Raw genomic sequence first — 56299 nt, forward strand, 5'->3', positions numbered from 1 at the left:
GGTAGTGGCCGCTGTAGCCGCGGGCGCCGTCGTGGGTGGTGGAGGTCTCGATCAGCCGCTGCCACACCGCGCCCGGCGACGGGATGAACGCCGGGTTGCGCATCACCGACGCGGTGAGCTGCCACAGCACCAGCAGCACGAGCAGCGCGCCGACGCGCAGCACCACCCGCCGCGTGCGGGCGGAACGCTGCCGCCGGCCGGGGTCACCGGCCGGCGGGCGGACATCGGCCGCCACCTCGGGAGCCGAGGTCAGGGTCACGTGCACTCCTACCAGGTAGGGAAGACCTACTTTTCCTACCTGGTAGGAGTGAATTAATCAATGCCGTCCCATGCGAGGGTGGCGCGCGTTACAGGTGGGTGCGGGCCTCCTCGTAGCTGCCCTCACCGGCCGGAGCCGGCGCGTAGACCAGGTTCAGCACCCCGGTGGTGAACGTCTCCGACGACACCAGCCGCAACGGCACGGAGGACTCCCCCTCGTCGAACAGCTTCGCCCCGCGCCGGACGGCGATCGGGTGCAGCAGCAGGTGCAGCTCGTCCAGCAGCCCCGCCGCCAGCAGCTGGCGGATCACCGACGGCGACCCGCTCATGCCGATCGTTCCGCCGGGCGACTCCTTCAACGCGGTGACGGCCTCGACGAAGTCGCCCTGGAGCTGCTCGGAGTTGCGCCAGGTGAACTCGAGCGGCTGGTGGGACACCACGATCTTGCGGGCGTCGCCGAGCTGCTTGGCGAAGCCGGCGTCCGCCTCACCGGCCGCCTCCCGCTCCGGCCACGCCCCGGCGAAGCTGTCGTAGGTGACGCGGCCGAACAGCATCGTGTCGGCGTCACCGAGCATGCCGCCCACGGCGGTGCCCATCTCGTCGTTGAAGTACGGGAAGTGCCACTGGTCGGGTGCCTCGACCACGCCGTCGAGCGAGATGAACAGGCCGGCGACGATCTTCCTCATGGTGGTCTCCTCGGGTCGGTTCCGTGTGCGTCCACTCTCCCGACGAGCGGCGCCGCCGCGAATCGACACCCCATTTCAAGATCTTTCAGTGGACGCGCGGCAGGCGCCACTCCGGCGGTGCGGTGCCCCGGGCGGCGGCCGCGTTCTGCTGCGCGCACACGGTGCCCGCGGCCGGCAGCACCAGGTCGGTCAGGTACGCCAGGCTCGCCTGCAGGACGCACGGGTCGAACGACGTCAGCGAGCCGTGCCCGTCGCTCCGCCAGGTCAGCAGCCGGGCGTTGCCGAGTTGCGCGACGTACCGCTCGCCCCACACGTACGGGGTCGCCGGGTCGTGCGTGCCGGCGATGACGAGCATCGGCGGCGCCGACGCGTCGTGCCGGAACGGGCCGCGGAACGTCGAGCGCTGCGGCAGCGGGTACGCCGCGTACGGGAGGTCGTAGTAGCCCGAGATCCACCAGAAGTGCGGCGACATCGCGTGGCCGTGCCGGCCGGCGTCCATGTAGTGGTCGGTGTCGCGGTCGATCCGGTAGTCCTGCGCGGTCGTCGCGAAGAACGCGCCGCTGGGCGGCCACGTGCCGTCGGCGTTCCGGCCGGCGAGCTGGTCGGCGAGGTCCCGGAACAGGCTGGCGTCGCCGGTGGCGGCCTGCCGCAGCGCGGCGGCGAGCACCGGCCAGTTCCGCTTGCCGTACAGGAGTTCCAGCGCGACGACGAGCACCTCGTCACCGGTCACCGGCTCGTGGTGGGTCGCTCCCGGCGCCGGCAGCGGGGTGCGGTTCATCGCCGCCACCAGGTCGTCGAACGCGTTCTGCGGGTCGGCACCGCACGCGCTCCCGCAGCCGGTGAGGAAGCGCCGCAGCGAGTCCTCGAAACCGGCGGTCTGCTCCCGGGTCGCCTCGAACGGGCGGTTCGTCCACACGTCGGGGTCGATCGGCGCGTCCATCAGCATGGCGCGGGTGCGGCCCGGGAACAGGCTGGCGTACGTCGCGCCGATCATGGTCCCGTACGACAACCCGATGTAGTTGAGCTTCGGGTCGCCGACCGCGGCCCGCAGCAGGTCCAGGTCGCGGGCGGTGTTCGCGGTGCTCAGGTACGGCATGATGCCGGCGTTGCGGGCCACGCACCGGGCGACGTACTCCTTCGCCTCGCGCAGCAGCGCCGCCTTGTCGGCCTCGCCCGGGCGCACGAACCTGCCCCCGGCCGGGTCGGCGTTCTGCTCGTCGTCGGTCAGGCAGTCGACGGCCGGGCGGCTCGCGCCGACGCCGCGCGGGTCCCAGCTCACCACGTCGAAGCGGCCGAACGCGTCGAGCGCACCCGGCGGCGCCGTGCGCAGGAACTCCAGGCCCGAGCCGCCCGGCCCACCCGGGTTCACGAACAGCGAGCCGATCCGGTTGGCCCGGTCCTTCGCCCGCCAGCGCACCACCGCCAGGTCGATCGTCGGCCCGCGCGGGTGGTCGTAGTCGCGGGGGACACGGGCGGTGGCGCAGTCGAAGCCCACCGCGAAGCCGGGTCCGCAGTCACCCCAGGCGAGGGTCGTGGTGCTTGTTCGGGTGGTCGGCCCCGCCGCGGCGGTCCGGGCCGTCGGTGGCGAGGTGACGATCATCGCGGTGACGAGCGCCAGCGCGAACGCCGCGATCACGCGGTGCCGGGGCTGGAGTGGATCGACGAACATGCGCATGCTCCGGATCTGGACGAGGTGCGGGCGGGCACCACCCCACCACCGGCCCGGAGCCGGATCCATACGCAGAACTCCGTAGTCTCCGCTCCCTACAGAGTCGTCCAAAAAAACAATTTGACAGCCTCGATAATCTGATCCTCCGTACCTTCGGCGAGCCGTGAGTCGCGAGGGGGCCCTGCCCCCTCCCGTCTCAGGAGCCGAAATGCGCCGGGCACCCGCCCTCTCCTTCCTCCTCGTCACCGTCTTCGTCGACATGCTCGGGCTCGGCCTGATCGTGCCGATCGTGCCGGCCCTGATGACGGCCGTCACCGGCGACGCCGTCAGCGCCGTGTTCTGGTCGGGCGCGCTCGGCTCGGTCTACGGCCTGCTGCAGTTCGTCGCCTCGCCGCTGCTCGGGCGGCTCTCCGACCGGTACGGCCGGCGGCCGGTGCTGCTCGTGTCGCTGGGCTGCCTCGGCGTCGACTGGCTCGCGCACGCGATGACCCCCGACCCGTGGACGCTGCTGGCGTTCCACGCCCTCGCCGGCGCCAGCGCGGGGACGGGCACCGTCGTCAACGCGTACATCGCCGACATCACCGCACCCGGTGCGCGGGCGCGCGCGTACGGGCTGGTCGGTTCCGCGTTCGGGCTGGGGTTCGTCGCCGGTCCGGTCGTCGGCGGCCTGCTCGGCGGCGTCGACGTACGCCTGCCGTTCCTCGCCGCGGCCATGCTGTGCTTCACCAACGTCGCCTACGGCTGGTTCGTCCTGCCCGAGTCGCGGCCCGGCGACCGGACCACCCCGCTCACCCTGCGGATGGCGAACCCGGTCGGCGCCATCGTCGCGGTGCTGCGCCGGCCGGTGCTCGGTCGGCTCGCCCACGCCCGCTTCCACGCCGACATCGCCCGCATGACCCACCAGTCGACCTGGGCCTTCTTCCTCACCCACCGGTTCGCGTGGAGCACCGCGCACGTCGGCGTCGTGATGGCGGCCGGCGCGCTCGCCGGCGCGGCCTTCCAGGCCCGGGCCACCGGCCCGATCGTGGCCCGGCTCGGCGACAAGCGCGCGGCGGTGGCGGGCAGCCTGCTCGGCGTCCTGACCCTGGCGGGCATGGCGTTGGTGACCGCGCCGTGGATGCTCTACGCCCTACTGGCGGTCGGCGTCCTCGGCTCGGTCGGCGGCGCGGCCGCGCAGTCGTGGATCTCCCGCAGCGCCCGGGCCGACGAGCAAGGCACCGTGCAGGGCGCGCTGACCGGCATCGGCGCGATCGCCGAGACGCTGGTACCGGTGACGGCGGGGGCGGCCTTCGGCTGGACGCTCGCCCACGCGTCCCCCGGCCTGGTCTTCGTGGGCGCGGCCGCGTTCGCCGCCACCGCCACCCTCCTCCTGTCCACAACCCCCGCGCCGAGATGATCAACTGTCCAGCAAGAACCCGCAGCAGGTTGCCGCGCTTTGGTCCCGTTCATGGAGCACCACAACTGCAAGATCAGCGTCGTCGGGTTCCCTGTGGACCCGGGTCGCCGACCGAAAGTCGAGTCGCGCATTAGGGTGCCGGGATGCGGATGCTGCACCTCGGACTGCGGGTCACCGACCTGGACCGCTCGCTCGCCTTCTACTCCGCCGTCGGGTACGCCGAGCGCGGCCGGGTTCCGGCGACGCCGTTCGGCAGCCTCACCATGCTCCAACTGCCCGGCGACCCGTTCATCAGCCTCGAACTCGTACACGATCCCGCCCGGCCGGTCACCGATACCGGCGCCGTCAACCACCTGATCATCCAGGTGGACGACATGCGGGCCGCGGTCGCCGACCTCGCGGCCAAGGGTGTCCCGGCCGAGCCGCCGACCGACCACGGGGAAGGCATGTGGACGGCGTGGCTGACCGATCCCGACGGCTACCGCATCGAGCTCGTGCAGTGGCCGCCCGGCCACCCGGCCGGCATGACCGCCGCCGACTTCGCCTGACGCCGTGCCGGCCACGTTCCCCTCACACGCCGCCGCCGTGCTGCCGCTGAAGCTGTGGCGACCGGACCGGTTCGACGGGGTCGCGTTGGTGATCGGGGCCGCGGCGCCGGACCTGCCGTACGCGCTGGGCAGCTGCCGGCCGCCGTTCACCTACGGCCACACGTGGTGGGGCGTGCTCGCCTCGGTGCCGGCCACGATCGTCGCCGCCCGGCTCGTGCGTCGGGCGGCGCCGACGGTCGCCGCGCACCTGCCGACGTTCGGGCCGTTCGCGGTCCGGGACTACGGCGCCCTCGGCAGGGTGCGGCACCCGGTGTGGGTCACGGCCGCCTCGGCGTTGCTCGGAGCCGCCAGCCACGTCGCGTGGGACCACGTCACCCACGACCGCGTTCCCGGCACCCGCGTCGGCATCCCGGCGCTGCGGCGCGAGGTGCGGCCCGGGGTGCCGGCGTGGATGCCGCTGCACCTGGCGTCGAGCGCGGTGGGCGCGGCCGCCTGGCTGGCGATGTCCGCCGAGGTCGGCCGCCGCCGGCGCGTCGTCGCGTGGCACGGCCCGGCGCCGGCGGTCGCGCGCCGCCGGCGACTCTTCTTCGGGACGGCCGCAGCGGTCGGCACCGTGGGCGCGGCGGCCTCGGTGCTGGTGCCGGCGACCCGCGAGCGGATCGTCCCGTTCCTGCCTCCGGTGCCGCGGCCGGCGGTGCTGTCCGCCCGGATCCTCGGCACCGTCGCGGGTGCGCTGCTCGCCGCCGCGGCGGTGGTACGTCGACGGGCGTAGGGCGGGTGTCGTCGCCGGGCCGACGCGGGGTCGACCGCCGCCGGGCAGGCTCGACGTCGACAGCGTTTCGACGGGAGGTGTCCGGTGATGACCAGCCTGACGGGCAAGGTGGCCCTGGTGACCGGCAGTTCGCGCGGCATCGGCGCGGCGATCGCGACCCATTTCGCGCAGGCCGGTGCCCGGGTGGTGCTGCACGGGCGCGACGAAGCGGCGCTCGACCGGCTGCGCGCCGGGATCGTCGACGCCGGCGGCGAGGCCATCGCCGTCACCGGTGACATCACGGTGGCGGCCGACCTCGACCGGATGCGCGAGCGGATCCTGGCCGCCTACGGCCGGGTCGACGTGCTGGTCGCCAACGCCGGGAGCACGAGCAGCCGGCCCCAGCCCATCGAGGACATCACCGAGGAGTCCTGGCGCGCCGACGTCGACCGCACGCTGACCGGCACGTTCCTGACGGTCAAATGCTTCCTGCCGCACATGAAGGAGCGCCGCACCGGAAACATCATCACCGTGTCGTCGGCGGCCGGACGCAAGCCCAGCGACCGCACGATCGTCGCCTACGCGGCGGCCAAGGCCGGCGTCCAACTGTTCACCCAGGACCTGGCGGCGCAGGCCGGCCCGTTCGGCATCCGGGCCAACTGCCTCGCGCCGGAGACGATCCTCACCGACACGAACAAGGGATGGATCCCGGAAGACGTCCAGCGCTCGCTGGCCGAGGCGCACCCGCTGCGCCGGCTGGGCACCCCGGCGGACGTGGCCCGTGCCGCGCTGTTCCTGGCGTCGGACGAGTCGAGCTGGATCACCGGCGTCATCGTCGACATCGCCGGCGGCGCCGTCCTGGCCTGACACCCGGCCGGGAGCCGACGCCCCGCCGCGAGCCGGAACCGGCCGGCTCATGATCCGCCCTTGCCGGCGCTCTTCGGCGGCAGGAACGACTCGCACGCCTTGGCGGCGGCGGCGAACGTCGGATCCTGGTTGTCGGCCAGCGTCCGCAACCGGTCGGGCAGTTCGAGGTTGCCGTCCGCGTCGGGGTCCGGGAAGTCCTCGATGCCGTGCTGACGCATACAGGTGACGTACTCGCGCAGCTTCGCCAGCTCCTCGGCGGTCAATGCCTTCTCGTCGGAGAAGGCGATCTTCCAGTCGTGGACCAGCGGCCGGCACGCCTCGGCCGGTTGCCAGTCACCGGCGGCCTCGGGCGGGAAGTTCCAGCGGCCCCGGTCGTCCTTGACGGGGTCCGGGAAGTTCGGGAAACCGTTGGCGCGCATGCACTTCGCCAGTTCGAGAGCGGCCGCCTCGTTGGAGCTGGCGGTGGGCGAGGCGGCCGCGTTCCCCCCACCACCGTCGGTGCATCCGGCCAGGGCGATCGCCACGGTGGCGACGACCGCGAGTATCCGTCGCGTCATGGTGTGACCCTCCCGGAGCCGCCGGTGTCGCCGGTACCCGCGAAGGAGGGCCGTTCGGGCCGACGGTCGGGGGTGGGTGCGTCGGCGTGCGGCATCGATAGTGGACGCGGGAGGTGCGCGGTGACGGTGCTGGAGTTGCACGACGTCCGGAAGGTCTACCCCGGTGACCCGCCGGTGGAATCGGTTCGCGGGGTGAGCCTCGCCGTGGCGGCGGGAGCCATGCTCGCCGTCCGCGGGCCGTCCGGATCGGGCAAGTCGACGCTGCTGAACCTGATGGCGGCGCTCGACCGGCCGACCGGCGGCACCGTCCGCCTGGACGGCTTCGCCGTCGAGACGCTCACCGACCGGGAGCTGACCGGCCTGCGGGCACACCGGGTCGGCGTCGTATTCCAGCAGTTCCACCTGCTGGAGTCGTTGACGGCGGTGGACAACGTGGCAACCGCCCTGATCTACCGCGGCGTGCCGCCCCGCGCCCGCCGGGCCGCGGCCGCCGCCGCACTCGACCGGGTCGGGCTCGGGCACCGGACGCGGCACCGGGTCACCAAACTCTCCGGCGGCGAACGCCAGCGGGTCGCCATCGCGCGGGCGCTGGTCGGCCGGCCCGCGATCGTGTTCGCCGACGAGCCGACCGGCAACCTCGACTCGGCCACCGGCGCCGAGGTTCTCGGGCTGATCCGGGAACTCAACGCCGAGGGCGTCACGTTCGTCATCGTCACGCACGAGGAGACGGTGGCCGCCGCGTGCCACACGTCGGTGGAGATGACCGACGGCCGGATCGGCTAGCCGTCCGGGTCCCGGAGGGCGTCGCCCAGCGGGACCAGCCCCTGCTGCAGGCCGAAGATCGCGGCCTGGGTGCGATCCTGGAGACCGAGTTTCGTCAGCACGCTCGACACGTACGACTTCACCGTCTGCTCGCCGAGGTTGAGGGCACGGGCGATCTCCCGGTTCGACCGCCCGCGCGACAGCAGCGCCAGCACGTCGCGCTCGCGGGCCGACAGCCGGGCGAGCGGACCCGGGTCGCCCGCGCGCACGCCGCGGACCAGCAACCCTGCCACGTCGGGGTCGAGCACGCTGCCGCCTGCGGCCGCCGCGCGGACCGCCTCGACGACCCGGTCGACGGCCGTGCTCTTCGACAGGTACGAGACGGCGCCGGCCCGTACGGCGTCCATGGCCCGGTCCTCGGCCGGGTACGACGTCAGCACGACGACCGCCGCCGGGTCGTTCCGTTCGCGGAGAGCGTGCAGGACGGCCAGCCCGTCGAGCCCCGGCATCACCATGTCGAGCAGCACCACGTCGGGCCGGAGGCGAGCGATCCGGTCGAGCGCGGTGGTGCCGTCGCCGCACTCGTCGACCACGGCGAGGTCCGGCTCCTGCCGCAGTGCGAACCGCAGCCCCTGCCGGACCACCTCATGGTCGTCGACGATGAGGATCCTGATCATGCGGCATCGGCCGGAATGAGGACCCGCACCGTCGTCCCCTGCGCGGGCGCGCTCGCCACGTCGACGGTGCCGGCCAGTTCGCCGACGCGGTCGCGCATCAGGTCGAGTCCCATCCCGTGCCGGTCACCGGCGCCCGGCTCGAAGCCCAGCCCGTCGTCGCGAACCGTCACCGCGACCTGGCCGCCGGCCCGGACCACCTCGACCTCGACGGTGGTCGGCCGGCCGTGGCGCACCGCGTTGCCGACCGCCTCCTGCACCACCCGCAGCACCGCGTGCTCGACCGCGGCGGCCAGCCCGTCGCCGTCGACGCGGGCGGTGGCGGTGATGCCGAGACCGATCCGGTAGGACCGGCACAGCTCGTCGAGGGCCGCCGCCAGGCCGGCGTCCTCCAGCGCGACCGGCCGCAGCTCGAGCAGCATGGCCCGCATCTCCCGTTTCGTGTGCTCCAGCGACCGCTCCAGGGACTCCGCCTGGTGGCGCAGTTCCGACCCGGACGGCAGCGCCTTGCGGAGTCCGCCGGCCACCATGCTGGCCGAGAAGAGGTGCTGGGAGATCGAGTCGTGCAGCTCCCGGGTGATCCGCGTCCGCTCCGCCCGCCGGGCGTCGGCGCCGGCCACCGCCCGCTGGGCCGCGACGGCCTTCTCCAGCCGCTCGGCCATCGCGTTGAAGGACCGTTCGAGCATCGCCACCTCGTCGTTGCCGGAGACCGGCAGCCGGGTGCCGAGGTCGCCGTCGGCCATCGTCGACGTGCCCGCGGCCAACCGCCGGATGCGCCGGATCAGGGGGCCCGTGCTCAGCAGGCCGAACAGCACACCGACCGGCACCAGCAGGAGCAGCACGACGCCACCGGGCAGGAGCAGTCCGCCGAACCCGACGTCGTCACCGGCGTCCACCGATGCCCTGTCCTTCGCGGCGCCGTTCTTCGCGGCGCCGTCCTTCCCGACGCCGGCCTTGCCGGCACCGTTCGTCTCGACGAGCATCCGCGCGTAGACGGCGCCCGCCACCCGATCGGCGCCGCCGGCGTCGGTGACCCGGACCGGCGTGACGGCCCAGCCGGCGGCGCGTCCGGACACGATGGTCCGGCCGCTGCGGGTCGACCCGCCGCCCGCCACCTCGGCGACGACGGCACCGCGCGCGAGGGCGCTCTCGGCGGTGCTGCCGACCACGTGACCGTCGACAGTCGTCACCGCCAGCAGCCAGACCGGATTGCCCCCGAGGTCGTGCGCCGGGTCGAAGCCCTTGTCGAGCCGGTCGGCGCTCAACGCGTCCGCGAGCATCTCCGCGTCGGATCTGCCCGCCGCCGAGGCGATGGTGCGGGCGGCCGCCGCGCGGATCGCTACGGCGGTCTCCACGACGAGTCGCTCGGCCTTGTACCGCACCGCGTCGGCCTCGGCCTCGACCAACCGCTCGCGCGCCCTCTGCACACTCTCGCGCGCGGCCAGGACGCGCGGCGCCACGGCGGCGAGCGCCACAGCCTCGACGACCAGCACCGCCGCGGCCGAGACCAGTACGTACGACACCGCCATGCGCGAACGCAGGCCGAACCGGGAGAGCATGGTCGCCTCCGGACAGGAAGATTTGGCCCCCCACGCTACGCAGCGGCCGCGCCTGCGGGCACGCCGAAAGTGGGCGTAAATCGGAGACCTTTGGGGGCGGTCCGGCTCCGGTGCGCCCGGCCATCGTGTGGCGATGAGGCGCAGGCGAATGACAATCGTGTCGGCGGTGACGGTCGCCGGCGTGGCCGGCACGGCCGGTTACGCCGTCGTGGCGGGCCAGGGCGGGCCGGCGGCGAGCCCGCGGGCGGCGGCATCCGGGTCGACGGCGGAGGTCCGGCGCGGCGACCTCGCCGAGCGCCGCTGGGTCACCGGAACCCTCGGCTACGCCGGACCGACCGCCGTGGCCGCGCCCGGCGAGGGCGTCCTGACCCGCGTGCCGACGGTCGGCGAGATCATCGGTCGGGGCGGGGCGGCCTACGAGGTCGACGGGCTGCCGGTGGTGCTGCTGTACGGCAGCCGCCCACCGTGGCGGCCGTTCGAACCCGGCATGACCGACGGCGCCGACGTCGAACAGCTGGAGGCCAACCTGGTCCAGCTGGGCCACGGGGCCGGGGTGACCGTCGACCGGCACTTCTCCGCCGCCACCGCCGACGCCGTGCGCCGGTGGCAGCGCAGGTCCGGGCTGCCGGTCACCGGTTCGGTGCCGCTCGGCCGCGTGGTGTTCGCGCCGGGCGCGGTCCGGGTCGCCGCCGCCGAGCTACCGGTGGGCGCGCGGGTCGAGCCGGGAGCTGTCGTCGCGCGTGGCACCGGAGCCGACCCGGCCGTCACGTTCCAGCTCGTGCCCCGGCAGCTTCCGAACGCGAAGGTCGGCGACGCGGTGGTCGTCACGCTTCCCGACGGGAAGACCCACGACGGGACGATCGTGAGCATCGGCGCGGTCACCACACCGACCGAGGCGCCGGCGCCGAACGGGGGTGGTGGCGCGAGCCAGCCGTCGGCGCCGGTCACGGTGCGGCTACAGGGCGCGGCGGTCACCGGGTTCATGGACCAGACGCAGGTGCAGGTGGCGGTCACCGTCACCGCGCGGTCGACGGTGCTCGCGGTGCCCGTCACCGCGCTGAATCCGGTGCCCGACGGCGGGTACGAGGTCGTCGTGGTCGACGGCGCGACGACCCGGCGGGTCGCGGTGCGGGTCGGGATCTTCGACGAGCAGGCCGGTCTGGTCGAGGTCAGCGGGCCGGGCCTGGCCGAGGGCCAGCAGGTGCGGGTGCCACGTGCCCAGTCGTGAGCTTCCCCCTACCGCGCCGCGGAGCGTTCTTCGGCCGGCTGACCTGCTGCCGTTGGGAACGCTGGGCCTGCGATTCCGGACGGTCCGGGCGCTGCTGTCCGGGCTGGGCATCGCGATCGGGATCGCGTCGATCGTCGCCGTTCTCGGCGTCACCCGGTCGAGCCAGTCCCACGTCCTGGCCCAGCTCGACCGCCTCGGCACCAACCTGTTGACCGTCGTCGTCGGCGTCGAGCGCGACGGCACCGAGCAGCCGCTCCCGGCCACCGCCGCGCCGATGATCGGCATGGTCCCCGACGTGCTGTCGGTGGCGCCGACCGCCCGGCTCGGCGCGGTCAACGTCTACCGCAACGACCGCATGCCTTCCGGCCGAACCGGTGGCCTGTCCGTGCGGGCCTGCGACGCGTCCCTGCTCCGCACGCTCGACGGCGCGGTGCGCACCGGCACCTTCCTCGACGACGGCCGGTACCCCGTCACCGTGCTCGGCGCCGCGGCCGCCACCGCGCTCGGCGTCGACGACGTGGCCAGCAGCCCCCGGGTATGGCTGGGCGGGCACTGGTACACCGTCGTCGGCATCCTCGACCCGCTCCCGCTCGCACCGGAGATCGACCACGCCGCGCTCGTGTCGTTCGCGTCCGCCGCCGACCTGCTCGGCTACGACGGCGTTCCGAGCCGCATCTACCTGCGGGCCGATCCGGACCGGGTGACCCGCGTCGCCGGGCTCCTGCACCGGGCGGCGAACCCCGGGCAGCCGTCGCGGGTGCGGGTCAGCCGACCGTCCGACGCGCTCGCCGCCGAGGTCGCCGTCAAGGAGGCGGGGTCGGCGCTCTTCCTCGGGCTTGGCGCGATCGCGCTGCTCGTCGGGGCGATCGGGATCGCCAACGTCATGGTGATCTCGGTGCTGGAGCGGCGGACGGAGATCGGGGTGCGCCGCGCGCTGGGCGCCGCCCGCGGCCACGTCGCGGCGCAGTTCCTCACCGAGTCGCTCGTGCTGTCGACGATCGGCGGGCTGGCCGGCGTCGCCATCGGCGTCGCGGTGACGGGCGTCATCGCGCTGGACCGGGGCTGGGGCGTGCTCGTGCCGGCGGAGGCGGTGTGGGGAGGCGTCGGGGTGTCGCTGGTCGCGGGCGCGATCGCCGGCCTCTACCCGGCCCTGCGCGCCGCCCGGGTCCCCCCGACAGACGCGCTACGCACCATGTAACGCCCCGGTCCCGACCCGGCCCCGCCCCCGACCGGCAGCGCGGCGGCGCGGGTCAGCCGGCCGCCGGTGGTGGGCGGAGGCCGTCGAGCACGATGGAGAGGAGACGGTCGGCGTCCTCCGGGGCGGCCTCGCTCGCCAGGCCGACGCCGTGCACCAGGCGCAGCACGGTGGTCGCGTCGACGTCGGTGCGTACGAGGCCGGCGTCCTGGGCGCTGCCCAGTAGGCCGCCCAGCGCCCCGCGCATGGTGTCCTTGCACCACGCCAGGGTCTCGGAGTCGTCGGCGAGCATGGCCTTCACCGCCGAACCGAGGCCCTTCTTGGCCTTGATGTAGTCGAGCTGGAGCCGGAGCCAGGCGTGCAGCGCCTCGGCGGGCGGAAGCTCGGCGGCCAGGTCGCGGGCGCGGTCGGCCATCGCGTCGACGTCGCCGCGGTACACCGCGGCCAGCAACGCCTCGCGGGTCGGGAAATGCCGGTACAGCGTGCCGGGGCCGACGTTCGCGCGGCGGGCGATGTCGTCGAGGTAGGCCGCGGCGCCGTCCTCGGTGAACGCCTGTCGGGCGGCGGTGACCAGCCGCTCGTAGTTGCGGCGCGCGTCGGCCCGCATCGGTGGCACGTGACCCTCCTCCCGTTGAAACGGAGACGGTCTCCGAATATCGTTGCAGAACCGGAGAGCGTCTCCATATGATAGCGGCGTCGAAACGGAGACAGTCTCCGTTTATGTCCGATCGTCAGGGGACGCTCTTGTCCGAACAGACTCTCTCCGCCGGACCCACGGCCGCACCGACGGGCGCACCGACGGGCGCACCGACGGGCGCACCGGTCGAGCCGGCCGCCACCCGGCACCGGTTCGCGTTGATCGTCATCGTGACCTGCCAGCTCATGCTCATCCTGGACGCGACCGTCATGAACGTCGCGCTTCCGCGCATCGCCGCCGACCTGCACTTCTCCGGTACCGGTCTGGCCTGGGTGATGAACTCCTACACGCTCGCCTTCGGCGGCCTGCTGCTGCTCGGCGGGCGGGCCGGCGACATCCTCGGCCGGCGGCGGTTGTTCGTCGGCGGCATCGCGCTGTTCACGGTCGCCTCGCTCGCCGGCGGCTTCGCGACGTCGGCCGAATGGCTGCTGGTCGCGCGCGTCCTGCAGGGCGTCGGCGCGGCCGCGGCCGGACCGAACACGATCGCCCTGATCACCACGACGTTCACCGACGCGCGGGAGCGCCTCCGGGCCCTCACGCTGCTGTCCGGCGTCGCCAGCGCCGGGTTCGCGATCGGCCTGATCGTCGGCGGCCTCCTGACCGAGGTCGCGTCGTGGCGGTGGGTGCTGTTCATCAACGTGCCCTTCGGGCTCGCCGCCGTGCTGATCGCGCCCCGCGTCGTCGCCGAGCCGGCACGGCACCCGTCCCGGCTCGACCTGCCCGGCGCGGTCACCGCCAGCACCGGCGTCGCCGCGCTGGTGTTCGCGTTCATCCGCACGGCGAGCGAGGGCTGGTCGGACCGCTGGGCGCTGCTCGCCCTGGGCGCCGGCGTCGTGCTGCTGGCGGCGTTCCTGGCCGTCGAGACGCGGTCACCCCAACCGCTGATGCCCATTCGGCTGTTCGCGGACCGCAACCGCGCCGCCGGCTTCGCCAACTTCTTCCTCGGCCCGGCCGCGATGATGTCGATGTTCTTCTTCCTGACCCAGTTCCTCCAGGATCTCCGCGGCTTCAGCGCGCTGGCGACCGGCTTCGCGTTCCTGCCGATGGCCGCCGGCATGTTCGCGATGACCCGCCTGGTGCCCCGGCTGCTGCCCCGCTTCGGTCCCAAGCCGCTGGCGCTGACCGGCGCGGCGGTGATGGTCGCCGGCCTCGCCTGGCTGACGCAACTGGAACCCGACGCGAGCTACGTGACCGCGCTGCTCGGACCGATGACGCTGATGGGCGTCGGCGGCGGGCTCGGGTTCGTGCCGCTGACCCCGGTCATCATGGCGACCGTTCCGCCGCAGGACGCCGGTGCGGCCGGCGGCGTGCTGCAGACGATGCAGCAGACCGGGGCGACCCTCGGGCTGTCGATCCTGGTGACCGTGTTCGGCGCGGCGACCCGCGACGCCGCGCGGACCGGGCACGACGCGGGAGCCGCCCTGGTACACGGGATGACCTCGGCGTTCACGGTGTCGGTGCTGATCGCCTCGCTCACGTTCCTCGTGGCGCTCACGTTCCGGCAGAAAAGTTCGGAGCCGGTGTCGTAGGGCGGTCGCGGACTTCGTCGTCACGGTGAGGGCGCTTCACGGAGGAGCGCCCCACCGGACCGACGGAGGACCGCGATGAAGCTCAGCGTCAACATGTTCATGACCCTCGACGGCGTGGTGCAGAGCCCGGGCGGGGCCGAGGAGGACCCGTCCGGCGGCTTCACCCGCGGCGGCTGGGTGATGCCGCACATCGGCGACGATTGGGGACGCGTCGTCGGCGCCTGGTTCGACCACACCGAGGCCCTCCTCTTCGGCCGCTTCACCTACCAGGTCATGGCGGCCTTCTGGCCGGGCGTCACCGATCCCGCCAACCCGGCCGCGGCGGCGCTCAACACCCGCCCCAAGTACGTGGTGTCGGGCACGCTCGCCGACGCGGACGCGACCTGGACGAACAGCACCGTGGTCCGCGGCGACGTGCTGTCCGCCGTCCGCGATCTCAAGGAGCAGCCCGGGGACGAACTCCAGATCCACGGCAGCGCCCGGCTCGCCGCGACCCTGCACGCCGCCGGCCTGGTCGACGTCTACCGTCTACTGGTCTTCCCGGTCACCGTCGGCGCCGGCAAGCGCCTCTTCGACCCGCAGGCGCCGGCGACGGGCTTCCGCACGGTGAGCGCGGAGACGCTGTCCACGGGAGTCACCTCGCTGGTGCTCGAACCGGTACCGTTCACCGCCGGCGGCGTGAGCATCGTGGACAGCCAGGTGGAGATCCACGTCAACGAAGGAGTTTCGGCATGACCCAGTACATGCTCTCGGTGCACCATCGGGACGGCTACCCGACCGTGTCACCGGAGGAGATGCAGGCCCAGTTCGAGGCCGTCGACGCGTTCAACCGCGAGATCACCGAGGCCGGCATCTGGGTGTTCGGCGGCGGCCTGATGCCGGCGGAGACCGCGACGGTCGTCGACGGGCGGGGCGCGGAGGCCGTGCTGGTCGACGGGCCGTTCGCTGAGACGAAGGAGGTCCTCGGGGGCTTCTGGGTGATCACGGCCGACAACCTCGACGAGGCGCTGCGCTGGGCGACCAGGGCGTCCAAGGCGTGCGCGCACCCGGTCGAGGTGCGTCCCTTCCAGCCGGAAGGGTGACCGACCACCCGGGCGTCGCGGACGCCGACATCGACCGGATCGTGCGGGACGAGTACGCCCGCGTCGTCGCCATGCTCGTGCGCCGGTTCCGCGACGTCGACCTGGCCGAGGAGGCGACCGGCGAGGCCCTCCTCGCCGCGGTGCAGACCTGGCGCCGGGACGGGTTGCCGCGCAATCCCGGCGCCTGGCTCGTCACCACGGCCGGCAACCGGGCGCTCGACCGGATCCGTCGGGAATCGGTCCGCGACGCCCGGCAGAAGGAGGCCCTCATGCTCACCCCACAGGAGCCGCCCGACCCGCTCGGCGCCGTCGACGACGACCGGCTGCGGCTGATCTTCATGTGCTGCCATCCGGCGCTGGCCGTCGAGGCCCGGGTGGCGCTCACGCTCCGGCTGGTCGTCGGGCTGTCGATGGACGAGATCGCGCAGGCGTTCGTCGTGCCGGAGACGACGATGGCCCAGCGTCTCACCCGGGCCAAACGGAAGATCAAGGGCGCCCGCATCCCGTTCGGGGTGCCGTTCGCCCACGACCTCCCGTTCCGGGTCGGCTCGGTGGCCGCCGTGATCTACCTGGTCTTCAACCAGGGCTACCTGGCCACCACCGGCGACGCGCCGATCCGCGAGGAACTGTGCGCCGAGGCGATCCGGCTCGCCCGGCTGCTCCGTCAGCTCCTCCCGGACGAACCCGAGGTCGCCGGCCTGCTCGCGCTCCTGCTGCTCACCGACGCCCGCCGCCCGGCCCGGTTCGACGACGACACGCTCGTGCCGCTCGCCGAGCAGGACCGCGGCCGGTGGATCCGGCCGCTGATCGCGGAGGGGCACGAGCTGGTCCGCGAGTGCCTGCGACGGCAGCGGCCCGGCTACTACCAGATCCTCGCGGCGATCAACGCCGTCCACACCGACGGCCCGGCCACCGACTGGCGGCAGGTGCTCGCCCTCTACGACCAGTTGATGGTCGTGGCGCCGTCGCCGGTCGTGGCGCTCAACCGCGCCGTGGCGCTGGCCGAGGTCGAGGGCCCGGCGGCGGGGCTGGCGGTGGTCGACACGCTCGACCTCGTCCCCTATCACGCCTGGCACGCGACCCGCGCCGACCTCCTCCGCCGATTGGACCGGCCGGCCGCGGCGGCACAGGCGTACGAGTCCGCGATCGCGCTGGCCGACAACGCCGCCGAGCGTGAGTTCCTGGCCGCCCGCCGGGAAGAGCTTTATCGGTGACGCGCACCAGAGCGCTCGCCGTTCTGTTGGGCGCCCTTCTCACGGCCTGCGGCACTCCGTCGGCGGAGCCCCATCCGTCGACGGGTGCCCCGGTCCCCCTGCCCTCGGTCGCTTCCGCCGCGTCCTCCGGCGCCCCCGCGTCCTCCGCTCCCGCCGCGTCTCCTGTCGCCTCTCCGGTCCCGGCCCCGACCCTCATCGCGTTCGCCATGGTCCCGACCGCCGGCACCGGCGGCGCGGCCGAGGTGACGGACCCCGACCAGATCGACCGACTCACCGGCGCCCCGCCGGAAGTGATCGGGGCGGCCCGGGCCGCGGTCGCCCGCAACCTCGGACCGGGCAACCGGCTCTTCGCGTTCGTCCTGCCCGGCTGCCGCAACACCGGCGCCACCGTGGCGATCCAGGCGGGGAGGATCACCGCCGCGCTGACCGGTGGCGAGGGCGTCGCGTGCTTCGCCGCGGAGTGGTTTCTGGCGGTGTTCGCGGTGCCGGCGACGCTCGTCACACCGGGCACCCGGGTCGGCTGAGCGACATCCGGAAATTGTCGTACCCCGGGCGTAGTTTACCGATGAGTCCTCGAGGGTCACCCGGTCTTACAACCAGGAGCGGTGCGAAGGAGGAGATCGCGATGACCACCAACACAATCACCCTGTTGAGCGCGGCGCGGGCCGAGGCGTTGTTCGCCAGTCAACTGGCCACCGGCAGCCGGCCGGTGCGGGCCGTGGTAGAGACGGCGATCCGGGTCGCGGTGCGGGCGTACGGCGTCCGCGGCTGCGCCGGTCAGGTCGCGGCCGAGTACGGCGACCACCCCGAGTTAGCGGTGCCCCGCATGCGGTGGGCGCGAGACGTGGTCGAGCAGCTGTACCGGGCGCGCCTGGCCCGGCCGGAACAGCCCTGCGGCGGGTGGGCGCTGGTCGCGTGACCGCTGAGTTCATCGCCCGAGGCGCCGTCGCGACCGGCGGCTGAGCCGGATCACGAAGCCCACCGCCAGCACGAACGGCGCCAGGCACAGCACGCCGGTCGAGAGCTGGCCGAGCAGTTCGCGCACGTTGAAGCCGTTCGACGGATCGCCCGTGGGCCGCTGCACGTCGACGAACTCCGTGGCCACCTGCATCGACGTCACGCCGTCCGGGGCCTTCAGCACCCACTCGAACGCGCCCTCACCGGGACGCATCCGCACCAGCCCGACCCGGCCGGCCTCGCCCGTGCCACCGCGTGCCCACGTGACCACCGCGTACGCGTCCTCGCCGCGCCAGGCGACGATCCGCACGTCGAGGGCCGACTTGAAGACGGGGTACGACGATGCCACCACCAGGCCCGGGGTGCTGCCGAACAGGCCGTCGACCATCTCGATCTTCCAGGTGCCCGGGTGCACTCCGCAGTCGTCGCACGTGAGGTCGTTCCGGCCGAAGAGAACCAGCCGCCCGTCGGGATGCCACGCCGCCCGGCCACCGATCCGCAACCGGCCGACATCCGAGTACGTGATGTTCGACGTCAGGTCCTCGGGGCTCGTCCACACTTTCGTGCCGTCGGCGCGGTAGACGGTCAGCACCTCGTTGCTGTGCACCGCCAACAGCGAGCCGTCCGGTGACAGCGCGACGTCCTGGTCCACCGGAACCTGGTCGGGATGCGGGAACCGGGCCTCCACCCGCAGAGACGGCCACGACAGGACCGTCGTCACGCGGTCCTCGACATACAGGATCCGGGTACCGTCGGCCGACCAGGCCCCACCGACCGGCCACCCCGGTTTCGGCGGGAGGGCCTGGCGGGTCCGGCCGGTGGTCAGATCGAGCACCCGCCGGTCCGGGACGAGCAGGTACCGTCCGTCCGGCGACAGTTCGGTGCCGACCGAGTACGCCCCCCGGACCACGCGGTACGTGTCGGTGTGCAGTCCCACCACCACACTCGGGTTGACGGTGTGCCCCGACCGCCACCACGGCCAGTCGAAGTCCTCGTTGTCGGCCTGCGGCACCGTCCCGTCGAAGGCCACCGCCGCCGGACCCGCCGGCCGGTCGGACGTCGACCACGGCGGCATCGAGATGCGGTCCGGCAGCCCGGCCGACCCGTTGCCGCCGGCCACGCTGCTCGTGCGTCCCGAATGCCGTGCGAACGGAACCACCAGCGCGACGGCGGCGACCACCGCGACCACCGACAGCACCGCCCCGCCCACCGCGAGCCGGTGCCGGCGCCGGGCCGCGCGGTACAACCGGGGCGGGATCCGCACCTCCGGCGCGTGGGCGGCGACGTCGTCGAGGGCGTCGTGGAGCCTGGTCATGCGTCGACCTCCTCGGCCTCGGCCAGCAGCTCACCGATCTCCGGCGCGAGTTCGCGCAGCCGCCGCAGGGCGTGGCGGGTCTGGCTCTTGACCGTGCCGAGGCCGACCGACAGCAGGTGCGCGGTCTCGCTCTCGGAGCGATCCTCGTAGAAGCGCAGGATCAGCACCGCGCGCTGCTTGCGGGTGAGCCGCGCCAGGGCATTCTCGAGGAGGATGCGCAGGTCCGGGTCGTCCTGGCCGGTCGGCCGGTCCGGCGGGAACTCGACCAGCACCTCGCGACGCCGGCGCCGCTGCACCCGCCACCACGACACGGCCTGCGTGTACAGGACCCGGCGCACGTACGCCTCGGGATCGTCGAGCCGGGCCCAGCGGACGGCGGCCCGCGCGAGCGCGGTCTGCACCAGGTCCTCGGCGTGGTGGCGGTCGCCGGTCAACAGGTACGCGACGCGGGCCAGCGCCGCCGTCCGGACGCGCACGAACTCGTCGAACGAGCGCTCGTCCCGCTCTCGCGTCACGATGCGAGTCTCCCCATACCTGGGTAGACGCTCGGCGGCCGGGGTTCGGAGGGAACCCCGTCAGTCGAGGACACGCGTGGGGCGCTCGCGCACCCACGCGATTGGTCGTCGTACCTGGCAACGCCGCTCAAACCCCGGCAGCGGCACCGACTCACACCCGGGCACACGACATGCGTAGGCCCGTTTGCGGATCTTGGACTCCCGACGGGCCTATGGCACCTCGCGCAGTCCAAGATCCGGAAGGCACCTTCGCGGCGACGACCCGGCAACCCACCGCTGGGTGATTTGTGCACTTTGTCGCGCCCGCGCTCGCTCTGGCTTGCACGCCATCGCGCGTCGACGATCGCGGGACGTCAGCCGAAGGCGCGGAGTTCGTAGACGCGGGTCGCGCCGTCGGTGGTCTGGGTCGGTGTGCCGACGGCCAGCCTGACGTAGCGGGCGGTCACGCCGTTCACCGGGTGCGTCGTCTCGGCCGCCGTGTTGGTGGTGACCGCCGCGACCTGGGTCCACGTCGTGCCGTCAGCCGACACCGAGATCGTGAACGCCCGCGTGTTGTACGACGCCGACTCGCCACCGGCGGCGGCGTGCGCCACCTCGAACCGGGTGATGCCGCGGCTCGCGCCGAGGTCGACCTGCAGCCACGCGCCCGCCGCGACCGAGCAGAACTTGTCGGCGTTGCCGCCGGTGACGCTGCCGTTCACGGCCTTCTCCGGTCCCTCCGACGACGCGCACGGCGGGCTGCCGGTGGCCGGTCGCCCGACCGCGAGGTTCGTGCCGGCGCCGACCGGCGGGCCGACGGCGACGTTGTCGAACGCCGCGGCGGTGTCGTACACCCGCACACCGGTGGCGCCGCTGGCGTAGGTCGCGTCGGTGACGCTGATTTTCGTCACACCGTCGACGTACACCGTGAGCTGCGGGCCGACCGCGGTCACCCGCAGGTGGTGGCTCGCGCCCGCGGCCACCGTGGCCGAGCCGAGCAGCGTCCACGAGTTCGCGGCCCGGCCGAGCACCACCCGGCCGGCCGCGGTGACCCCGGCGTAGTACCCGTGGTAACTGTCGGCCCCGACGGCCGGTTGGCTCGCGCGGAACACGAGCCCGGCGTCACCCCCGCCCGCGGTCACGGTGACGTCGGCGTCGTACGTCAGGTTGCCGAAGTTGGTGTCCAGCAGGGCCTTGCTTCCGAGCGACTGGTTCACCGTGTACCGCCCATTGGTGGACGCCCACCCGCCGCCGTACGTCTTCCAGCCGTAAGCATTGCCGTCGCCGAAGTTGTCGCGGACCCGCATCGTGACGCGCTGGATCGTGCCGTCGGGGTTGAACGTCATGCGGTCGTAGGCGAGTTGGCGGTGGTTGCCGTCGGTCTCGCTGAGCGGGCGGCGATGGTAGACGATGTACCAGATGTCGGTGCCGGGCACGTTGATCACGGAGTTGTGCCCGGATCCCCTGGCCACGGCGGGATCCTGCGCGAGCACCTTGTCGAGCTTCGTGAACGGGCCGGTCGGCGAGTTCGCGATCGCGTAGGAGACGGAGTAGTCCGGCCCGGTCCAGCCGCCCTCGCTCCACATGAGGTAGTACCGGCCGCCGCGCTTGAACATCTGCGCGCCCTCGACGTAGCCCGACGGCGTGATCTCCTTGTACGTGCTGCCGTCGGGGAACTGGCCGAGGCTCGTCATGTCGGCATTCAGCCGCACCACGTTGGCGTGTCCCCAGCCGCCGTAGTACATGTACGCCTGTCCGTCGTCGTCGACGAACACGTCCTGGTCGATGGGCTGCGCGCCGTTGACGAACTGGCTCACGAGCGGGCGTCCGATGGCATCCCGGTACGGACCCTGCGGCTGGTCCGCGACCGCGACCCCGATGCCGCCGACCTGGCTGTTGTTCTGGATGTCGTTGGCGGCGAAGTACAGGTAGTACCGGCCGTTGCGCGCGATCGGCGCGGGCGCCCACACCGCGCGGGTCGCCCACGACACGTTCGCCGTCGTGAGGACGTTCGGGTGCTTCGTCCAGGTGACGAGGTCGGTCGAGGAGAACGCGTCGAGGTAGGTCTGCTCGGCGTAGGTCTTCGAGGTGGTCGGGAAGACCCAGTAGGTGTTGTCGTAGACGGCGACGTCGGGGTCGGCGTACCAGCCGTCGACGAACGGGTTACCGGCCTCGGCGGTGGAGAAATCGGGGACGGCGGCGGCAGCCGGCGTAGCGGCGGCGGTGAGGCCGGTCGCGATCACGGCGGCAGCAACGAACACGGCAAGACGACGGCTGATCATCGGGGGCGGCTCCGATGTTCGTGGTGCGCGGGGGAGGTTCCGTAGAGCCTGCCTTTCGTCCGCCGCAGACGTCAATAGTGTTCGATGTATTGAAAGTTCGGTTCAGAGCGACAGAAGTTCCGAGACGCGTGGCGAGAACGTGTCGTGGAGGACGAGCGCCGCACCGCCCACGACCGCGGCGTCGGGCCCGAGCGGCGAGATTTCGACGCTCGCGGTCCGCACGTTGCGGGCCAGCGGACGCGTGACGAGCGCCTGCTCCACGGCGCGCCGGTACCGCGTCTCGACGTGCCGGATGCCGTACCCGCCGAGGACGACCAGGTCGACGTCGACGATGTTCACCACGTTGACCGCCACCGACGCCAGCGCCTCGGCCGCCGCGTCGATGATGGCGACGGCCAGCGGGTCGCCCTGCGCCGCGGCGCGGCACAGCATGTCGTGGTCGACGGCCGCGGGATCGCCGCCGCTCAGGACGTCGAGCGGTGACCCGGGGGTCCGCTCCCCCGCGGCGAGGCGACGCCGGGCCTCGGTCCCCAGGGCGACCGGGCTGATCAGGCTCTCCAGGCACCCCGGGTTGCCGCAGTAGCACCCGGGCCCGTCCGGCCGGATCGAGGTGTGGCCGAATTCGGCCGCGTTCATCGACCCGCCGCGATGCACCTGGTGCCCCAGGATCAGGCCGCCGCCGACTCCGGTCCCCAGGAAGAAGTAGGCGAAGTTGGCCACGCCCCGGCCGGCGCCGGCCCACCGTTCACCGACGGCCGCGGCGGTGGCGTCGTTGTCGAGGCTCACCGGCAGGCCCGTGGCGTCGGCGAGCATCCGCTTGAGCGGGACCCGGGCCCAGTTGTGGAGCTGCGGCGGGCCGACGATCTCGCCGGTGGCGTGGTCGATCGGTCCGGGCGCGGCCAACCCCAGGCCCAGCACCCGGTCGCGCCCGACCCCGGCGGCGGCGAGGACGTCGTCGACGAGTTCGGTCATGGCGGCGGTGATCGCCGCCGGGTCGGACCGTGGCGGCGTCGGTCGCTGACGCATGACCAGCGGCCGACCCAGCAGGTCGACCACGACACACGTGAGGCGCACGGGGTCGAAGTGCACACCGACGGCCCGGCCGGCGTCGGGGTTGATCTGCAGCACGGTGCGCGGTTTGCCGCCGGTGGACATCCGGGTGCCGTCCTCGCGGACGATCCCCTCGTCGATGAGCCGCCGGACGATGCCCGAAACGGTCTGCGGCGTGAGCCCGGTGAGTTCGGCGATCTCGACGCGGCTGATGCCGTCGGCGAGCTGGATCCGCCCGAGCACCACAGCCCTGTTGTACTGCCCGACCTTCGGGAGGTTCGTCCCTGCCTGCCGCACTCTCGCCGCCTCCGCACATCCGTTATGGACATGATGCCGGACGGTATTTGCTTTGTAAATCAATTGGATTTACAGTTCGGAAACGGGTCGGTGATCGCCCGGAACCGAAGGGTTCATGCCCGGCGCCGGACGCGATCGCTACCGGATCGTTGTCGAGTCGGCTGTGCGGCGGCGGACGATCTGGCCCAAACTGGATCACCAGTGGTCTGTACCACCGCTTGTCGGCATCGCTTGGAGGCACCATGGAGAGCGCTCCCCCGCTCCTGGAGATGCGATCGATCACCAAGGAGTTCCCCGGCGTACTCGCGCTGTCCGACGTCAACCTGAGGGTCCGCCGGGGCGAGATCCACGCCATCTGCGGCGAGAACGGCGCCGGCAAGTCGACGCTGATGAAAGTGCTCAGCGGCGTCTACCCGTACGGCTCCTACAGCGGATCGATCCTCTACCAGGGCAACGAGACCAGGTTCGCCGACATCAAGGCGAGCGAGCACGCCGGAATCGTGATCATCCACCAGGAACTCGCGCTGGTGCCGGGCATGTCGATCACCGAGAACATCATCCTCGGCAACGAGCCCCGGCGCTTCGGCGGAATCGACTGGAAGGCCGCCAACCACAAGGCGCTCGAGCTGATGGCGATGGTCGGACTCACGGAGGACCCCGACACGCTCATCAAGGACATCGGCGTCGGCAAGCAGCAGCTGGTGGAGATCGCCAAGGCGTTCGCGAAGGACGTCAAACTGCTCATCCTCGACGAGCCGACCGCCGCGCTCAACGAGGCCGATTCCCGGCACCTGCTCGACCTGCTCCGCGGGTTCAAGGAGCGCGGCGTCACGTCGATCATGATCTCGCACAAGCTCAACGAGATCGCGGCGATCGCCGACTCCATCACGATCCTGCGCGACGGCAAGACCATCGAGACCCTCGACGTCACCGCCGGTGCCGTCGACGAGGACCGCATCGTGCGCGGCATGGTGGGTCGCAGCCTGAGCAACCGGTTCCCCGACCACACGCCCGACATCGGCGACGTCTTCTTCGAGGTGCGCGACTGGACGGTGCGCCACCCGATCTCCGCCGAACGCCTGGTGTGCAAGAACTCCAGCTTCACCGTGCGGCGCGGCGAGATCGTCGGCTTCGCCGGCCTCATGGGCGCCGGCCGCACCGAGCTGGCGATGAGCCTGTTCGGCCGCGCGTACGGCGTCTACCTCGGTGGCCAGGTGTTCAAGGACGGCAAGCCGGTCGAGCTGAAGTCGGTGGCCCAGGCCATCAACCATGGGCTCGCGTACGTCAGCGAGGACCGAAAGGCGATCGGCCTCAACCTCCTCGACGACATCAAGACATCGATCGTGGCCGCCAAGCTCTCCAAGGTCACCCGCAACGGCGTCCTCGACGAGGCGCGCGAGTACCACGAGGCCGAGAGCTACCGGAAGAGCCTGCGGATCAAGTCGCCGAGCGTCGACGACGGCGTCACCACGCTGTCCGGCGGCAACCAGCAGAAGGTCGTGCTGGCGAAGTGGATGTTCACCGACCCCGACCTGCTCATCCTCGACGAGCCGACCCGGGGCATCGACGTCGGCGCCAAGTACGAGATCTACGGGATCATCCAGCAACTCGCCGACGAGGGTAAGGGCGTCATCGTCATCTCGTCGGAACTGCCCGAGCTGATCGGTCTGTGCGACCGCATCTACACGGTTTTCGAAGGCACCATCACCGGCGAGATCGCCCGCAAAGACGCCGACCCGGAAGTGCTGATGAAGCAGATGACCTCCATCAACAAGAAGACCTCCATCACGAAGACGGCGAACGCATGAGCAGAATCAAGGACCTTCAGAAGAACCTGTTCGGAGGCACCACCTCCAACGCGCGCCAGTTCGGGATGATCTTCACGCTGGTGGCGGTCGTCCTGTTCTTCCAGATCAAGACCGACGGCCTCACGCTGCAGTCCGGGAACCTGATCGCGCTGACGCAGCAGTACGCGTACATCTCGATCCTGTCCATCGGCATGCTGATGGTCATCGTCGCGGGTCACATCGACCTGTCGGTGGGCTCGGTGGCCGCGTTCGTCGGCATCGTGGTGGCCAAGGCCATCACCGAGCACGACCTCCCGTGGCCGGTCGGCATCCTGCTCGGCCTCGCGGTCGGCGCGGTCATCGGCGCGTGGCACGGCTTCTGGGTCGCCTACATCGGTGTGCCGGCGTTCATCGTGACGCTGGCCGGCATGCTGCTCTTCCGGGGCGGCAACCAGTACATCGGAAACGCCGACACGGTTCCGGTGCCCGAGGGCTTCCGGAAGATCGGCGCCGGTTACCTGCCCGAGTTCGGACCCGACACCGGCTACAACAACGCGACGCTGCTGCTCGGCCTGCTCGCCTGTCTCGCGGTGGTCTGGCGGGAGTTCCGGGCCCGGCAGGTCCGCCAGCAGATGGAGGGCGCCGACCCGGCGCCGCTGTGGATCTCGATCCTGCGGCTCGTCGTGATGCTCGCGGTGGTCGCCTTCGTGACGCTGCGCTTCGCCAGCGGCCGCGTCGGCACCAGCTTCCCGATCTCCGGCATCATCCTGGCCGGCCTTGTCGTCGTGTACTCGTTCTACACCCGGAACACGGCCGGTGGCCGGCACATCTACGCGGTCGGCGGCAACGCCCGCGCCGCCGAGTTGTCCGGCGTTAAGCTCCGGCGGGTCAACTTCTTCGTCATGATGAACATGTCGATCCTGGCCGCGCTCGCCGGCATGATCTTCGTGGCGCGGTCGGCGGCGTCGGGTCCGCAAGACGGTCTGAGCTGGGAGCTCGACGCCATCGCGGCCGTCTTCATCGGCGGTGCGGCCGTGTCCGGCGGTCTCGGCACGGTCAGCGGGTCCATCGTCGGCGGTCTCGTCATGGCCGTCCTGAGCAACGGCCTGCAACTCATCGGCACCGGTTCCGACATGGTCCAGATCATCAAGGGTCTGTTCCTGCTCGGCGCCGTCGCCCTGGATGTCTACAACAAGAGCCAGGGGCGCTTCTCGATCATCGGATCGTTGATGCGTCCGTTCCGCCGGGAACCGGTCGCCGATCCGGTCGCCCTCGCCGAGGCCAGCCGCGAGGACGTGAAGGCGCCCGCCGCGAGCTGACCCGGCACCGTTCCTCCCCACGGATTTACGCACCATCGAAGAAAGGTCACACCCACCATGCGCAAGTTCCTCACCAGCACCGTGGCGGTCAGTGCCGCCCTGCTGCTGGCCCTGAGCGCCTGCGGCGACAACGAACGCGAAGGCAGCGACTCCGGCTCCGGCTCGGACAAGGGCTTCGCCAAGGACAGCCTCATCGGCGTCGCGCTGCCGTCGAAGACGTCGGAGAACTGGGTCCTCGCCGGCGACCTGTTCACCAACGGCCTCAAGGACGCGGGCTTCAAGTCCGACGTCCAGTACGCCGGCGCGTCCACCACGGTCGCCGACCAGCAGGCCCAGATCACGGCCATGATCACCAAGGGCGCGAAGGTCATCGTCATCGGCGCCACCGACGCCGCCCAGCTGTCGACCCAGGTGGCGGCCGCCAAGCAGGCCGGCATCAAGGTCGTCGCCTACGACCGCCTGATCAAGAACACGCCCGACCTCGACTACTACATCGCCTTCGACAACTTCAAGGTCGGCCAGCTCCAGGGCCAGGCCCTGCTCGACGGCATGAAGGCCAAGAAGCCGACCGGCCCGTACACGATCGAGCTGTTCTCCGGCTCGCCCGACGACAACAACGCCGGTGTGTTCTTCAACGGCGCGATGGACGTGCTCAAGCCGGCCATCGACAAGGGCGAGGTGATCGTCGGTTCCGGCCAGACCAAGGTCGAGCAGACGGCGACCCAGGGCTGGAAGGCCGAGAACGCGCAGAGCCGCATGGACACGCTGCTGACCTCCACCTACGGCAGCGGCAAGACCCTCGACGGCGTGCTGTCGCCGAACGACACCCTGGCGCGCGCCATCATCACCTCGGTCAAGGGCGCCGGCAAGCCGATCCCGGTCGTGACCGGTCAGGACTCCGAGGTCGAGTCGGTCAAGTCGATCATGGCCGGTGAGCAGTACTCGACGATCAACAAGGACACCCGCAAGCTGGTGGCCGAGACGATCAAGATGGTCCAGAAGCTGCAGGCCGGCGAGGAGCCGGAGATCAACGACACCAAGTCGTACGACAACGGCAACAAGATCGTGCCGTCGTACCTGCTGGCCCCGATCATCGTGACCAAGGCGAACGCCGCGCAGGCCTACGCCGACGACCCGAAGCTGGGTCCGCTCACCAAGTAACACCGCCGCACTGACGGCGTGGCCCCCGGAGACTTTCCGGGGGCCACGTCCGTATCTGTGGACATGTGGGCCGTCGGAATAGACCTGGGCACGTCGAACACGGTGGCGATCCTCCGGTCGCCCGACGGCCGCACCCGTCCGGTCCTCTTCGACGGGCAACCGGTGTTGCCCAGCGCCGTCTACCTCGACCACGACGGCACCCTGCGGGTCGGCACCGACGCCCAGCGGATGGCGCCGCTCGACCCGGCCCGCTTCGAACCGAATCCGAAACGCCGCATCGACGAGGAGTCGGTGCTCCTCGGCGACCGGCCCGTCCCGATCGTCGACCTGCTGGCGGCCCCGCTACGCGAGATCGCGCGGTCGGTCACCGTCACCGCGGGACACCTGCCGCCCGCGGTGCTGACCTGCCCGGTGGCGTGGGGCCCGATCCGGCGCGAACGGCTGCAGCGGGCGGCCGCCGCCGCGGGCTGGCCGGCCGTGCGCGTGCTGCCCGAGCCGATCGCGGCGGCCCGGTACTTCACGCTGTCCCGCCCGATCCCGCCGGGCGGCACGCTGGCGATCTTCGATTTCGGCGGCGGCACGCTGGACGTCGCGCTGGTCCGCAACGACGGCGCCACCTTCACGGTGGTCGGCACCGGCGGCGCGGAAGACCTGGGCGGCCTGGACATCGACGCCGCCGTCGTCGCCCACCTGGGCCACCTGCTCGCCGCCCGCCACCCCGAGGTGTGGACGCAGCTCATCCGGCCGGCCGACGAACTGGCCCGGCGCCATCGCAAGATGTTCTGGGACGACGTCCGCGCCGCCAAGGAGACGCTCTCCCGCGCCACCACCGCCCCGATCCCGGTGCCCGGCGTGAGCGCGTCCCTGCACCTGACCCGCGACGAACTCGATCAGGTGGCCGCGCCGCTGCTGAACCGTGCCACCGGCGAACTCACCGCCGCGCTGCACCGCGCCCGCCTCACGCCGGACCGGCTCGCGGGCATCTTCCTCGTCGGCGGCACCAGCCGGGTCCCCTGGTCGCCCGCCTCCTGCACACGCACACCGGAATCGCGCCGACGGTCCTCGAACAACCGGAACTACCGGTCGCCGAAGGCGCCGTCGCCGTCCCCCCGCAAGGCGTCCCCGCACCTGGCGCCGCACCCGCGCCTGGCGCCGTTCCCGCGCATCCGTCGCCGCCGCGCGGAACGGTCCCGGTGGCCGCGCATCCGGCACCGCAGCCGCGGTACGTCCGGGTGTGGCCGTGGCTGCTCGGCACCGCCGGCCTGATCGCGTTCGTCTGCACGGCCCTGTACCAGTTCTTCAACATCGGCGACGCGTAGACCCCGCCGCGATCGTGGAGCCCAACGCGTGCTCCCCGACGGCGATCCCGTCGCGGCGGCGGGCCGGATCGTGGCGGGCCGGTCGCCGCTCACCGACCGGCGGTGGTGGCGGCGGTCAGGCGCACCGGCAGGCGGTCGTAGCCGCGCAGGATCCGGGTGGACCGGCGGTGCGGCTCGCCGGCCGGCGCGAGGTCCGGATAGCGGGTGAACAATGCCTGCAACGCGATCTGGCCCTCCATCCGGGCCAGGGCCGCGCCGAGGCAGTAGTGGACGCCGCCGGAGAACGCGAGGTGCTCACGGGCGTTGGCGCGGGTGACGTCGAAGCGGTCCGGGTCGTCGAAGACCGCCGGATCGCGGTTCGCGCCGCCGATCAGGACCGACACCACCTGGTCGGGGCGGATCGTGCGACCGGCGAGCTCGGTCTCGGTGCGGCAGATCCGGCCGGTGTTCTGCACCGGCGAGTCGTACCGCAGGATCTCCTCGACCGCGTTCTGCCACCGCTGCGGGTCGTCGCCGAGCGACCGTCGCTGGTCGGGGTGGGCCATCAGCAGCGCGGCACCGGTCCCGATGAGATTGACCGTGGTCTCGAACCCGGCCGCGAGCAGCAGCCCGGCGGTGGCGACCAGCTCGTCCTCGGTGAGTCCGACGTGCACCAGCCGGCTGAGCAGGTCCTCCCCCGGCTCGTTCCGGAGCCGGCGCAGGTGGCCGCGCATCCACGCGTTGCCGCGCCGGATCGCCACCTCGGTGCCGGCGTAGCGCCGCAGGGGAAGGCCGAGGTCGAGGGTGGGCGCGGCGGCGGCGCCCCAGGTCAGGAACTTCTCCCGCATCTCGGCCGGCACGCCGAGGATCTCGGCGATCACCGTCACCGGCACCAGGCCGGCGTAGGCGGCGACGAGGTCGACGTCGGTGTCCGCGGCCATGCGGTCGAGGAGCTCGTCGCACACCTCGACGATCCGCGGCCGCAGCGCCTCGATCGCGCGCGGGGTGAACACCTTCGACACCAGCTTGCGGTAGCGGGTGTGCTCCGGCGGGTCGACGACGAGCATCGACGGCGGGTCCACCGGTCCGATCGGCCGGCGGAACTGGCCGAGCCGGCGCATCACCGCGACCGGCGCCGGCACCGGCCGCGACTGCAGACCCACGCCGAACGCGTCACTGCGCAGCACGGCGGTGGCGACATCGTGCTGCGCGGTGGTCAGGGCGAACGCGCCGGAGACGAGCCCACCCTTCGCACGCATCGACGCGTAGTACGGGTACGGGTCGTGGCGGCGGGCGGGGTCGAGCAGGAACAGGGCCTGCGGGTCACGGCGTCGCACGGCCGCCCGCAGCCCGAGCCGGATCAGGCCGTGCCTGGTGAGCCAGCGCAACGTCGTGCCGGGTCCGATCAGCATGGCTCCTCCGCCCCGGTACCGGGTGGTACCACGGAGACCAGTCTCCGCCTCCCGGCGACCGCGGTCAATCAGCCGGCGCCTCGCGGCCGCACCGCCAGAAGTGCAGGGTGATCGGGTGCGTCCGCTCGATGAACTCCGCCGTGCCGAGGAGCGCGCGGAGGTCGCGGTCGAACGCCGGTAGCCGGTCGCCGAACAGGTGCGGCGCGGAACTCGACAGCGAGTACACCGACGCGACGACCTCGGCGGCCGACCGGCGCACCACGCGTCCCGGCAGTTCGACGTCGTGGGGGCCGTCGAACCCGGCCGCCCGGTAGATCACGTTCTCGTCGTTCGGGGTGCCATCGGGCAGGGTGCCCGCGCCCGCGCGGCGGACCGGGCCGAGGTACCGCTCCACGAGGTCGTCGATCGCGTCCCAGGGCGGGCCGTCGGTGCCGGCTCCGCGATGGGTCATCGCGGAGACGTGCACCAGCGTGCCACCGCGCCCGAGGAGGCGACGCGCGTGCGCGGCGACCCGTGGCCGGTCCATCCAGTGGAACGACTGCGCGAACGTCACGACGTCGACGGTCCCGAGGTCGGCCGGAAGGTCCTCGGCCCGCATGCACCGCCACTCGACGTTGCTCTGGGCGGCCGCCCGTTTGGCGGCTTCCGCGACCATGTCCGGGTCGGCGTCGATCCCGATCGCCCGCGCGACGTGCGGTGCGAGCAGGAGCGTCAGCGACCCGGGTCCGCATCCGACGTCGACCAGCACACCCGTGCCGTCGAGGCCGAGCTCGGCGACCACGGCGTCGGCGAGCTCGGGCGGGTACGCCATGCGGCCCGTGGCGTAGAAGGCCGCGGAGCCGGTGTAGAGCGACGGATCCCAGGACCAGCCGGGGTTTCGGGCGGTTCGATCGGCGGCGGGCATCGGAGCAGAATGCGGGAGACGCGCGGCGCCCGCAACCGAATAGGTCACCCCGTCGACGCCGACGGGGCCGATGGCGAACAGGCCGCGGTGATGGCCTCGCTCAGGCGGACCGCGAACGCCGGGTCCGTCTTCGCCCGCTCGTCGAACGCGGCCACCTCCGCCTCGGTGAGCTCGGCGTACCGCGGCTTGCTCGCGTACGCCGAGGCCATCTCCGCCGGATCGGTGTAGACGCGGGACTGGACGGCGCACAGGTGCGCGGCCGTCGCCTCCAGGTAGATCGCCTCGCGGCGGGCCTCCTCCGACACCGGCGCGGCGGCCGTGGTGGCCTTTGGCGGCGACGCGACCCCGCCGCCGGAGTCGCCGTCGGAGCCGCACGCGGCGAGACCACCGGCGAGACCGCCGACGAGGAGCGCGACGGTCACGGCGCGACGGAAGTGCAGCATCTCAGGCCCTTTCAGCAGCATCCGATGAACATCGGTCAGGCGACGACGATCTTGAGGTCGTCGGTGGACGAACCGCCGTCCCAGGTGGCCTTCACGGTCGCGGTGTACGTGCCGGCCTTGAGCGCGGTCGCGTCGAGGCGCACGGCGGCGTAGTCCTCGACGCCGACGCCGAGCACCGGCCCGCCGTTCAGACCCGACGAGGTGCCGTCGGCCGGGTACACGACGGTCATCCCGGCCGGCGCGGTCACGGTCACCCGGAAGTTGGTCACGCCGCTCTTGCGTCCCAGGTAGCTGATCTGCGTCCAGGCCGGCGCGGTGCGGGTGAGCGTCACCGACGAGGTCTTCTGCACCACGGCGTCACCGATCGGCGCGACCACCGGGAGCGTCGCGTTCGCCGTGACCGTCTTCTTCGTGCCGACGCAGGTGGTGGCGCCGTCGGCGACCTCGGTGTAGGTGGCGGTGAGCTGCATCGGGATCAGCGCGATCGGCGCGGTCGTCGGCACCGACAGCTTGAACGCGGTGTAGTCCATCGCGCCGGCCTTGAGCGTGTCGGCCTTGGACAGCGACGCGAACGTGGCGGTGTTGCCGGGGTAGGTGACGGTCACGTTGGCGCCCGACGCGGTCACCTTCAGGCCGCAGATGTCGTCGGCGGCCGCCCACATCGTGCCGACCCAGCCCGACTGCCCGGGCAGCATCGGCGACAGCAGCGGGACGACGAGGCCCAGGTCGGGGGTGTCGGCGTTCGCCGCGGTGGCGGGCAGCAGGGCGGCGCCGCCGGCGGCGAGGGCGACCGCCGCGGCGGCGATACGGGAGAGGCGCATGGGATCGGTCCTTCGGGTTCGGGTTCGACAACAGATGACGATCCGCGCCGGGGGTTACTCCGGCATCGCCGACCAGGTGCCGTACTGGTGCACCGCGACGCCCTCGAACGCGCCGAACCGGGCGGCCGCGGCGTCCACGTCCCGGAGGGCCGCGTCGAGGTCGGCGCGACGCGTGAAACCGCAGTGCGCGCAGTCGGCGACCGGCTGGGTCTCCACCGCGAGCCGCACCGGCAACGCGGCGCGGCCGGCCCGGTCGAGCAGGTCGGTGGCCACGTCCATGATCGAATTGGGACCGGTGGCGGTGGCCCGGTAGCTCATCACGGTGAGCGCGTCGACGCGGGCGATCACCTCGTCGGCCAGCGTCGCGGCGCCGACCGGCACGGTGTGGTACCAGAACGGCACGTCGGCCTCGAGCGGCAGGTCTCCCCCACGCAACGCGTCGAGGACGCCCAGCAGGCCGGCGACGGCCCGGTCGCGGCGCGTCGACCAGTCCGGCAGCAGGTACGGCTCGACGTCCACGTGCAGGCCACGGAAGACGCCCAGCGCCAGCACCGTGTCCCGCCAGGCGAGCGCCCTGGCGGGGTCGAGGGCCCAGTCCGGTTCGCCGCCGAGCGCGTCGAGGCGGATCCCGGCCTCGTCGCACAGCGCGCGCAGGCGGACGAACCAGGCCGCGTCACCGTTCGTCCGGGCGTCGCGGTCGACGTGGACGAACAGCGCGCGGACGCCGTGCACCCGCGCCCAGGCCACCATCGGCTCCGCGTCGGTACGCGTCCACACCCAGGCCGCCCGCGTACCGGGCGGCGCGACCGGCGACTCCGGCGCGAACGGCGGGAGCCGGGCCGGTGCGGCCGCCACCAGCAGCCCGCACGTCAGCAGGCCGCCGAGCACCGTCTGCACCGCCCCCTCCAGACGACGCCTCACCCTGTACCCATCGGGTCCGCCCGCCGCGCCTTGAGCGCTCCGTTTTGCGGATCATGGACGGTGCACCGAGAATGCTGACATGTCGGTAACGCGGTGGGCGGCTCCCCTTCTCCTGGCCATCGCACTGGCGGGCTGCACGGTCAGCGTCGAGCCGGACGCGTCCGCCTCCGGCGGGCCGTCGTCTCCCGCTCCCGGCGCCTCGGGGTCCGGCTCCTCGGGGGCCGGCTGTCCGTGGGCCGAGAACCGCGGGCAGGCGTACGAGCCGGAGACGGGCCGGATCAAGCTGGTCAGCACCTGCCTCGACACGCAGGCCGCCGGCGCCGTCTACCGGACGGCGGCCGTCGCCGAGCGCGCCGGCCGGTACACCGACGGCACGCCCGTCGCCGTGCTGTGCATCGACTTCGGCGGCGAGAGCTACCGCGACAGCGGCGGCTACGCGTCCAAGATCTGGTTCAAGATCGACAACGACGGCGGCACGGGCTACGTCCCGCACGCCGCCACCGGCTACGCCGACATCAACGCCGAAGACGCCTGCTGAATCTCCTGCCGCCATGATCCGAACCGCTGCGACGTTCAACCCACCGGATACGCGACGAACGCGAACCGCCCCGAGTCGGGGGACCAGCTGTTCACGTTGATCGTCCCCTGTCCCCCGAACACCGGGTAGCGCCGCAGCACCGTCCCCCACTCGGTCGTCGCCACCACGCGCACCTCGACGTCCAGGTCGGCGGGGTGGCCGAGCGTCCCGGCCGGGAACGCCACGTACGCCGCATACCGCGAGTCCGGGGACAGGTGCGGGAACCAGTCCACCGTCGGGCTGGACACGAGCCGCTCCGCGCGTCCCCCCGCATCGGGAATCCGGGCCAGCTGCGCGTGCCCGGGCGCCGTCGTGAAACCCTCGGTGTTGAAGTAGATCCACCGGCCGTCGGGCGACCATTCGGGACCGTCGATATGTCCGCCCCCGGTGTCGACCACCACCGGCGGCGCGGGCGGCGCCAGCACGGCCAACCGTCCCGGTTCGGTGAAGTCCCGGATCTGCACGTACGCCAGCCGTTTCCCGTCCGGCGCCACCCCGTGCAGGAAATGCCAGAAACCGTCGTCGGGCGTCAGCCGCTCCACGGCCCCGCCGATCAGCGCGCCGCGGTAGATATGGCCGTCGTTCGCCGACATGAAGATATGGTCGCCGTCGGGGTCGAGCACGTGGTCGTTGTTGATGTCGGGCAGCCCGTCGAAGTCGATCGCCTCGAGGCCGGCGGGCGCGTCGAGATCGAGCCGCCAGAGGCGTCCGTCGCCGTTGACGTACAGGCTGCGCCCGTCGAGCGACCAGTTCGGCGCCTCGATGAGCCGGTCGCGGGTCTCGAACACCAGGTCGGGGCGGTCCGTCGCCGGCCCGCCCGACCAGATCTGTGCGCACTGTCCGGGCGCGAGCGTGCGGTTCATCGGTCTCCCGCTTCCGTTGGGGTGGTCCCGTCCGCCACGGCCCGGGCGATCATGGTGCCCAGCAGCGGGGCGAACTTGAACAGGTTCTCGCCGTACACCGCGAGAACCCGGCCCCGCCGCACGAACCGGAACCCGTCGCCGAGGTCGGGGTTGTGCGTGCAGTACAGCCGGCCGACCACCCGCGGTTCGATCGCGGGCAGGTGCCGGGCGACGTAGTCGGTGACCACCTCCCGCGACGCCCGCTCGGCGGCTTCCGGTCCGGCCTCCCACGCGACCGCCGGCCCGGCCACCTGCGCGCCGACCGTCCACGTTCCGGGGTGCGGGGTGTGCTGTGACGTGTGCTGGTACGTCGACGGCTCGTCCTTCGTGATCCAGCACTGCAGCGGACCGGGTGCGCCCGGGCGCACCGGGAAACTGAACCGTACGTGGTGCTCCAGCGCCGGCGGCGTGTAGATCCCGGCCGTCGCCGCCAGCGGCGAGGTGCCGGCACCGGCGCAGAGCACCACCGCGTCGACGTGCTCCGGCCCGCCGTCGGCCGACACCGTGACCCGGTCGCCGGTCTCCTCGATGCCGTACACGTGCGCCCGCCGCACCCGGTTACCGACCGCGGCGGTGAGGAACGCAGTCACCCGGTCGACCCGGATCACGCCGCCGGCCGGGTCGACGAGTGCCGGCCCCGCGAACCGGTCGGTGGGCAGCCGCAGCAGCGGCGATCCCGCCTCGACCACCTCGTGACCGGCGCCGGCCGCGGCCATGGCGGCCACCCACTCGTCGGTCCCCGCGCCGCTGACCACCGTGCCGACGTCCTCGATCATCGGCACCCCGGCCCGCTCCGACCATCCGGTGAACGCCCGCCGCGCCCGCGCGGCGAGGTCGACCATGTCGGGGTAGGCGTGGGCCAGCCGGAAGATGCGGGTCTCGCCCGCCGACCGCTCGCCCATCGGATCGCCCCGCTCGTAGCACGTCACGTCGGCGCCGAGCCCGACCAGCCCCAGCGTCGTGGACAGCCCGACCACCCCACCACCGATCACCGCGACCCGCACTCGACTAGCTTAGGAGGCTGTGACCGTGGAATCCGTCGACGAGCATCTGGTCCGCCGCCTCGCTTCGCTGTCGCCCGCGTCCCCTGGCGGGGCCGTCGACGTGGAACCCGACCTGCTGCTCCGCTACTTCGACGCGCAACTCCAGGCCCGGCACCTCGACCTCGCCCTGCGGTGGCTGCAGTCGCAGCGGGAGGGCTTCTACACGATCGGCTCCAGCGGCCACGAGAGCAACGCGGCGGTCGCGCTGGCGCTGCGCCCGACCGACCCGGCGCTGCTGCACTACCGGTCCGGTGGCTTCTACGCGGCGCGGGCCGGGCAGGTGCCGGGCTCCACGCCGATCACCGACGTGCTGCACTCGGCCGCCGCGTCGACCCGGGACCCGATCTCGGGCGGCCGGCACAAGGTCTTCGGCCATCGGGCGCTGTCCATCATTCCCCAGACGTCGACGATCGCCTCCCACCTGCCGCGCGCGATGGGCCTGGCGTTCGCACTGGGCCGGTCCGCCGCACCCACCCCCTTCCCCACCGACGCGGTGGTCGTGTGCAGCTTCGGCGACGCGTCCCTGAACCACTCGACGGCGGCGGGCGCGCTCAACGCCGTCGGCTACAGCGTCCACCAGGGTCTGCCGATGCCCCTGCTGCTCGTCTGCGAGGACAACGCCATCGGGATCAGCACGCGCACCCCGCGTGGCTGGGTCCGTCAGGTGCTGTCGTCGTTGCCGGGATTCGAATACGCACACGCCGACGGCACCGACCCCGGGCACCTGCTCACCACGGCCGCGGAGGTCGCCGCCGCGGTACGGACCCGGCGCCGCCCGGTGGTGCTGCACCTCGAAACCGTCCGGTTCATGGGCCACGCCGGCTCCGACGCGGAACTGGCCTACCGCAGCCACTCCGAGATAATCGCCGATTACGCCCGCGACCCGATCCTGGCCACGGCGTCGGCCCTCGCCCGGCACGGCATCCTCACGCCGGCCGAGAGCCTCGACCGCTACGAGAACACCCGCAAACTCGTGATGGACGAGGCCCGGTCCCTGATCGGCACCGTCCGGCGCCTGTCCGACCCGCCAGCGGTCACCGCACCCCTGACCGAACGCCACGTGGCCGACGTCCGCGCCGCGTCGTTGCGGGTCGGCCCACCCGATGCCGCCGCCACGCCCGCCACCACGGGGCGCGCCGCGGCGTTCGGTGGCCGGCCTCCGGAGACGCGCGGACCGCTCACCCTCGCCCAGTCGATCAACGCCGCGCTGCACGACGCGCTCCTCACCTGGCCGAACGCCCAGGTGTTCGGCGAGGACGTGGCCCGCAAGGGCGGCGTGTACGGCGTCACCCGGGGGCTGCGCAAGGCGTTCGGCGGCAGCCGCGTGTTCGACACGCTCCTCGACGAGCAGTCGATCCTCGGGCTCGCGCTCGGCGGTGCCCTCGCCGGCACCCTGCCGATCCCCGAGATCCAGTACCTGGCGTACCTGCACAACGCCGAGGACCAGCTGCGCGGCGAGGCCGGTTCGCTGCGGTTCTTCTCCAACGGGCAGTACCGCAACGGCATGGTCGTGCGGATCGCCGGCCTCGCGTACCAGAAGGGCTTCGGCGGGCACTTCCACAACGACAACTCGGTGGCCGTCCTGCGTGACATTCCCGGCCTCGCGCTCGCGGTCGCGTCGCATCCCGGGTCGGCGCCGGCCCTGCTGCGCCAGTGCCTCGCGCTGGCCGAGCGGGAGGGCCGGGTGTGCGTCTTCCTGGAACCCATCGCCCTGTACCACACCCGCGACCTCCACACCGACGGCGACGGCCGCTGGCTGGCCCGCTACGCGGAGCCGGCGGACTGGACGGAGGCCCCGCTCGGTTCGGTCCGCACGGTCCGCGAGGGCGCCGACCTGACGATCGTCACCTTCGGCAACGGCGTCCCGATGAGCCTGCGCGTCGCCGAGGCCCTCGCGCACGACGGCGCACAGGCGGGCGTCGTGGACCTCCAGTGGCTGGCGCCGCTGCCCGTCGACAGCCTGCGCACGGCGCTCGGGAACGCCGAACGGATCCTGGTGGTCGACGAGACCCGGGCCAGCGGCAGCGTCTCCGACGCGGTGGTCGCCGCCCTGACCGACGCCCACTTCCCCGGCCCGCTGGCCCGGGTGAACAGCCTGGACAGCTACATCCCCCTGGGCCCGGCCGCCGACCAGGTCCTGTTGAGCGAGGCACAGATCCTGCACGCCGCCCGAACCCTCCTCCAGCCCGGTTGACGGGCGCGGTCGCATTCACGGGCGTCGCCGTACCATCCGTGTCATGGGGGGACGGCGGATCCGGTTCAAATACTGGTGGACGCGCGTGTGGCGGCCCCGAATCCCCGAACCCGCGCGCTCGAACTCGACTCCGGCACCCACGACGCCGCCCGCATGCTCTACGCGTCGATCCGCACCAACCCCATGCGCAAACCACTGATCGACCAGGCGCACCTGACGACCGACCAGTGGTTCCTCCTCCGCGACTCGGTCGCCGCGTGGACCGGGCAGCGCGTCCTGATCGATCTCGCGCACCTGCGCGGCACCGATCGGGCGCGTCCCTACGACGAGCTCTGAACCAGCTCGCTCAGCGCGTCGACCGTGATCGCGAACGCGCCGCCGGTGTCGCGGTCACCGACCGCCAGCACGCCGATCACCTCGCCCAGGTCGTTGACCACCGGCCCGCCGCTGCCCTCCGGCGGCACCGACAGGCCGGTGCGGATCAGCCGCAGCCCCTCGTCGGGGAACGACTCGAACCCGTCCACCAGGCCCTCGGCGGTGGGGCCGGCGACGCGGTCGCCGACGTGCACGAGCCGGGCGTACCCGAGGCGCGGCACCGCGCGGTTGATCGGGGCGGCGGTGCGCAGCAGGGCGAGGTCGACGCGCTTGTTGTCCGGCAGGTGCACGCCGGCCACGGGAGTGCCGTCGACAGACGCGGTGCCGTCCGCGATCCAGTGCCGGTTGGTGGCCACGAGCCGGTCCCCCACGACGAAGCCCAGCCCCCGCACCTCGGTGCCGTCCGGCCGGCGGACCACCACCGGCACCGTCATCGCGGACGCGTGGGCGCGCAGGTCGGCCGGCGGAACCGCGCCGGTCTCGGCGAGCGCCCGCCGGTAGCCGTCGGTGTCGCCGGTCTCGGCGAGGCAGCGCAGCCGGCGGTGCCGGTCCGCCGGGTCGGTGAGGTGCCCGGTGACGTCGTCGAGCGACCGCAGCGCGGCCGCGTACTCGCCGGTGTCGTGCTGCTGCCGGAACCGGTTCAGCGGGTCGGGCCCGGCCATGGCCAGCTGGGTCAGCGTCGCGTTCCAGCGTTCGATCCGGGCCAGCCGCGACTGCAGCCGGTCGAGGCCGTCGCGCAGTTCCCGCACCAGGTGACGCCCCTGCGCGACCGCCTGCTCGGTGTCGCCGCCGACGTCATGGCGCAGGAACCCGCGCGCGTTGAGCATCAGGTCGCGCAGCGGCGTCACCGCGAGCATGAGTTCGCGGTCGGCGTCGTCGGCCTCGGCGACAATCGTCGCGAGCTGCCGGCGGGCGTCGGGGTCGGTGGGCGGGGCGGCGCGGTGACCGGCGAGCCGGATGCGGAACTGCCGCAGGGTCGCCTCGGCGCCGGTGGGTACGTCGTCGTCGATCCGGTCGGCGATCTCCCGGCGCAGCTCCTCCAGGACGGTCTGGCGTTCCCGCCGCCCGGCCATGTCGCTGATCTCGGCCGGCGACAGCAGCGTCGTGTCGGTGACGCGGATCGAGCGGGAGTTGCCGGTGCCGAGGTCCTGCGCGGTCACCTCCAGCACGCAACTGGCGTCGATGGCGAACCGCACCTCGATCTGCGGCACGCCAGCCGTCGCCGGTGGCAGGTCGCCGAGCCGGAACTGGCCGATGCGGGCCGCCGCGTCGAGGCTCCCGTTGAAGATCTCGATGCTGACCGCGGTCTGGTTGTCCTGGGTGGTGCTGAAGATCTTCTTCTTCTCCGTGGGAATGCTCGCGTTCGCGGGGATCAGCTCGGCGAACTCGTCGATCTCGCGTTCCACGTCGAGCACCCGCACGCCCATCGCCAGCGGGACGACGTCGAGCAGCAGCACCTCGCGCAGCTTCCCGTCGAGCACCGCCGCCTGCAGGGCGGCGCCGACGGCCACCGCCGTGCGCGGGTCGCGCAGCGCGGTGCGCTTCAGGCCGAAGACCCGCTGCACCACGTCCTGCACGAGCGGCGACAGCATCGGGCCGCCGACGAGGACGAGGTGACCCGGCCTGCTCGCCAGATCCTCCGCGAACCGGGCGCAGGTGCGGCGGAGCGTGTCGAGCGGCTCGGTCAGGATCTCGGCGAGCTCGGCCCGGGTCAGCCGCAGCGTCACGTCGGTGCCGTCGACCAGATCGCGCAGCAGGTACTCGGCCTCCTGCTGGGCCGAGAGGCTGATCTTCAGGTACTCGGCGGCCACGTCGAGGCGGCGGCGGACGCCACCGGTGTCGGGCACCTCGATCCCGTCGCGGCGCAGCCGCTCCCGCAGGGCCGCGCAGATGACGTCGTCGAAGTCGCGCCCGCCGTAGTGGTTGTCGCCGAGCACCTGCTCGACCTCGTACACGCCCTCGGAGACGTCGAGCAGGCTGACGTCGAGCGTGCCGGCGCCCAGGTCGACCACGACGACCCGGCCGGAGAGGTCGCGGTCGCGGGCCGCCGACATGCACGCGGCGGTCGGCTCGTGGATCAGCCGGACGACGTCGACGCCGGCCACCCGGCAGGCGTCCCGGGTGGCGTGCTTCTGGTTGTTCAGGAAGTACGCGGGAATCGTGAGCAGCGCCCGCGGCCGGTCGAGCCGCAGGTCGTTGTGCCGCTCGGCGTCGGTGAGCCACTCGTCGCGGACCTCGCCGAGCTCGGCGCGCGCCAACTCGCCGACCCGTTCGCGCACCCGGTCGGCGAGGAAGTTCTCGACCAGCCGCCGGCCGTGCGCGATGAACAGCGCCGCGATCTGCTCGGGCCGGTAGTTGCGGTCGCGGAACCGGTACCGCCGGCCGGACCCCATGCTGCGCTTCGACGTGCGGATCTGCCCCGCGACCCACGAGGCCAGCAGCTCCTCGCCGGCCAGGCCGATCACCTCGTTGCCCTCGCGGTCGAAGCTGACCGTCGAGGCGAACTGGTCGCGGCCCTTCCACGGGCACAGCACCGCCCGGCCGGTCTTCGTGTCGTAGATGGCCGCCGAGCAGGTGGTGGTGCCGAGGTCCAGCGCCCAGATGCCGGCGTACCGGGCGTCGACCTCGATCCGGGCCTGCGACACCCACGCCTGCGCGCGGCTCTCGAACGCCGACCGGCGGTACCCGTCGATCCGGTCGACCACCGCCGTGACCCGCGCCCGCAGCTCGGCCGCGACGCCCTGGTCAACGCGCAGCCGCCGCAGTTCCTCGACGGCGGGTCCGGCCTCCACGCCGCCGGCCGCCCGCGCGAGGCAGCGCTCGGCCAGCTCGTCGAGGGCGCCGGCCCGGCGCAGCCAGTCGGCCAGGCGCGGATCGTCGACGGCGTCGTCACCCCGGTCGGCGACCAGGCACCGGGCCGCCGCCGCGAACTCGCCGGCCCGCGCGTACAGGTCGGCCGCGGCGCCGGGGTGCCCGGCCTGCTCGCGCAGCCGCGCCGCGCCGACCAGGTCGCCACCGGCCTCCCGCGCGCCGGCCCGGGCCGCCACGCCCGCGTCGCTGCTGTCGGCGCGGAGCACGCGGTCGGCGTCACCGAACCGGCCCGCCGCCCGGAACAGCTGGTGGGCCCGGTAGACGTCGCCGGCCAGCTCGGCGTATCGCGCCGCCTCGCCCGGGTCGCCGCAGTCCTCCGCGAACGCGCTCCACTGCCGGTAGACGGTGTCAGCGTCGCCGGCCTCCAGCAGTCGCCCGAAATACCGGCGCCCCTCCGCGAGCACCGCCGCCCGCGTGGCGGCGAGGTCCTCGCGCCGGGCGGCGACCGCGTCGGTCTGCGGCGTCGCGGTGTCGAGGTGCCCCAACAGGTCCTTGACCAGCCGCGCGGCGCCGGTCACATCACCGGCCCCGACCAGCGCGTCGACCTCGGGCCGGCGGCGGCCGACGAGGTCCGCCACCCGGTCGGGCCGGTCGGCCGGGCAGTACCGCAGCGCGTCCGCGACGTTGCCGACCTTCTCGTGCAGGATGCTGAGAAGATCGGGCCGATCCAGGTCGTTGGCGAGGCGCAGGCCGGCGTCATGGTCCGGCTTTCTATTGGACGCGGCACAGAGCTCCACGGCCCGCAACCGCTGGGCCGGGGTGGTGGCGAGCCGTACGGCGTCGGCGCCGTTGCCGAGGAACCGGTGCATCTCGAACAGGTCGGGCCGCGTCTCCTCGGGCAGGTCGGCGAGGAAGCCGCGCCACAGCGGCTCGTCGTCGTCGAGGCGGGCCCGCTCCAGGTGGACGGTCATCGCGGTCCCCAGCGTGGCGGCGTCGAGCAGGCCGGCGGCCCGGATCCGCAGCAGGTGGCCCACCAGCAGGTCGGCCCGCCCGACCGGCGCGACCGTGCCCACCAGCCGGTCGCGGGCGGCCCGCTGCAGGTCCGGCAACGGCACCCGCGAGGCGATCGTGAAGACGACGGTCAGCGCGTCCGGGTCGGCACCGTCGACGAACCCGGCGAGCCATTGGTGGTCGGCGGGCCCGAACGGGTAGCGGCCGGCGGGCAGGTGCGCGTCGTACCGCGTCACGAACGTGGCGGCCTGCTGCGGGTCACGCGGAAGCGTGAGTTCGACGGCCTCGCGGTAGGCGCGGGCGGCACGGTCGAGGGCCGGCCCGGTCGGCGGCCCCGCGCGGAAGGTTTCGGTGAGGGTCTCGACGGCCTTGCGCAGCCGCCGGTCGCCGCCGGAGAACCAATCGCGGACCGGCATGGACCCCTCCCCCGGTGGACGTCGACTGTGCCGAATCCTATGCCCGGGGTCGGACAGGGACGTGCGGGCGTGCGGTACCGTGCTCGCTTCGAACGGGGGTTATCGATGAAACGGTTCTCGACGGTGCTGCTCGCCGCGCTGGTGGCGGTGTCGCTGGTCGGCGTCGCGGGGTGCACCAAACGCAAGTCGAAGGCGGGCAAGTCAACGTCCAAGTCGCGCAAACGCAGCGACTCCGACGCCGACAGCACCACGAAGCCGGCCACGACCCGGCCGTCGCCCAGCGCGTCGACGAACGACCCGGTCGGCAAGGCGTGCTCCGAGATCCTCGACCAGGTCAACACCGCCACCGGCGTCACCTGGCGCCTCGACGACAGCCAGAGCCAGGCGACGCCCGACACCATGCGCAAGGGCGGCGCCCGCAAGTGCCACTTCGAGATGTCCAGCACCGCTACGCTGCCTGCCGCGATCATGGGCCTGACGCTCTACCGCATCGACCGCCGGTCCGACCGCGGCCCGGAGGACGTGCGCGAACACGCCGAGAAGCAGGCCAAGTGCACCGAGAAGCTGCCGTCGCCGCCGGCCCAGCTCACGCTGGCCGTCCAGTGCCTGGAGCGCCACGGCGGCACGCTGTTCGACGTGCAGACCACGCTCAGCGGCCCGACCGGCTACGTGCTGATCTTCGTCTCCATGCAGCCCGCCAAGGCCTCGACCACCCTGGATACCAAGGCCCGCGACATCGGCCGCAAGTCGGCCGACATCGCCCTCGCCTCGCTCTGACCGGTCTTCCATACATCGAACAACACTGTCCACAGTGGAGCGACAGGCTCAGGGCCGGGCGGCCGCGATGCTCGCCAGTACCTTCAGCACGCTGTCGAGGTGGACGCGCATGGCGCGGTCGGCGCGGTCGGGGTCGCGGGCGCACACCGCCTCGATGATGGCCAGGTGCTCGGGTAGCGACACCGAGGGGCGGCCGGGCAGCAGCGCCAAGCGGAACTGGTGCTGGACCATCTGCCCGTGCAGCTGCTCGATGATGCGCGTCGCGGTGCTGTGTCTCGCGATGCGGCGGACCTGGCCGTGCAGCCGGGCATTGAGCTCGGAGTAGCGCAGCATGTCGGCGTTGGCGACGGCGCCGTTCATCGCCTCCCCCAGCGCGGAGAGTTCGGCGACCTCGTCGTCGGTGATGCGTTCCGCCGCGCGGGCGGCCACCAGGCCCTCGACGGCGCGGCGGATCTCGGTGATCTCGATCGCCTCCTCGACCGAGATCGCCCGGACCCGGGCACCCCGGTTCGGCTGCAGCTCCACCAGGCCCTCGGTGGCCAGCCGGGTCAGGGCGTTGCGCAGCACGAACCGGCTCGTGGCGAACCGTTCGGCCAGTTCGGTCTCGATGAGGCGTTGCAAAGGGGCGAACTCGCCGCGCAGGATTGCCGCCCGGAGCTCGTCGAACACGTCTTTCATCACCGCGAACCCTAACGTGAATCAAGATCGTTCGGGCGGTCGGTGTCCCTTCTTCGCCAGTTGGACCAGCTCGTAGACCCGGCCACGCAGATCGACGAACTGCGGCGAGGAGCGGGTCTTGAGCTGGTCGCGGTCGTCGGGCAGGTCGATCGCCACATCGTCCAGGACGACGGTGGGCCGGTTGGTGAGGACGAGGACGCGCTGGCCGAGGTACACCGACTCGTCGATGTCGTGGGTGACGAACAGCACGGTGATGCCGAGGGTGCGCCACAGGTCGCGGACGAGGTCCTCGAGGTCGGCGCGGGTCTGCGCGTCGACGGCGGCGAACGGCTCGTCCATCAGCAGGACGCTGGGTTCGTAGGCGATCGCGCGCGCGATGGCGACCCGCTGCTGCATGCCGCCGGACAGTTGCCACGGGTGGGCGTCGGCGCTGTCGGTCAGCCCGACCGCCGCGAGCGCGGCATCGACCTTCGCGGCGCGTTCGGCGCGGGGCACGCCCTTCTCCCGCAACGGCAAATCGACATTGCGACGCACGGTGAGCCACGGGAACAGGCTGCGCCCGTACTCCTGGAACACCACCGCCATTCCCGGCGGTGGGCCGGTCACCGGTGTGCCGTCGAGGGTGATCCGCCCGCCGGAGATGTCGAGCAGACCGGCGACGCAGCGCAGCAGTGTGGTCTTGCCGGCGCCGGACGGCCCGACGACGCAGACCAGTTCGCCGCGTCCCACCTGGAACGTGAGGTCGCGAACGGCCTCGACGACGCGGCCGTGCCCGGTGTAGGTCTTGGCCAGCCCGTCGACGTCCAGTGCGACAGAGGTCTTCATAGCGGTCACCCCTTCCGTTCCGCTTGGAGTTGGCCCCGGTACCACGCCAGGGTGTGATGTTCGACGACGCGGAACAGCGCCGACAGCACGACACCGATCACGCCGAGCAGGATGATGCCGGTCCACATCTCCGGTATCGCGAACCCGCGCTGGAACTGGACGATCGCCGCGCCCAGCCCCCGGTTGGCGCCGAACAGCTCACTGATCACCATGAGGATGACTCCGATCGACAGCGCCTGACGCGCACCGGTGGCGACGCGCGGGCTGGCGCCGCGCAGCACCACGTGGCGCAGGGTGGTGACGCGGCCGAGCCGGTAGGACCGGGCGGTGTCGCGCAGCACCTCGTCGACCGACCGGACGCCCTCGACGGTGTTGAGCAGGATCGGCCAGACGCACCCCAGCGCGATGGTGATCAGCTTGGCCGTCCAGCCGGTGTAGCCGGTGAACAGCGCGATCACCGGGATGAGGACCGGCGGCGGCAGCGCCCGGAAGAACTCGAACGTCGGCTCGCACAGGCTCCGCAGCGGACGCGAGGATCCGATGGCGGTACCCAGTGCCACGCCGACGACCAGCGCGACGAGGTACCCGATGGTGAGACGCGCGAGGCTGGGCAGGACGTCGTGCAGGATCGGGTCGGCGGTCCACGTCTTCGGGAACGCTTCCACGATCGACGACAGCGGCGGCCAGAAGAAGCTCGTGCTGCCGGCGGACGCGATCCACCACAGCGCGACGAGGACGACCGGCAGCCCGAGCGCGAGCGCCACCCGGCGCAACAGGTCTTTCACAGGTCCCTCCGGATCGAGGTGTGCCAGCGCAGGACCCGTCGTTCGATGGCGCGGGCGGACGCATTGACCAGCACCCCGACGATGCCGACCACGATCACCAGCGCGTACGTCTCCGCGACGGCGCCCGAACTCTGCGCGACGCCGATGGACTTGCCGAGGCCGGGCACGCCGATGATGAGCTCCGCGGTGATCTCCAGGATGAGGGCGACCGCGGCGGCGAGCCGGAACCCGGTGACGACGTACGGCAGCGCCGTCGGCCACACCACGGTCCGCACGACGCCCCAGCGGGAGAACCGGTACGACCGGGCGGTGTCCCGCACGACCGGGTCGACGTCGGCGACGCCGTACAGGACCTGGACGAGCACCTGCCAGAACGCCGCGTACACCACCAGGATCAGCGCCGACTCCATCCGGCTGCCGTAGATGAGGACGACGAGCGGGATCAGCGCGACCGACGGGATCGGTCGCAGAAACTCGATGGTCGACGCGGTGGCCGCCCGCAGCAGCGGCACGCTGCCGATCACCACACCGACGACGATCCCGGCCACCATCGCGATCGCCAGGCCGATCGCCCAGCCCCGCAACGTCTGGCCGAGCGCGGTCCAGAAGTCCGCGACCGTCAGTTGCCGCGCCAGGGCCCGGGCCATCGTGCTGAACGGCGGCAGGAAGCGGCGGTCGACCGCCCCGGACCGCGGAAGGATCTCCACGACGGCGACGACCAGCACCAGCCCGAGCAGGCCCAGCGCCGGCTGACGCCACCGGTCGCCGAGCGGACTCCGGGTGGACCGGCCGGCGTCCGGCCGGTCCACGAGAGCGGTGGGAGACGACATCAGGGAAGGAGCTTGTCGAGGGTCAGCGGCTTGGTGATCAGCCCGTCCTTCTTGGCGAGGTCGGCGAGCAACTGGACCGAGTCGCGGTCGACGGCGGTGGGCCACTTCGGCAGCGTCAGGTTCTTCATCACGGCCGGATCGATCTTGGTGTACGTGCCGAGGATGGCCCGCACGTCGTCCGGGTGCGCCGCGGCGTACTCCATCGACTTCTTCATCGCGTTCGTGAAGCCCTTGACCACCGTGGCGTTGGCGGAGGCGTACTGCTGGGTGGTGAAGTACATCCCGACGGTGAGATCGGGGTCGGTGCCGGCATAGTTCGAGACGACCTGCCGGTCGCCCTGACCGGTGCCGATGGTCAGGAACGGCTCGACGACCTGTCCGGCGTCCACGTCGCCCTTGGCCACGGCCGCCACGATGTCCGGGAACGGCAGCTCGACGAACGTGATCCTGGACGGGTCGCCGCCGTCCTTCTGGACGACGTTGTTGACGGTCGTGGTGTTGATGTTCTTGAGCGTGTTGACCGCGACGCGCTTACCGGCGAGGTCCTTGGCCGACTTGATCGGGCTGTCGCCCTTGACGATGACGGCGCCGAAGTCCTTGCCGTCGGCGCCGGTGGAGGCGACACCGGCCGCGACGGCCTGCAGCGGCACGCCCTGCGAGTTGGCCAGCAGCAGCGAGGTGGTGTTGCTGAAGCCGAACTGGTACTGGCCACTGAGGACGCTCGGGACGATCGCCGCGCCGCCCTGTGCCGTCTCCAGCTTGAGCTCCAGGTGCTCGGCGGAGAAGAAGCCCTGCTTGATGCCGAGGTAGATGGGCGCGACGTCGACGATCGGGATCACGCCGACCGTGACCTGGGTGGTGCCGGTGGAAGCGGCAGGGGTGTCGTCGCCGCCGCAGCCACTGATGAGCAGGGCGGTGACGGCGGCAAGGGCGAGTACGAAGCGGCGGGGACGTCGGGCCGAGCCGTGGGTGGGCGGTCGGGACATGGGTCCTCCATGAGGGGTCGGAACGTGGCGTTCGGGAGGCCGACCCCGCGGACGTTACCAATATTGTCAACAATCTTGAACACAATCTTGCTTACAAAGTTGAAACGGCGTACATCTGTTGGGCATGGATTCATTGGGCAGGGCACCTTCGGGCGGGGCATCGCATTACGTCGTGCGGCTCGTCGACCGTGCCGCCGAGGAGACCATCGACGCCCTGCGCGGGGCCGGCGTCGCGACCGCGCACGAGGCGGCGGGACGCGTCGGCCTGCTCGGCCCGGAGATCCGTCCCCGGCAGACCGGAACCGCGATCGGCGGATCCGCGATCACGGTGTCCTGCCACCCCGGCGACAACCTGATGATCCACGCGGCGGTCGAGGTCTGCCGGCCCGGCGACGTGCTCGTGGTGACCACGACGTCGCCGTCGACCGACGGCATGTTCGGCGAGTTGCTGGCCACGTCGCTGATCGCCCGCGGCGTCGTCGGCCTGGTGATCGACGCCGGGGTCCGCGACATCGCGGACCTGCGCGACCTGAGCTTTCCGGTCTGGTCGCGGTCGGTACACGCACAGGGGACCGTGAAAGCCAGCCCCGGTTCCGTGAACGTGCCCGTCGTCGTGGCGGGCCGGCTCGTGTCGCCGGGCGACATCGTCGTCGCCGACGACGACGGCGTGCTCGCGCTCCCGGCCGCGTGCGGTCCGGCGGTGGCCGCGGCATCGGCGGAGCGGCTGGCCACCGAGGCGACCAAGCGGGCGAAGCTGGCCGGCGGAACGCTCGGAGTGGACCTGTACAACCTCCGCCCGTTGCTCGCCGACCTCGGCGTCAGGTACGTCGACCGGCTGCCCGAGAACGGCAGCACGACCGGGAACGGCACGGCATGACCGACGACGGCATCCGCTGCATGCAACTGCGCGGCGGCAGTTCCAAGGGCGCCTACTTCCTCGCCGGCGACCTGCCCGCCGACCCGGTCGACCGCGACGACCTGCTGCTGCGCGTCATGGGGTCACCCGACGAGCGGCAGGTCGACGGGATCGGCGGCGGGCACCCGCTCACCAGCAAGGTCGCGGTCGTCTCACCGTCCACAGTGGACGACGCCGACGTCGACTACCTGTTCCTCCAGGTCGTTCCCGACCGGGCGATCGTCACCGACGCGCAGACGTGCGGCAACCTCCTCGCCGGTGTCGGGCCGTTCGCCATCGAGCGCGGTCTGGTTCCGGTGACCGGCGACACCAGCACCGTACGCATCCGTATCGTCAACCCGGCGCCGAGCCTCGTCGAGGCGCGCGTCCGCACGTCCGGCGGGCGGGTGCGCTACGACGGCGACACCGTGATGGCCGGGACCCCGTTCCCGGCGGCCCCGATCGACCTCACGTTCCCCGGCCGCGCCGACCCGGTGTTCCCCACCGGCCGGCTGGTCGACCGGTTCGCCGGCACCGAGGTCACCTGCGTCGACGCCGGCATGCCGGTGGTGCTCGTCCGCGCCGCCGACCTCGGCCTCGACGGCGCCGAGCCGCCCGACGTCCTGGAGGGCAACGACCACCTGCGGTCGGCCGTCGAGGCGGTCCGGATCGAGGCGGGCCGCGCGATGGGGCTCGGCGACGTACGGGACAGCACGGTCCCGAAGATCACGATCGTCTCCGCGCCCCGGCACGGCGGCACCGTGACCACCCGGACCTTCATCCCGCACCGGGTGCACGCGGCCATCGGCGTCCTCGGTGCGGTGTCCGCCGCCGCCGGCGTGCTCACGCCGGGAACCGTGGCGCATCCCGGAAAACCGGGCGACCGGCTCGTGCGCGTCGAGCACCCGACCGGCACGTTCGAGGTCACCGTCGACCTCGACCTCGACGGCGCGACCACGCGGCTGCGCCGCAGCGGGGTCGTGCGCACCGCCCGCAAGTTGTTCGACGGCCTCGTATGGCCACGCAGCGAGGAGACCGCATGAGTGAGCGCAGCGAGCGAATCATCAACTCAGTGTTTGGGTCATGCGTCGCGAAGCGCAGCGGAGCGACGGCATGACCCTGCACGACCCCGACCGGCGGCGCGACGTCGCCCACGTCGGCCCGATCGAGCTGTTCACCCCCGTGCTCGACGCGTCCCGCGACTTCTTCGTCGACCTGATGGGGTTGCGCGAGGTACGCCGCGACGACACCTCGGTCTACCTGCACACCTGGGACGACTACCAGTCGTGGACGGTCCGGCTGGTCGAGCGCGCGGCGGCCGGCATCGGGCGGACCTACCTGCGCGCCGCCGGCCCGCAGGCCGCCGTCCGGCTCCGGGCGGAGGTCGAGGCCGAGGGGCTGGGCCACGGGGTGGTCGACGACGTGCCGGGTCTGGGCGAGGTGTTCCTCTTCACCGACCCCGACGGTCACGAGTTCGGCCTCTACTGGGACGTCGACTGGTACGAGCCGGACGACACCGACCGGCCGGCGCTGAAGAACCAGGCGGCCCGGTACCCCGGCCGCGGGGCGAACGTACGACGGCTGGACCACGTCAACTACCTCACCGCCGACGTGCCCGCGACGTCGGCGTTCCTGCGCGACGTTCTCGGCGCCCGGTGCACCGAGCAGATCGTCAAGGACGACGGCAGCCCGCAGGCCATCTGGTACAACGTCGGCAACAAGACGTACGACCTGGTGTACACCGAGGACTGGACCGGGTCGCACGGGCGCCTGCACCACATCGCGTTCGCCACCGACACCCGCGAGGAGATCCTGCGCGCCGCCGACGTCTGCCTCGACGCCGGCGTCCACATCGAGACCGGCCCGCACAAGCACGCGATCCAGCAGACGTTCTTCCTCTACGTCTACGAACCGGGCGGCAACCGGATCGAACTCTGCAACGCCGGTGCCCGTCTCATCCTCGCCCCGGACTGGAAGACGATCAGCTGGACGCGCGAGGAGCGGGCCAAGGGCCAGGCGTGGGGACTGAAGACGATCGAGTCGTTCCACACCCACGGCACACCGGTCGTCCCATGATCATTGACTGCCACGGCCACTACACGACCGCGCCCGCCGCGCACACCGCCTGGCGGGAGACCCAGGAGGAGGCGTTCCGGGCCGGACGGCGCCCGCAGAGGTACCCCCACATCTCCGACGACGAGATCCGCGACTCGATCGAGGGCAGCCAACTGCGTCTCATGGACGAGCGCGGCATCGACCTGACCATCTTCTCCCCGCGCGCGTCGGCGATGGGTCACCACGTCGGCGACGAGATCGTCAGCGCCGCCTGGACGACCGCGTGCAACGACCTCGTCGCCCGCGTGGTCGGCCTGTTCCCCGGCCGGTTCGTCGGCGTCTGCCAACTGCCGCAGTCACCGGGCGTCCCGATCGGCAACGCCGTCGCCGAACTGCGCCGCTGCGTCGAGGAACTGGGCTTCGTCGGCTGCAATCTCAACCCCGACCCGAGCGGCGGGCACTGGACCGCTCCCCCGCTGACCGACCCCGCCTGGTACCCGCTCTACGAGGCGATGGTCGAACTCGACGTGCCGGCGATGGTGCACGTCTCGGCCGTCACCAACCCGAACTTCCGCGCCACCGGATCGCACTACCTCAACGCCGACACCACCGCGTTCATGCAGTTCCTCCAGGCCGACCTGTTCACCACGTTCCCCGGCCTCCGGTTCGTCGTCCCGCACGGCGGCGGGGCGGTGCCGTACCACTGGGGCCGGTTCCGCGGGCTCGCCGACATGCTGCACCGGCCCGCCGTCGAGGAGGCGTTGATGCGCAACGTCTTCTTCGACACGTGCGTCTACCACCAGGCCGGCATCAACCTGCTCTTCGACGTCGTCGACGTCGACAACATCCTGTTCGGGTCCGAGATGGTCGGTGCCGTGCGCGGCATCGACCCGCGGACCGGTCACCACTTCGACGACACCCGCCGGTACGTCGACGCCCTCGAGTTGAGCCCGACCGACCGGCAGAAGGTCTTCGAGACGAACGCCCGCCGCGTCTACCCCCGCCTGAAACCCTGACCCCGAGGAGGCGAACCCCCGTGCCCCCGTTCCCCCGGTTCATCGCGATCGCCGCGACCGCCGTCGCGGCCACGCTGATCCCGACGACGTCGATCGCCAAGCCGCCCGCGACCACACCTGACGGCCTCGCCCGCCTGCCCGCGATCACGCCGGTCATGACCTGTGCCGCCGTGACCGGTCTCGACCTCACCGGCGCCACCGACGCACCCGTCACCATCACGTCCGCGACGGTGGTGGGTACCAACTGCGAGGTCCGCGGCACCATCGCGCCGGCGAACACGATCGTGGCGCGGCTGCCCGTGAACGGCTGGACCCAGCGCTACGTGCAGACCGGCTGCGGCGGCCTGTGCGGCAACGCGACCATCAACTACGGCCAGGCCGCGACGTGTCCGGTCGTCGCCGACGGCACCGTGGCCAGCGCCACCACCGACATGGGCCACCAGGGCCGCAACGACGGCTCCTGGGCCGCCGGCAACCCGCAGGCCCAGATCGACTTCGCCTACCGCGGCGTGCACGTCACGGCCCAGGTCGCCAAGGCGCTCATCACGGCGTTCTACGGCCGGTCGCCGGCGTACTCGTACTTCACCGGCTGCTCCGACGGCGGCCGGGAGGCGCTCATGGAGGCGCAACGCTTCCCGACCGACTTCGACGGCATCGCGGCCGGCGCGCCGGCCAACAACATGGCCGTGCAGAACACGTTCCACCACGCCTGGAACGTGCTGGCGAACAAGGATGCGAGCGGCAACTACATCCTGCTCGCCGACAAGCTGCCGCTCGTCCACGCCGCCGTCCTGCGCGCCTGCGACGGCATCGACGGGCTCACCGACGGGCTGATCGACGACCCGCGGCTGTGCCGGTTCGACCCCGCGTCGCTGGTGTGCGCCGACACCGCCACGTGCCTGACGCCCGCACAGGCGTCGGTGGTGCGCAAGCTGCACGACGGCGCCGTCGACGCGCGGGGCCGTCGCCTGGAACCGTTCATCTCGCACGAGTGGGGATCGGAACTGGAGTGGACGCTGTTCGTCCCCGCCGCACAGGGTCAGGTCGTGGGCAGTGAGAACTTCGCCCTGTCCTACCTGCGTTACCTCGCCGACCCCAACGACCCGAACCCGGCCTACCAACTGACCGACCTGCGACTCACCGTCGAGTCGTTCTGGAGCACGGTGCTGCCGTCGTCGACCTATATGGCCGCGATGGACCCGGATCTCGGCGCGTTCCGCCGGAGCAACGGCAAGCTGCTGCTCTGGCACGGCTGGAACGACCAGCACATCTCGCCGCAGTCGACGCTGCTGTACTACGACGCCATGCGCCGCGTGATGGGCGCCGGTGCCGTCGACCGCTTCGCCCGCCTCTACCTCTTCCCCGGCATGGCCCACTGCGGCGGCGGCGAGGGCCCGAACACATTCGACGTCCTCACGCCGGTGATGGCCTGGGTCGAGAGCGGACGCCAACCGGGTCGCATCATTGCCACCAGGACCGATCGCTCCCGCCCGGTGTACCCGTACCCGGCCGTCGCCCGGTACGACGGCAGCGGCAGCATCGACGACGCCGCCAACTTCGTGCCGTTCACGCCGCGGAACCCCGTCCGGAACGACGACGAGTGGATCGGCAAGCGCCTCTACTCGCACGGCTACCAGACCTCGCCGCGCGCCGTCGACGGAAGGCTGGTGCTCTAGGCGACGGCGAGATAGTGGGCGGCGATGTCGTCGCTCGTGGTCAGCCACGCGTCGGGCTGGGCGGCGAGGTACGCCAGCGCCTCGTCGAGGTACCGGGCCCGGAACGCCTGACCGATGACGAACGGGTGGAGGGCGATGGCCAGCACACGGCCGTCGCCCTCGGCCCGTAGCTGGTCGTACGCGTCCCTGATCATCTGGGCGAACTCGGGACCGCTGCGGCCGGCGGTGACCAGCTGCAGGTCGTTGATCTCCACCGAGTACGGCACGCTGATCACCCCGGGGACGGTCAGCGGCGCAGGCTGGTCGTCGTGCGTCCAGTCGAGCACGTAGGTCAGTCCGAGTTCGGCGAGCAGGCGCGGGGTCGCGAACGTCTCGGTGAGACCGGGGCCCATCCAGCCGCGCGGACGGCGTCCCGTCGCCTTTTCTATCGTTCCGACGATCTCCGCGAGCTCCGCGCGTTCCTCGTCCTTGCTCGCGAAGCCGGCGTGGAGGGCGGAGTTGGTGCGCCCGTGGGCGAGCCACGCCCAGTCGCGGCGCACGCCCGCCTCGACGATCCGCGGATACTCCTCGACGGCCGTCGAGTTCACCAGCGCGCTCGCCCGGACGCCGTGCCGGTCGAGGATGTCGATGGTGCGCCAGATGCCGACGCGGGCGCCGTAGTCGCGCCAGCCGTGGTTGAGCGGGTCGGGGAGCAGGTCGGCGGTTCCCGGCCAGATGCTCGTCGACGGCTTCCCGACGAGGAAGTGCTCGATGTTCAGGCCCACGTAGACGGCGACCTTCTTACCGCCGGGCCAGGCCAGCGGCGCGCGGTCGACGATGGGGCTGTAGGTGTAGGGCACGGTGTGAGTCGTCATGAGGGAACCGTAAAAGCTAACATCGGTGTCAGATTCAAGAGCTTGGGGGACGGTGTGATGCGCATCGGTGAGCTGGCCCGCCGCACCGGCGTGAGCGAACGGTCGCTGCGCTACTACGAGCAGCAGAACCTGCTCGCGTCCGAGCGCACCGCCGGCGGCCACCGCGACTACCCCGAGCGGGCCGTCGACCGGGTCATCCGCATCCAGGAACTGTTCGCCGCCGGCCTCAACAGCCGCACGATCGCCCGGATCCTGCCCTGCATGCGCGACACCGACGGCGGCCCGTCCGAGATCGCCACCCCGCAACTGGTGGCCGACCTGACCTCGGAACGCGACCGCATCGACCGCATGATGACCGAGCTGGCCAGCTCCCGCGACGTGCTGGACGGCGTCATCACCGCCGCCGCCCAGCCGGCCGAGGAACCCCAGCGGTAGCGGAACTCAGTAGTAGTCGCAGTAGACGATCTTGTTGGGCAGCCGCGAGCTGCGGAACTTCGCCCAGAACGTGCCCGGGCAGGTGTAGCTGACCACGCCGTAGCCGGACTTCCAGGTGACCCAGGAACAGCCGCCGCCGAACTCGTCGCAGACGTTGATCTGCAGGGTCACCGACAGGTTCTGCGGCACGTCGAGGTCCACGCAGTCCCGGATGGCACTGGCGTAGATCGTCTGGCCGATCTTTTCGGTCTCGAACTCGTTCCAGCAGTTGATCGCGGTCGGGGTCGCGGGCGCCGCGGGTGCCGGTGCGGCAACCCCCGCCACCGACGCCCCGAGCGCGGCGATGAGCACGGCAAGCCGCGCAAGGATGGATTTCATCGGGCAAGGAGAGCAGGCGCACGGGCGCCGGCCCATACGGAGTTCTGCGTACCCGGTCGATGTATCCGATCAGAAGTTGATCATGTGACCGGCGAGGCCGTGGATCGCCTCCTTGACCGCCTCGCCCAGCGTCGGGTGGGCGTGGACGTTGCGGGCGACCTCGGTGACCGTGAGGTCCCACTGCTGGGCGAGGGTCAGCTCGGGCAGCAGCTCGGTGACGTCGGGGCCGATGAGGTGGGCGCCGAGGAGCTCGCCGTACTTCGCGTCGCTGATGATCTTTACGAAGCCGGTGGCGTCGCCGAGGCCGTGGGCCTTGCCGTTGGCGGTGAACGGGAACTTCGCGACCTTCACGTCGAAGCCCTTGTCGCGGGCCTGCGCCTCGGTCCAGCCGAAGCTCGCCACCTGCGGCTGGCAGTAGGTCGCGCGCGGGATCATCGGGTAGTCGAGCGGCATCGTCTCGGCGCCGGCGATCGTCTCGGCGGCCACGATGCCCATCGCCTCGGCGGCGTGGGCCAGCATGAGCTTCGCGGTGACGTCGCCGATCGCGTAGATGTGCGGCACCGACGTGCGGCAGTGGTCGTCGATGTCGATGGCGCCGGCCTTCGTGAGTTGCACGCCGGTGGACTCCAGGCCGTAGCCCTCGACGTTCGGCTTGAAGCCGATCGCCTGCAGCACCTTGGCGGCGGTGAGCGTCGAGCGCTTGTCGCCGCTGGAGACGGTGACGGTGACCTGCTCACCCGCGTCCTCGATCTTTTCGACCTTCGTGCCGACGAGCACGTCGACGCCCAGCCGCCGGTACTGCCGGCGCAGCTCGGCGGAGACCTCCTCGTCCTCCAGCGGCAGCATGCGGTCGAGGAACTCGACGATCGTGACCTTGACCCCGTAGTTGTGCAGCACGTAGGCGAACTCGACCCCGATGGCGCCGGCGCCCACGATGATGATGCTCTCCGGCAGGGTGTCGTCGAGAATCTGCTCCTCGTACGTGACCACCCGCTCCGACAGCGTGGTGCCGGGCAGCAGCCGCGTGGCGGCGCCGGCGGCGATGATGCAGTGGTCGAACGTCACCGTGCGGTCGCCGACGTGGATCGTGTTGGCGTCGGTGAACGTCCCCCGGCCGTCGATCTCGGTGATCTTGTTCTTCTTCATCAGGTAGTGGACGCCCTTGACCCGGCCGTCGGCCACCGTGCGGCTGCGCTTGTGCGCCACGCCGAAGTCGAACGAGACGTCGCCCGAGATGCCGAACGTCTTCGCCTCGCGGTGGAAGATGTGGGCCAGCTCCGCGTTGCGCAGCAACGCCTTCGACGGGATGCACCCGACGTTCAGGCAGACGCCGCCCCAGTACCGTTCCTCGACGACCGCCACGCTCATGCCCAGTTGCGCACCGCGGATCGCCGCCACGTACCCGCCCGGACCGGCGCCGAGCACGACCAGATCAAAGTGGTCACTCACCCGTCGACCTTATCCTCCAGGACCACGATTCCGTCGTCGTCGCTGTAGACCGTGGCGCCGGGCCGGAACACGCAGCCGCCGAACTCCACGGGTACGTCGCGCTCCCCCGCACCGGTCTTGGCGCTGGTGCGCGGGTTCGAACCGAGCGCCTTGATGCCGAGGTCGATCGTGCGCAACGTCGCCACGTCCCGCACCGCC

Annotated in this window: 55 protein-coding genes (2 of these 55 only partly in view); 27 read left to right on the forward strand and 28 right to left on the reverse strand. The window is 72.1% G+C overall.

The features are described 5' to 3' along the window. The 3 genes from Vau01_RS11850 to Vau01_RS11860 all read right to left on the reverse strand — a co-directional run. Nucleotides 1–259, reverse strand: the 5' portion of a protein-coding gene (locus Vau01_RS11850; RefSeq protein ID WP_239151505.1) for an ABC transporter permease. The gene continues 599 nt to the left of window position 1, outside the view; only the first 259 of its 858 coding nucleotides appear in the window; the start codon lies at nt 257–259; the stop codon falls past the left edge of the window. A gap of 88 nt (nt 260–347) precedes the next feature. Further along, a complete protein-coding gene (locus Vau01_RS11855) occupies nt 348–944 on the reverse strand; it encodes a dihydrofolate reductase family protein (RefSeq protein ID WP_203990707.1) in 597 nt (198 codons plus the stop codon). 85 nt (nt 945–1029) lie between these two features. Beyond that, nucleotides 1030–2682: an alpha/beta hydrolase gene (locus Vau01_RS11860; protein WP_203990710.1), complete on the reverse strand. Its 1653-nt coding sequence runs from the start codon at nt 2680–2682 to the stop codon at nt 1030–1032. A gap of 139 nt (nt 2683–2821) precedes the next feature. Between Vau01_RS11860 and Vau01_RS11865 the strand changes: the two genes are divergently transcribed. From Vau01_RS11865 to Vau01_RS11880, 4 genes are all read left to right on the forward strand, one after another. Next, nucleotides 2822–4009: an MFS transporter gene (locus Vau01_RS11865; protein ID WP_203990713.1), complete on the forward strand. Its 1188-nt coding sequence runs from the start codon at nt 2822–2824 to the stop codon at nt 4007–4009. 143 nt (nt 4010–4152) lie between these two features. Beyond that, nucleotides 4153–4557: a VOC family protein gene (locus tag Vau01_RS11870; RefSeq protein WP_203990716.1), complete on the forward strand. Its 405-nt coding sequence runs from the start codon at nt 4153–4155 to the stop codon at nt 4555–4557. A 4-nt stretch (nt 4558–4561) separates the two neighbouring features. Then, nucleotides 4562–5329, forward strand: a complete 768-nt coding sequence (locus Vau01_RS11875) for a DUF4184 family protein (RefSeq protein ID WP_203990719.1) — start codon at nt 4562–4564, stop codon at nt 5327–5329. Nucleotides 5330–5416: 87 nt separating this feature from the next. Further along, nucleotides 5417–6175, forward strand: a complete 759-nt coding sequence (locus Vau01_RS11880) for an SDR family NAD(P)-dependent oxidoreductase (protein WP_203990723.1) — start codon at nt 5417–5419, stop codon at nt 6173–6175. A gap of 47 nt (nt 6176–6222) precedes the next feature. Here Vau01_RS11880 and Vau01_RS11885 read toward each other — a convergent pair whose 3' ends face one another. Then, the gene (locus tag Vau01_RS11885; protein WP_203990726.1) at nt 6223–6732 is read right to left on the reverse strand and encodes a hypothetical protein; all 510 of its coding nucleotides are present in this window, start codon (nt 6730–6732) and stop codon (nt 6223–6225) included. 120 nt (nt 6733–6852) lie between these two features. Between Vau01_RS11885 and Vau01_RS11890 the strand changes: the two genes are divergently transcribed. Continuing rightward, nucleotides 6853–7515 (forward strand): ABC transporter ATP-binding protein, encoded by a 663-nt coding sequence (locus tag Vau01_RS11890; RefSeq protein ID WP_308440452.1) that lies wholly within the window; start codon nt 6853–6855, stop codon nt 7513–7515. Here the strand turns inward: Vau01_RS11890 and Vau01_RS11895 are convergent. Both Vau01_RS11895 and Vau01_RS11900 read right to left on the reverse strand, forming a co-directional pair. Next, nucleotides 7512–8171: a response regulator gene (locus Vau01_RS11895; protein WP_203990728.1), complete on the reverse strand. Its 660-nt coding sequence runs from the start codon at nt 8169–8171 to the stop codon at nt 7512–7514. The two genes, Vau01_RS11890 and Vau01_RS11895, sit on opposite strands and share 4 nt — an antisense overlap. Then, the gene (locus Vau01_RS11900; RefSeq protein ID WP_203990730.1) at nt 8168–9727 is read right to left on the reverse strand and encodes a HAMP domain-containing sensor histidine kinase; all 1560 of its coding nucleotides are present in this window, start codon (nt 9725–9727) and stop codon (nt 8168–8170) included. The genes Vau01_RS11895 and Vau01_RS11900 overlap by 4 nt, the downstream gene beginning before the upstream one ends. Nucleotides 9728–9875: 148 nt before the next feature. Here Vau01_RS11900 and Vau01_RS11905 point away from each other — a divergent pair, with 148 nt between their 5' ends. Together Vau01_RS11905 and Vau01_RS11910 are read left to right on the forward strand one after the other, a co-directional pair. Next, nucleotides 9876–10955 carry a peptidoglycan-binding protein gene (locus Vau01_RS11905; protein ID WP_203990732.1) on the forward strand — a complete coding sequence of 360 codons (1080 nt, stop codon included), beginning with the start codon at nt 9876–9878 and terminating at the stop codon, nt 10953–10955. A 52-nt stretch (nt 10956–11007) separates the two neighbouring features. Continuing rightward, the gene (locus tag Vau01_RS11910; protein WP_203990734.1) at nt 11008–12153 is read left to right on the forward strand and encodes an ABC transporter permease; all 1146 of its coding nucleotides are present in this window, start codon (nt 11008–11010) and stop codon (nt 12151–12153) included. 52 nt (nt 12154–12205) lie between these two features. On the opposite strand, the gene Vau01_RS11915 is transcribed toward Vau01_RS11910, so the two are convergent. Next, on the reverse strand, nt 12206–12757 hold the full coding sequence (locus tag Vau01_RS11915; RefSeq protein ID WP_203991084.1) for a TetR/AcrR family transcriptional regulator: 552 nt from the start codon (nt 12755–12757) through the stop codon (nt 12206–12208). 137 nt (nt 12758–12894) lie between these two features. Between Vau01_RS11915 and Vau01_RS11920 the strand changes: the two genes are divergently transcribed. The 6 genes from Vau01_RS11920 (at nt 12895) to Vau01_RS11945 (ending at nt 17591) form a co-directional block, all read left to right on the forward strand. Beyond that, entirely contained in the window at nt 12895–14376 is a 1482-nt protein-coding gene (locus Vau01_RS11920; protein WP_239151506.1) for an MFS transporter, read from the forward strand. Nucleotides 14377–14451: 75 nt separating this feature from the next. Next, nucleotides 14452–15111 (forward strand): dihydrofolate reductase family protein, encoded by a 660-nt coding sequence (locus Vau01_RS11925; protein ID WP_203990737.1) that lies wholly within the window; start codon nt 14452–14454, stop codon nt 15109–15111. Continuing rightward, entirely contained in the window at nt 15108–15458 is a 351-nt protein-coding gene (locus Vau01_RS11930) for a YciI family protein (RefSeq protein ID WP_203990739.1), read from the forward strand. The genes Vau01_RS11925 and Vau01_RS11930 overlap by 4 nt, the downstream gene beginning before the upstream one ends. Then, the gene (locus Vau01_RS11935; protein WP_203990742.1) at nt 15455–16672 is read left to right on the forward strand and encodes an RNA polymerase sigma factor; all 1218 of its coding nucleotides are present in this window, start codon (nt 15455–15457) and stop codon (nt 16670–16672) included. The genes Vau01_RS11930 and Vau01_RS11935 overlap by 4 nt, the downstream gene beginning before the upstream one ends. Beyond that, the gene (locus Vau01_RS11940) at nt 16669–17196 is read left to right on the forward strand and encodes a hypothetical protein (RefSeq protein WP_203990744.1); all 528 of its coding nucleotides are present in this window, start codon (nt 16669–16671) and stop codon (nt 17194–17196) included. Before Vau01_RS11935 ends, Vau01_RS11940 begins: the two co-directional genes overlap by 4 nt. Before the next feature lie 101 nt (nt 17197–17297). After that, complete coding sequence (locus tag Vau01_RS11945) at nt 17298–17591, forward strand: hypothetical protein (RefSeq protein ID WP_203990747.1); 294 nt, start codon at nt 17298–17300, stop codon at nt 17589–17591. Between the two features lie 9 nt (nt 17592–17600). Here Vau01_RS11945 and Vau01_RS11950 read toward each other — a convergent pair whose 3' ends face one another. The 4 genes from Vau01_RS11950 to Vau01_RS11965 all read right to left on the reverse strand — a co-directional run bounded on the left by Vau01_RS11950 (nt 17601) and on the right by Vau01_RS11965 (nt 23067). Further along, nucleotides 17601–18944: a WD40 repeat domain-containing protein gene (locus Vau01_RS11950; RefSeq protein WP_203990750.1), complete on the reverse strand. Its 1344-nt coding sequence runs from the start codon at nt 18942–18944 to the stop codon at nt 17601–17603. Beyond that, on the reverse strand, nt 18941–19459 hold the full coding sequence (locus Vau01_RS11955) for a SigE family RNA polymerase sigma factor (protein WP_203990753.1): 519 nt from the start codon (nt 19457–19459) through the stop codon (nt 18941–18943). Before Vau01_RS11955 ends, Vau01_RS11950 begins: the two co-directional genes overlap by 4 nt. Nucleotides 19460–19812: 353 nt before the next feature. Then, nucleotides 19813–21720, reverse strand: a complete 1908-nt coding sequence (locus tag Vau01_RS11960) for a family 43 glycosylhydrolase (protein WP_373320220.1) — start codon at nt 21718–21720, stop codon at nt 19813–19815. 102 nt (nt 21721–21822) lie between these two features. After that, nucleotides 21823–23067: an ROK family transcriptional regulator gene (locus Vau01_RS11965; RefSeq protein WP_203990756.1), complete on the reverse strand. Its 1245-nt coding sequence runs from the start codon at nt 23065–23067 to the stop codon at nt 21823–21825. Nucleotides 23068–23309: 242 nt separating this feature from the next. On the opposite strand from Vau01_RS11965, the gene mmsA reads away from it, so the two are divergent. The 4 genes from mmsA to Vau01_RS11985 all read left to right on the forward strand — a co-directional run bounded on the left by mmsA (nt 23310) and on the right by Vau01_RS11985 (nt 28600). Further along, nucleotides 23310–24875: a multiple monosaccharide ABC transporter ATP-binding protein gene (gene mmsA / locus Vau01_RS11970; protein WP_203990759.1), complete on the forward strand. Its 1566-nt coding sequence runs from the start codon at nt 23310–23312 to the stop codon at nt 24873–24875. After that, the gene (gene mmsB, locus Vau01_RS11975; protein ID WP_203990761.1) at nt 24872–26173 is read left to right on the forward strand and encodes a multiple monosaccharide ABC transporter permease; all 1302 of its coding nucleotides are present in this window, start codon (nt 24872–24874) and stop codon (nt 26171–26173) included. Before mmsA ends, mmsB begins: the two co-directional genes overlap by 4 nt. Before the next feature lie 57 nt (nt 26174–26230). Beyond that, nucleotides 26231–27334, forward strand: coding sequence for a substrate-binding domain-containing protein (locus Vau01_RS11980; protein ID WP_203990764.1), 1104 nt, complete (start codon nt 26231–26233; stop codon nt 27332–27334). Between the two features lie 63 nt (nt 27335–27397). Next, nucleotides 27398–28600, forward strand: coding sequence for an Hsp70 family protein (locus Vau01_RS11985; RefSeq protein ID WP_239151534.1), 1203 nt, complete (start codon nt 27398–27400; stop codon nt 28598–28600). 142 nt (nt 28601–28742) lie between these two features. Here the strand turns inward: Vau01_RS11985 and Vau01_RS11990 are convergent, their stop codons facing one another. From Vau01_RS11990 to Vau01_RS12010, 5 genes are all read right to left on the reverse strand, one after another. Beyond that, nucleotides 28743–30044 carry a cytochrome P450 gene (locus tag Vau01_RS11990; RefSeq protein WP_203990770.1) on the reverse strand — a complete coding sequence of 434 codons (1302 nt, stop codon included), beginning with the start codon at nt 30042–30044 and terminating at the stop codon, nt 28743–28745. Between the two features lie 64 nt (nt 30045–30108). Beyond that, nucleotides 30109–30948, reverse strand: a complete 840-nt coding sequence (locus tag Vau01_RS11995) for a class I SAM-dependent methyltransferase (RefSeq protein ID WP_203990773.1) — start codon at nt 30946–30948, stop codon at nt 30109–30111. A gap of 44 nt (nt 30949–30992) precedes the next feature. Next, complete coding sequence (locus tag Vau01_RS12000) at nt 30993–31370, reverse strand: hypothetical protein (protein WP_203990776.1); 378 nt, start codon at nt 31368–31370, stop codon at nt 30993–30995. Nucleotides 31371–31426: 56 nt separating this feature from the next. After that, nucleotides 31427–32212, reverse strand: a complete 786-nt coding sequence (locus tag Vau01_RS12005) for a hypothetical protein (protein ID WP_203990778.1) — start codon at nt 32210–32212, stop codon at nt 31427–31429. Nucleotides 32213–32266: 54 nt separating this feature from the next. Further along, on the reverse strand, nt 32267–33133 hold the full coding sequence (locus tag Vau01_RS12010; protein WP_203990780.1) for a hypothetical protein: 867 nt from the start codon (nt 33131–33133) through the stop codon (nt 32267–32269). A 79-nt stretch (nt 33134–33212) separates the two neighbouring features. Between Vau01_RS12010 and Vau01_RS12015 the strand changes: the two genes are divergently transcribed. Then, entirely contained in the window at nt 33213–33671 is a 459-nt protein-coding gene (locus Vau01_RS12015) for a hypothetical protein (RefSeq protein WP_203990782.1), read from the forward strand. A 35-nt stretch (nt 33672–33706) separates the two neighbouring features. Here the strand turns inward: Vau01_RS12015 and Vau01_RS12020 are convergent, their stop codons facing one another. Together Vau01_RS12020 and Vau01_RS12025 are read right to left on the reverse strand one after the other, a co-directional pair. Beyond that, a complete protein-coding gene (locus Vau01_RS12020; RefSeq protein ID WP_203990784.1) occupies nt 33707–34573 on the reverse strand; it encodes a TolB family protein in 867 nt (288 codons plus the stop codon). Then, nucleotides 34570–35616: an FAD-dependent oxidoreductase gene (locus Vau01_RS12025; RefSeq protein ID WP_203990786.1), complete on the reverse strand. Its 1047-nt coding sequence runs from the start codon at nt 35614–35616 to the stop codon at nt 34570–34572. Before Vau01_RS12025 ends, Vau01_RS12020 begins: the two co-directional genes overlap by 4 nt. 25 nt (nt 35617–35641) lie before the next feature. Here Vau01_RS12025 and Vau01_RS12030 point away from each other — a divergent pair, with 25 nt between their 5' ends. Further along, complete coding sequence (locus tag Vau01_RS12030; RefSeq protein ID WP_203991086.1) at nt 35642–37849, forward strand: thiamine pyrophosphate-dependent enzyme; 2208 nt, start codon at nt 35642–35644, stop codon at nt 37847–37849. Nucleotides 37850–37924: 75 nt separating this feature from the next. Continuing rightward, nucleotides 37925–38185, forward strand: a complete 261-nt coding sequence (locus Vau01_RS12035; protein WP_203990788.1) for a hypothetical protein — start codon at nt 37925–37927, stop codon at nt 38183–38185. Here the strand turns inward: Vau01_RS12035 and Vau01_RS12040 are convergent. After that, complete coding sequence (locus Vau01_RS12040) at nt 38170–41613, reverse strand: Hsp70 family protein (protein ID WP_203990790.1); 3444 nt, start codon at nt 41611–41613, stop codon at nt 38170–38172. The two genes, Vau01_RS12035 and Vau01_RS12040, sit on opposite strands and share 16 nt — an antisense overlap. Here Vau01_RS12040 and Vau01_RS12045 point away from each other — a divergent pair. Beyond that, complete coding sequence (locus Vau01_RS12045) at nt 41572–43239, forward strand: hypothetical protein (protein ID WP_203990793.1); 1668 nt, start codon at nt 41572–41574, stop codon at nt 43237–43239. The two genes, Vau01_RS12040 and Vau01_RS12045, sit on opposite strands and share 42 nt — an antisense overlap. A 48-nt stretch (nt 43240–43287) precedes the next feature. Here Vau01_RS12045 and Vau01_RS12050 read toward each other — a convergent pair whose 3' ends face one another. From Vau01_RS12050 to Vau01_RS12070, 5 genes are read right to left on the reverse strand one after another with little or no spacing between them, the layout of a single operon-like run. After that, a complete protein-coding gene (locus Vau01_RS12050) occupies nt 43288–43917 on the reverse strand; it encodes a GntR family transcriptional regulator (RefSeq protein WP_203990795.1) in 630 nt (209 codons plus the stop codon). A gap of 21 nt (nt 43918–43938) precedes the next feature. Beyond that, on the reverse strand, nt 43939–44742 hold the full coding sequence (locus Vau01_RS12055; RefSeq protein WP_203990798.1) for an ABC transporter ATP-binding protein: 804 nt from the start codon (nt 44740–44742) through the stop codon (nt 43939–43941). Between the two features lie 5 nt (nt 44743–44747). Then, on the reverse strand, nt 44748–45527 hold the full coding sequence (locus Vau01_RS12060) for an ABC transporter permease (protein WP_239151507.1): 780 nt from the start codon (nt 45525–45527) through the stop codon (nt 44748–44750). Continuing rightward, a complete protein-coding gene (locus Vau01_RS12065) occupies nt 45524–46357 on the reverse strand; it encodes an ABC transporter permease (protein WP_203990801.1) in 834 nt (277 codons plus the stop codon). Before Vau01_RS12065 ends, Vau01_RS12060 begins: the two co-directional genes overlap by 4 nt. Then, nucleotides 46357–47343: an ABC transporter substrate-binding protein gene (locus Vau01_RS12070; protein ID WP_203990804.1), complete on the reverse strand. Its 987-nt coding sequence runs from the start codon at nt 47341–47343 to the stop codon at nt 46357–46359. Before Vau01_RS12070 ends, Vau01_RS12065 begins: the two co-directional genes overlap by 1 nt. Nucleotides 47344–47515: 172 nt before the next feature. Here Vau01_RS12070 and Vau01_RS12075 point away from each other — a divergent pair, with 172 nt between their 5' ends. From Vau01_RS12075 to Vau01_RS12095, 5 genes are read left to right on the forward strand one after another with little or no spacing between them, the layout of a single operon-like run. After that, nucleotides 47516–48220, forward strand: coding sequence for a 4-carboxy-4-hydroxy-2-oxoadipate aldolase/oxaloacetate decarboxylase (locus Vau01_RS12075; RefSeq protein ID WP_239151508.1), 705 nt, complete (start codon nt 47516–47518; stop codon nt 48218–48220). Further along, entirely contained in the window at nt 48217–49281 is a 1065-nt protein-coding gene (locus Vau01_RS12080; protein WP_239151509.1) for a 4-oxalomesaconate tautomerase, read from the forward strand. The genes Vau01_RS12075 and Vau01_RS12080 overlap by 4 nt, the downstream gene beginning before the upstream one ends. A 40-nt stretch (nt 49282–49321) precedes the next feature. Beyond that, the gene (locus Vau01_RS12085) at nt 49322–50314 is read left to right on the forward strand and encodes a VOC family protein (RefSeq protein WP_239151510.1); all 993 of its coding nucleotides are present in this window, start codon (nt 49322–49324) and stop codon (nt 50312–50314) included. Further along, a complete protein-coding gene (locus Vau01_RS12090; RefSeq protein WP_203990809.1) occupies nt 50311–51309 on the forward strand; it encodes an amidohydrolase family protein in 999 nt (332 codons plus the stop codon). The genes Vau01_RS12085 and Vau01_RS12090 overlap by 4 nt, the downstream gene beginning before the upstream one ends. A 20-nt stretch (nt 51310–51329) precedes the next feature. After that, nucleotides 51330–52985 carry a tannase/feruloyl esterase family alpha/beta hydrolase gene (locus tag Vau01_RS12095; protein WP_239151511.1) on the forward strand — a complete coding sequence of 552 codons (1656 nt, stop codon included), beginning with the start codon at nt 51330–51332 and terminating at the stop codon, nt 52983–52985. Here the strand turns inward: Vau01_RS12095 and Vau01_RS12100 are convergent. Next, nucleotides 52982–53839, reverse strand: coding sequence for a polysaccharide deacetylase family protein (locus tag Vau01_RS12100; protein ID WP_203990812.1), 858 nt, complete (start codon nt 53837–53839; stop codon nt 52982–52984). The two genes, Vau01_RS12095 and Vau01_RS12100, sit on opposite strands and share 4 nt — an antisense overlap. Nucleotides 53840–53896: 57 nt before the next feature. Between Vau01_RS12100 and Vau01_RS12105 the strand changes: the two genes are divergently transcribed. Further along, a complete protein-coding gene (locus Vau01_RS12105) occupies nt 53897–54274 on the forward strand; it encodes a MerR family transcriptional regulator (protein ID WP_203990815.1) in 378 nt (125 codons plus the stop codon). 6 nt (nt 54275–54280) lie between these two features. Here the strand turns inward: Vau01_RS12105 and Vau01_RS12110 are convergent, their stop codons facing one another. The 3 genes from Vau01_RS12110 to rraA form a co-directional block, all read right to left on the reverse strand. After that, nucleotides 54281–54652, reverse strand: coding sequence for a hypothetical protein (locus Vau01_RS12110; RefSeq protein WP_203990818.1), 372 nt, complete (start codon nt 54650–54652; stop codon nt 54281–54283). Nucleotides 54653–54721: 69 nt separating this feature from the next. After that, nucleotides 54722–56101 (reverse strand): dihydrolipoyl dehydrogenase, encoded by a 1380-nt coding sequence (gene lpdA, locus Vau01_RS12115; RefSeq protein WP_203990821.1) that lies wholly within the window; start codon nt 56099–56101, stop codon nt 54722–54724. Continuing rightward, nucleotides 56098–56299 carry the 3' end of a ribonuclease E activity regulator RraA gene (gene rraA / locus Vau01_RS12120; RefSeq protein WP_203990824.1) on the reverse strand. Its footprint extends 278 nt past the window's final position, so 202 of the gene's 480 nt are visible here — the last part of the coding sequence; its start codon lies beyond the right edge, outside the window; the stop codon is at nt 56098–56100. Before rraA ends, lpdA begins: the two co-directional genes overlap by 4 nt.

The organism is Virgisporangium aurantiacum, assembly GCF_016863635.1.
Classification (GTDB): Bacteria; Actinomycetota; Actinomycetes; order Mycobacteriales; family Micromonosporaceae; genus Virgisporangium; species Virgisporangium aurantiacum.

Excerpts from the sequence above, each read along its gene's own strand:
- Vau01_RS11950 (WP_203990750.1), bottom strand. The coding sequence starts at position 18,944 with ATGACCAGGCTCCACGACGCCCTCGACGACGTCGCCGCCCACGCGCCG.
- Vau01_RS11915 (WP_203991084.1), bottom strand. The coding sequence starts at position 12,757 with ATGCGGGCCGACGCGCGCCGCAACTACGAGCGGCTGGTCACCGCCGCC.
- Vau01_RS12020 (WP_203990784.1), bottom strand. The coding sequence starts at position 34,573 with ATGAACCGCACGCTCGCGCCCGGACAGTGCGCACAGATCTGGTCGGGC.
- Vau01_RS11860 (WP_203990710.1), bottom strand. The coding sequence starts at position 2,682 with ATGGATCCGGCTCCGGGCCGGTGGTGGGGTGGTGCCCGCCCGCACCTC.
- Vau01_RS12090 (WP_203990809.1), top strand. The coding sequence starts at position 50,311 with ATGATCATTGACTGCCACGGCCACTACACGACCGCGCCCGCCGCGCAC.
- mmsA (WP_203990759.1), top strand. The coding sequence starts at position 23,310 with ATGGAGAGCGCTCCCCCGCTCCTGGAGATGCGATCGATCACCAAGGAG.
- Vau01_RS11995 (WP_203990773.1), bottom strand. The coding sequence starts at position 30,948 with ATGCCCGCCGCCGATCGAACCGCCCGAAACCCCGGCTGGTCCTGGGAT.
- Vau01_RS12085 (WP_239151510.1), top strand. The coding sequence starts at position 49,322 with ATGCGTCGCGAAGCGCAGCGGAGCGACGGCATGACCCTGCACGACCCC.
- Vau01_RS11960 (WP_373320220.1), bottom strand. The coding sequence starts at position 21,720 with ATGATCAGCCGTCGTCTTGCCGTGTTCGTTGCTGCCGCCGTGATCGCG.
- Vau01_RS12005 (WP_203990778.1), bottom strand. The coding sequence starts at position 32,212 with ATGCGCCTCTCCCGTATCGCCGCCGCGGCGGTCGCCCTCGCCGCCGGC.
- Vau01_RS11900 (WP_203990730.1), bottom strand. The coding sequence starts at position 9,727 with ATGCTCTCCCGGTTCGGCCTGCGTTCGCGCATGGCGGTGTCGTACGTA.
- Vau01_RS12080 (WP_239151509.1), top strand. The coding sequence starts at position 48,217 with ATGACCGACGACGGCATCCGCTGCATGCAACTGCGCGGCGGCAGTTCC.
- Vau01_RS12105 (WP_203990815.1), top strand. The coding sequence starts at position 53,897 with ATGCGCATCGGTGAGCTGGCCCGCCGCACCGGCGTGAGCGAACGGTCG.
- Vau01_RS12110 (WP_203990818.1), bottom strand. The coding sequence starts at position 54,652 with ATGAAATCCATCCTTGCGCGGCTTGCCGTGCTCATCGCCGCGCTCGGG.
- Vau01_RS11885 (WP_203990726.1), bottom strand. The coding sequence starts at position 6,732 with ATGACGCGACGGATACTCGCGGTCGTCGCCACCGTGGCGATCGCCCTG.
- Vau01_RS12055 (WP_203990798.1), bottom strand. The coding sequence starts at position 44,742 with ATGAAGACCTCTGTCGCACTGGACGTCGACGGGCTGGCCAAGACCTAC.
- Vau01_RS12100 (WP_203990812.1), bottom strand. The coding sequence starts at position 53,839 with ATGACGACTCACACCGTGCCCTACACCTACAGCCCCATCGTCGACCGC.
- Vau01_RS11855 (WP_203990707.1), bottom strand. The coding sequence starts at position 944 with ATGAGGAAGATCGTCGCCGGCCTGTTCATCTCGCTCGACGGCGTGGTC.
- Vau01_RS12050 (WP_203990795.1), bottom strand. The coding sequence starts at position 43,917 with ATGAAAGACGTGTTCGACGAGCTCCGGGCGGCAATCCTGCGCGGCGAG.
- Vau01_RS11930 (WP_203990739.1), top strand. The coding sequence starts at position 15,108 with ATGACCCAGTACATGCTCTCGGTGCACCATCGGGACGGCTACCCGACC.
- mmsB (WP_203990761.1), top strand. The coding sequence starts at position 24,872 with ATGAGCAGAATCAAGGACCTTCAGAAGAACCTGTTCGGAGGCACCACC.
- Vau01_RS11980 (WP_203990764.1), top strand. The coding sequence starts at position 26,231 with ATGCGCAAGTTCCTCACCAGCACCGTGGCGGTCAGTGCCGCCCTGCTG.
- Vau01_RS11925 (WP_203990737.1), top strand. The coding sequence starts at position 14,452 with ATGAAGCTCAGCGTCAACATGTTCATGACCCTCGACGGCGTGGTGCAG.
- Vau01_RS11945 (WP_203990747.1), top strand. The coding sequence starts at position 17,298 with ATGACCACCAACACAATCACCCTGTTGAGCGCGGCGCGGGCCGAGGCG.
- Vau01_RS11880 (WP_203990723.1), top strand. The coding sequence starts at position 5,417 with ATGACCAGCCTGACGGGCAAGGTGGCCCTGGTGACCGGCAGTTCGCGC.
- Vau01_RS11895 (WP_203990728.1), bottom strand. The coding sequence starts at position 8,171 with ATGATCAGGATCCTCATCGTCGACGACCATGAGGTGGTCCGGCAGGGG.
- Vau01_RS11865 (WP_203990713.1), top strand. The coding sequence starts at position 2,822 with ATGCGCCGGGCACCCGCCCTCTCCTTCCTCCTCGTCACCGTCTTCGTC.
- Vau01_RS11905 (WP_203990732.1), top strand. The coding sequence starts at position 9,876 with ATGACAATCGTGTCGGCGGTGACGGTCGCCGGCGTGGCCGGCACGGCC.
- Vau01_RS11990 (WP_203990770.1), bottom strand. The coding sequence starts at position 30,044 with ATGCTGATCGGACCCGGCACGACGTTGCGCTGGCTCACCAGGCACGGC.
- Vau01_RS11985 (WP_239151534.1), top strand. The coding sequence starts at position 27,398 with ATGTGGGCCGTCGGAATAGACCTGGGCACGTCGAACACGGTGGCGATC.
- Vau01_RS12065 (WP_203990801.1), bottom strand. The coding sequence starts at position 46,357 with ATGTCGTCTCCCACCGCTCTCGTGGACCGGCCGGACGCCGGCCGGTCC.
- Vau01_RS12015 (WP_203990782.1), top strand. The coding sequence starts at position 33,213 with ATGTCGGTAACGCGGTGGGCGGCTCCCCTTCTCCTGGCCATCGCACTG.
- Vau01_RS11870 (WP_203990716.1), top strand. The coding sequence starts at position 4,153 with ATGCGGATGCTGCACCTCGGACTGCGGGTCACCGACCTGGACCGCTCG.
- Vau01_RS12070 (WP_203990804.1), bottom strand. The coding sequence starts at position 47,343 with ATGTCCCGACCGCCCACCCACGGCTCGGCCCGACGTCCCCGCCGCTTC.